This is a genomic window from Enterobacter sp. MGH 37 (genome assembly GCF_000534515.1).
In the GTDB taxonomy this organism is placed as follows: Bacteria; Pseudomonadota; Gammaproteobacteria; order Enterobacterales; family Enterobacteriaceae; genus Enterobacter; species Enterobacter kobei.
In genome coordinates, this window is the sequence record NZ_KI973206.1 from 1,466,767 (window position 1) to 1,524,437 (window position 57,671).

The 57,671-nt window shown below is 55.8% G+C and carries 48 protein-coding genes, 1 tRNA gene and 2 rRNA genes (1 of these 51 running past the window's edge); 39 read left to right on the forward strand and 12 right to left on the reverse strand.

The annotated features are described in order from the left end of the window. Positions 1–82 precede the first annotated feature (82 nt). The 7 genes from L383_RS04350 (at position 83) to aceK (ending at position 9,565) form a co-directional block, all read left to right on the forward strand. Positions 83–158 (forward strand) — tRNA-Glu (locus L383_RS04350). A 192-nt stretch (positions 159–350) separates the two neighbouring features. Then, positions 351–3,256: ribosomal RNA gene (locus L383_RS04345) — 23S ribosomal RNA — on the forward strand. A gap of 64 nt (positions 3,257–3,320) precedes the next feature. Next, positions 3,321–3,436 (forward strand): 5S ribosomal RNA (gene rrf / locus L383_RS04340). A gap of 176 nt (positions 3,437–3,612) precedes the next feature. Further along, the gene (gene metA / locus L383_RS04335; protein WP_023331771.1) at positions 3,613–4,542 is read left to right on the forward strand and encodes a homoserine O-acetyltransferase MetA; all 930 of its coding nucleotides are present in this window, start codon (positions 3,613–3,615) and stop codon (positions 4,540–4,542) included. 270 nt (positions 4,543–4,812) lie between these two features. Further along, a complete protein-coding gene (aceB, locus tag L383_RS04330) occupies positions 4,813–6,414 on the forward strand; it encodes a malate synthase A (protein ID WP_014882084.1) in 1,602 nt (533 codons plus the stop codon). Positions 6,415–6,445: 31 nt separating this feature from the next. After that, the gene (aceA, locus tag L383_RS04325; protein ID WP_023331772.1) at positions 6,446–7,750 is read left to right on the forward strand and encodes an isocitrate lyase; all 1,305 of its coding nucleotides are present in this window, start codon (positions 6,446–6,448) and stop codon (positions 7,748–7,750) included. A 51-nt stretch (positions 7,751–7,801) separates the two neighbouring features. After that, positions 7,802–9,565 carry a bifunctional isocitrate dehydrogenase kinase/phosphatase gene (aceK, locus tag L383_RS04320; protein ID WP_023331773.1) on the forward strand — a complete coding sequence of 588 codons (1,764 nt, stop codon included), beginning with the start codon at positions 7,802–7,804 and terminating at the stop codon, positions 9,563–9,565. Here the strand turns inward: aceK and iclR are convergent. After that, a complete protein-coding gene (iclR, locus tag L383_RS04315) occupies positions 9,519–10,346 on the reverse strand; it encodes a glyoxylate bypass operon transcriptional repressor IclR (RefSeq protein ID WP_014882087.1) in 828 nt (275 codons plus the stop codon). The genes aceK and iclR overlap by 47 nt on opposite strands. Positions 10,347–10,539: 193 nt before the next feature. On the opposite strand from iclR, the gene metH reads away from it, so the two are divergent. From metH to rluF, 5 genes are all read left to right on the forward strand, one after another. Beyond that, entirely contained in the window at positions 10,540–14,223 is a 3,684-nt protein-coding gene (gene metH / locus L383_RS04310) for a methionine synthase (protein ID WP_023331774.1), read from the forward strand. Between the two features lie 116 nt (positions 14,224–14,339). Continuing rightward, positions 14,340–15,971 carry a Na/Pi cotransporter family protein gene (locus L383_RS04305; RefSeq protein ID WP_014882089.1) on the forward strand — a complete coding sequence of 544 codons (1,632 nt, stop codon included), beginning with the start codon at positions 14,340–14,342 and terminating at the stop codon, positions 15,969–15,971. Positions 15,972–16,066: 95 nt separating this feature from the next. Beyond that, entirely contained in the window at positions 16,067–16,360 is a 294-nt protein-coding gene (locus L383_RS04300) for a type II toxin-antitoxin system CcdA family antitoxin (RefSeq protein WP_023331775.1), read from the forward strand. Then, positions 16,360–16,677 carry a CcdB family protein gene (locus L383_RS04295; RefSeq protein ID WP_023331776.1) on the forward strand — a complete coding sequence of 106 codons (318 nt, stop codon included), beginning with the start codon at positions 16,360–16,362 and terminating at the stop codon, positions 16,675–16,677. The genes L383_RS04300 and L383_RS04295 overlap by 1 nt, the downstream gene beginning before the upstream one ends. A 54-nt stretch (positions 16,678–16,731) precedes the next feature. Beyond that, positions 16,732–17,604, forward strand: coding sequence for a 23S rRNA pseudouridine(2604) synthase RluF (gene rluF / locus L383_RS04290; protein WP_023331777.1), 873 nt, complete (start codon positions 16,732–16,734; stop codon positions 17,602–17,604). Here the strand turns inward: rluF and L383_RS04285 are convergent, their stop codons facing one another. From L383_RS04285 to lysC, 3 genes are all read right to left on the reverse strand, one after another. Next, positions 17,605–17,877 carry a YjbD family protein gene (locus tag L383_RS04285; protein ID WP_014882093.1) on the reverse strand — a complete coding sequence of 91 codons (273 nt, stop codon included), beginning with the start codon at positions 17,875–17,877 and terminating at the stop codon, positions 17,605–17,607. A 41-nt stretch (positions 17,878–17,918) separates the two neighbouring features. Beyond that, positions 17,919–18,863 (reverse strand): ketopantoate/pantoate/pantothenate transporter PanS, encoded by a 945-nt coding sequence (gene panS / locus L383_RS04280; protein WP_023331778.1) that lies wholly within the window; start codon positions 18,861–18,863, stop codon positions 17,919–17,921. Positions 18,864–18,956: 93 nt separating this feature from the next. After that, positions 18,957–20,306 (reverse strand): lysine-sensitive aspartokinase 3, encoded by a 1,350-nt coding sequence (gene lysC / locus L383_RS04275; protein ID WP_023331779.1) that lies wholly within the window; start codon positions 20,304–20,306, stop codon positions 18,957–18,959. Positions 20,307–20,679: 373 nt separating this feature from the next. Between lysC and pgi the strand changes: the two genes are divergently transcribed. The 6 genes from pgi (at position 20,680) to psiE (ending at position 27,060) form a co-directional block, all read left to right on the forward strand. After that, complete coding sequence (gene pgi / locus L383_RS04270) at positions 20,680–22,329, forward strand: glucose-6-phosphate isomerase (RefSeq protein WP_023331780.1); 1,650 nt, start codon at positions 20,680–20,682, stop codon at positions 22,327–22,329. A gap of 367 nt (positions 22,330–22,696) precedes the next feature. Then, positions 22,697–22,939, forward strand: a complete 243-nt coding sequence (gene yjbE, locus L383_RS04265) for an exopolysaccharide production protein YjbE (protein WP_003860341.1) — start codon at positions 22,697–22,699, stop codon at positions 22,937–22,939. A gap of 63 nt (positions 22,940–23,002) precedes the next feature. Further along, on the forward strand, positions 23,003–23,641 hold the full coding sequence (locus L383_RS04260) for a YjbF family lipoprotein (RefSeq protein ID WP_014882097.1): 639 nt from the start codon (positions 23,003–23,005) through the stop codon (positions 23,639–23,641). Next, complete coding sequence (locus L383_RS04255; RefSeq protein WP_014882098.1) at positions 23,638–24,378, forward strand: capsule biosynthesis GfcC family protein; 741 nt, start codon at positions 23,638–23,640, stop codon at positions 24,376–24,378. Before L383_RS04260 ends, L383_RS04255 begins: the two co-directional genes overlap by 4 nt. Beyond that, positions 24,375–26,471, forward strand: coding sequence for a YjbH domain-containing protein (locus L383_RS04250; protein WP_014882099.1), 2,097 nt, complete (start codon positions 24,375–24,377; stop codon positions 26,469–26,471). Before L383_RS04255 ends, L383_RS04250 begins: the two co-directional genes overlap by 4 nt. Positions 26,472–26,649: 178 nt before the next feature. Further along, the gene (gene psiE, locus L383_RS04245; protein WP_000202963.1) at positions 26,650–27,060 is read left to right on the forward strand and encodes a phosphate-starvation-inducible protein PsiE; all 411 of its coding nucleotides are present in this window, start codon (positions 26,650–26,652) and stop codon (positions 27,058–27,060) included. 96 nt (positions 27,061–27,156) lie between these two features. Here psiE and malG read toward each other — a convergent pair whose 3' ends face one another. The 3 genes from malG to malE form a co-directional block, all read right to left on the reverse strand. Continuing rightward, a complete protein-coding gene (gene malG, locus L383_RS04240; protein ID WP_003860332.1) occupies positions 27,157–28,047 on the reverse strand; it encodes a maltose ABC transporter permease MalG in 891 nt (296 codons plus the stop codon). A gap of 14 nt (positions 28,048–28,061) precedes the next feature. Next, on the reverse strand, positions 28,062–29,606 hold the full coding sequence (gene malF / locus L383_RS04235) for a maltose ABC transporter permease MalF (protein ID WP_014882101.1): 1,545 nt from the start codon (positions 29,604–29,606) through the stop codon (positions 28,062–28,064). Between the two features lie 120 nt (positions 29,607–29,726). Then, the gene (malE, locus tag L383_RS04230; protein ID WP_023331781.1) at positions 29,727–30,917 is read right to left on the reverse strand and encodes a maltose/maltodextrin ABC transporter substrate-binding protein MalE; all 1,191 of its coding nucleotides are present in this window, start codon (positions 30,915–30,917) and stop codon (positions 29,727–29,729) included. 369 nt (positions 30,918–31,286) lie between these two features. Between malE and malK the strand changes: the two genes are divergently transcribed. The 5 genes from malK (at position 31,287) to ubiA (ending at position 36,398) form a co-directional block, all read left to right on the forward strand. Further along, entirely contained in the window at positions 31,287–32,396 is a 1,110-nt protein-coding gene (malK, locus tag L383_RS04225; RefSeq protein ID WP_023331782.1) for a maltose/maltodextrin ABC transporter ATP-binding protein MalK, read from the forward strand. A 71-nt stretch (positions 32,397–32,467) separates the two neighbouring features. After that, complete coding sequence (locus tag L383_RS04220; RefSeq protein WP_014882103.1) at positions 32,468–33,778, forward strand: maltoporin; 1,311 nt, start codon at positions 32,468–32,470, stop codon at positions 33,776–33,778. 115 nt (positions 33,779–33,893) lie between these two features. Next, on the forward strand, positions 33,894–34,838 hold the full coding sequence (gene malM, locus L383_RS04215) for a maltose operon protein MalM (RefSeq protein ID WP_014882104.1): 945 nt from the start codon (positions 33,894–33,896) through the stop codon (positions 34,836–34,838). A gap of 180 nt (positions 34,839–35,018) precedes the next feature. After that, a complete protein-coding gene (gene ubiC, locus L383_RS04210; protein ID WP_014882105.1) occupies positions 35,019–35,516 on the forward strand; it encodes a chorismate lyase in 498 nt (165 codons plus the stop codon). Positions 35,517–35,528: 12 nt separating this feature from the next. Further along, the gene (gene ubiA / locus L383_RS04205) at positions 35,529–36,398 is read left to right on the forward strand and encodes a 4-hydroxybenzoate octaprenyltransferase (protein WP_014882106.1); all 870 of its coding nucleotides are present in this window, start codon (positions 35,529–35,531) and stop codon (positions 36,396–36,398) included. A gap of 88 nt (positions 36,399–36,486) precedes the next feature. Here ubiA and zntA read toward each other — a convergent pair whose 3' ends face one another. Continuing rightward, the gene (zntA, locus tag L383_RS04200; protein ID WP_023331783.1) at positions 36,487–38,658 is read right to left on the reverse strand and encodes a Zn(II)/Cd(II)/Pb(II) translocating P-type ATPase ZntA; all 2,172 of its coding nucleotides are present in this window, start codon (positions 38,656–38,658) and stop codon (positions 36,487–36,489) included. Between the two features lie 76 nt (positions 38,659–38,734). Next, positions 38,735–39,361, reverse strand: coding sequence for a lysoplasmalogenase (locus L383_RS04195; RefSeq protein ID WP_014882108.1), 627 nt, complete (start codon positions 39,359–39,361; stop codon positions 38,735–38,737). 129 nt (positions 39,362–39,490) lie between these two features. Here L383_RS04195 and L383_RS04190 point away from each other — a divergent pair, with 129 nt between their 5' ends. Beyond that, entirely contained in the window at positions 39,491–39,847 is a 357-nt protein-coding gene (locus tag L383_RS04190; protein ID WP_014882109.1) for a DUF2500 domain-containing protein, read from the forward strand. Positions 39,848–39,907: 60 nt separating this feature from the next. Here the strand turns inward: L383_RS04190 and L383_RS04185 are convergent, their stop codons facing one another. Together L383_RS04185 and rsmD are read right to left on the reverse strand one after the other, a co-directional pair. Continuing rightward, positions 39,908–40,189, reverse strand: coding sequence for a DUF1145 family protein (locus tag L383_RS04185; RefSeq protein WP_014882110.1), 282 nt, complete (start codon positions 40,187–40,189; stop codon positions 39,908–39,910). Beyond that, on the reverse strand, positions 40,173–40,775 hold the full coding sequence (gene rsmD, locus L383_RS04180) for a 16S rRNA (guanine(966)-N(2))-methyltransferase (protein ID WP_023331784.1): 603 nt from the start codon (positions 40,773–40,775) through the stop codon (positions 40,173–40,175). The genes L383_RS04185 and rsmD overlap by 17 nt, the downstream gene beginning before the upstream one ends. Positions 40,776–40,902: 127 nt before the next feature. Here rsmD and ftsY point away from each other — a divergent pair, with 127 nt between their 5' ends. The 6 genes from ftsY to livJ all read left to right on the forward strand — a co-directional run bounded on the left by ftsY (position 40,903) and on the right by livJ (position 47,893). After that, on the forward strand, positions 40,903–42,369 hold the full coding sequence (ftsY, locus tag L383_RS04175) for a signal recognition particle-docking protein FtsY (protein ID WP_023331785.1): 1,467 nt from the start codon (positions 40,903–40,905) through the stop codon (positions 42,367–42,369). Between the two features lie 2 nt (positions 42,370–42,371). Beyond that, positions 42,372–43,043 carry a cell division ATP-binding protein FtsE gene (gene ftsE, locus L383_RS04170; RefSeq protein WP_014882113.1) on the forward strand — a complete coding sequence of 224 codons (672 nt, stop codon included), beginning with the start codon at positions 42,372–42,374 and terminating at the stop codon, positions 43,041–43,043. Then, a complete protein-coding gene (gene ftsX / locus L383_RS04165; protein WP_023331786.1) occupies positions 43,030–44,085 on the forward strand; it encodes a permease-like cell division protein FtsX in 1,056 nt (351 codons plus the stop codon). The genes ftsE and ftsX overlap by 14 nt, the downstream gene beginning before the upstream one ends. A gap of 251 nt (positions 44,086–44,336) precedes the next feature. Further along, on the forward strand, positions 44,337–45,194 hold the full coding sequence (rpoH, locus tag L383_RS04160) for an RNA polymerase sigma factor RpoH (protein WP_014882115.1): 858 nt from the start codon (positions 44,337–44,339) through the stop codon (positions 45,192–45,194). 136 nt (positions 45,195–45,330) lie between these two features. Further along, complete coding sequence (locus tag L383_RS04155; RefSeq protein WP_023331787.1) at positions 45,331–46,596, forward strand: 4-aminobutyrate--2-oxoglutarate transaminase; 1,266 nt, start codon at positions 45,331–45,333, stop codon at positions 46,594–46,596. 196 nt (positions 46,597–46,792) lie between these two features. Next, the gene (gene livJ / locus L383_RS04150) at positions 46,793–47,893 is read left to right on the forward strand and encodes a branched chain amino acid ABC transporter substrate-binding protein LivJ (protein ID WP_014882117.1); all 1,101 of its coding nucleotides are present in this window, start codon (positions 46,793–46,795) and stop codon (positions 47,891–47,893) included. Positions 47,894–48,070: 177 nt separating this feature from the next. Here the strand turns inward: livJ and panM are convergent, their stop codons facing one another. After that, complete coding sequence (gene panM / locus L383_RS04145) at positions 48,071–48,454, reverse strand: aspartate 1-decarboxylase autocleavage activator PanM (RefSeq protein ID WP_014882118.1); 384 nt, start codon at positions 48,452–48,454, stop codon at positions 48,071–48,073. 424 nt (positions 48,455–48,878) lie between these two features. Here panM and livK point away from each other — a divergent pair, with 424 nt between their 5' ends. The 9 genes from livK to L383_RS04100 all read left to right on the forward strand — a co-directional run. After that, entirely contained in the window at positions 48,879–49,988 is a 1,110-nt protein-coding gene (gene livK, locus L383_RS04140; RefSeq protein WP_023331789.1) for a high-affinity branched-chain amino acid ABC transporter substrate-binding protein LivK, read from the forward strand. 46 nt (positions 49,989–50,034) lie between these two features. After that, positions 50,035–50,961: a high-affinity branched-chain amino acid ABC transporter permease LivH gene (livH, locus tag L383_RS04135; protein ID WP_014882121.1), complete on the forward strand. Its 927-nt coding sequence runs from the start codon at positions 50,035–50,037 to the stop codon at positions 50,959–50,961. Then, positions 50,958–52,235, forward strand: a complete 1,278-nt coding sequence (livM, locus tag L383_RS04130; protein ID WP_023331790.1) for a branched chain amino acid ABC transporter permease LivM — start codon at positions 50,958–50,960, stop codon at positions 52,233–52,235. The genes livH and livM overlap by 4 nt, the downstream gene beginning before the upstream one ends. After that, positions 52,232–52,999 (forward strand): high-affinity branched-chain amino acid ABC transporter ATP-binding protein LivG, encoded by a 768-nt coding sequence (gene livG, locus L383_RS04125; protein ID WP_014882123.1) that lies wholly within the window; start codon positions 52,232–52,234, stop codon positions 52,997–52,999. Before livM ends, livG begins: the two co-directional genes overlap by 4 nt. 1 nt (position 53,000) lies before the next feature. After that, entirely contained in the window at positions 53,001–53,714 is a 714-nt protein-coding gene (gene livF / locus L383_RS04120; RefSeq protein WP_006812273.1) for a high-affinity branched-chain amino acid ABC transporter ATP-binding protein LivF, read from the forward strand. 268 nt (positions 53,715–53,982) lie between these two features. Continuing rightward, positions 53,983–55,299 (forward strand): sn-glycerol-3-phosphate ABC transporter substrate-binding protein UgpB, encoded by a 1,317-nt coding sequence (ugpB, locus tag L383_RS04115; RefSeq protein WP_023331791.1) that lies wholly within the window; start codon positions 53,983–53,985, stop codon positions 55,297–55,299. 106 nt (positions 55,300–55,405) lie between these two features. Beyond that, the gene (ugpA, locus tag L383_RS04110) at positions 55,406–56,293 is read left to right on the forward strand and encodes a sn-glycerol-3-phosphate ABC transporter permease UgpA (RefSeq protein WP_023331792.1); all 888 of its coding nucleotides are present in this window, start codon (positions 55,406–55,408) and stop codon (positions 56,291–56,293) included. Further along, positions 56,290–57,135: a sn-glycerol-3-phosphate ABC transporter permease UgpE gene (gene ugpE, locus L383_RS04105; RefSeq protein WP_023331793.1), complete on the forward strand. Its 846-nt coding sequence runs from the start codon at positions 56,290–56,292 to the stop codon at positions 57,133–57,135. Before ugpA ends, ugpE begins: the two co-directional genes overlap by 4 nt. A gap of 1 nt (position 57,136) precedes the next feature. After that, positions 57,137–57,671 carry the start of a sn-glycerol-3-phosphate import ATP-binding protein UgpC gene (locus L383_RS04100; protein WP_014882127.1) on the forward strand. The gene runs 536 nt beyond the window's last position, so 535 of the gene's 1,071 nt are visible here — the first part of the coding sequence; it begins with the start codon at positions 57,137–57,139; its stop codon lies beyond the right edge, outside the window.

Here is a 57,671-nt window from a genome sequence, read left to right on the forward strand (position 1 = left end):
TAAAGAACCTGCCTTTGCAGTGCTCACACAGATTGTCTGATGAAAAGTAAATAGCAAGGCGTCTTGCGATTGAGACTTCAGTGTCCCCTTCGTCTAGAGGCCCAGGACACCGCCCTTTCACGGCGGTAACAGGGGTTCGAATCCCCTAGGGGACGCCACTTGCTGGTTCGTGAGTGAAAGTCACCTGCCGTCATATCTCAAAACTGACTTGCGAGTCATGTTTGAGATATTTGCTCTTTAAAAATCTGGATCAAGCTGAAAATTGAAACGACACACATGTTATGTGTGTTCGAGTCTCTCAAATTTTCGCAAACCGATGATGAATCGAAAGAAACATCTTCGGGTTGTGAGGTTAAGCGACTAAGCGTACACGGTGGATGCCCTGGCAGTCAGAGGCGATGAAGGACGTGCTAATCTGCGAAAAGCGCCGGCGAGGTGATATGAACCTTTGACCCGGCGATGTCCGAATGGGGAAACCCAGTGCAATTCGTTGCACTATCGTTAACTGAATACATAGGTTAACGAGGCGAACCGGGGGAACTGAAACATCTAAGTACCCCGAGGAAAAGAAATCAACCGAGATTCCCCCAGTAGCGGCGAGCGAACGGGGAGCAGCCCGGAGTCTGAATCAGCTTGTGTGTTAGTGGAACGGTCTGGAAAGTCCGACGGTACAGGGTGATAGTCCCGTACACGAAAATGCACAGGTTGTGAACTCGAAGAGTAGGGCGGGACACGTGGTATCCTGTCTGAATATGGGGGGACCATCCTCCAAGGCTAAATACTCCTGACTGACCGATAGTGAACCAGTACCGTGAGGGAAAGGCGAAAAGAACCCCGGCGAGGGGAGTGAAAAAGAACCTGAAACCGTGTACGTACAAGCAGTGGGAGCCTACTTGTTAGGTGACTGCGTACCTTTTGTATAATGGGTCAGCGACTTATATTCTGTAGCAAGGTTAACCGTATAGGGGAGCCGAAGGGAAACCGAGTCTTAACTGGGCGTTAAGTTGCAGGGTATAGACCCGAAACCCGGTGATCTAGCCATGGGCAGGTTGAAGGTTGGGTAACACTAACTGGAGGACCGAACCGACTAATGTTGAAAAATTAGCGGATGACCTGTGGCTGGGGGTGAAAGGCCAATCAAACCGGGAGATAGCTGGTTCTCCCCGAAAGCTATTTAGGTAGCGCCTCGTGAATTCATCTTCGGGGGTAGAGCACTGTTTCGGCTAGGGGGCCATCCCGGCTTACCAACCCGATGCAAACTACGAATACCGAAGAATGTTATCACGGGAGACACACGGCGGGTGCTAACGTCCGTTGTGAAGAGGGAAACAACCCAGACCGCCAGCTAAGGTCCCAAAGTCATGGTTAAGTGGGAAACGATGTGGGAAGGCACAGACAGCCAGGATGTTGGCTTAGAAGCAGCCATCATTTAAAGAAAGCGTAATAGCTCACTGGTCGAGTCGGCCTGCGCGGAAGATGTAACGGGGCTAAACCATGCACCGAAGCTGCGGCAGCGACGCTTATGCGTTGTTGGGTAGGGGAGCGTTCTGTAAGCCGTTGAAGGTGGCCTGTGAGGGTTGCTGGAGGTATCAGAAGTGCGAATGCTGACATAAGTAACGATAAAGCGGGTGAAAAGCCCGCTCGCCGGAAGACCAAGGGTTCCTGTCCAACGTTAATCGGGGCAGGGTGAGTCGACCCCTAAGGCGAGGCCGAAAGGCGTAGTCGATGGGAAACAGGTTAATATTCCTGTACTTGGTGTTACTGCGAAGGGGGGACGGAGAAGGCTATGTTAGCCGGGCGACGGTTGTCCCGGTTTAAGCATGTAGGCGGAGGTTCCAGGTAAATCCGGTACCTTATTAACGCTGAGGTGTGATGACGAGGCACTACGGTGCTGAAGTAACAAATGCCCTGCTTCCAGGAAAAGCCTCTAAGCATCAGGTAACACGAAATCGTACCCCAAACCGACACAGGTGGTCAGGTAGAGAATACCAAGGCGCTTGAGAGAACTCGGGTGAAGGAACTAGGCAAAATGGTGCCGTAACTTCGGGAGAAGGCACGCTGATATGTAGGTGAAGCCCCTGCGGGTGGAGCTGAAATCAGTCGAAGATACCAGCTGGCTGCAACTGTTTATTAAAAACACAGCACTGTGCAAACACGAAAGTGGACGTATACGGTGTGACGCCTGCCCGGTGCCGGAAGGTTAATTGATGGGGTTAGCGGCAACGCGAAGCTCTTGATCGAAGCCCCGGTAAACGGCGGCCGTAACTATAACGGTCCTAAGGTAGCGAAATTCCTTGTCGGGTAAGTTCCGACCTGCACGAATGGCGTAATGATGGCCAGGCTGTCTCCACCCGAGACTCAGTGAAATTGAACTCGCTGTGAAGATGCAGTGTACCCGCGGCAAGACGGAAAGACCCCGTGAACCTTTACTATAGCTTGACACTGAACACTGGTCCTTGATGTGTAGGATAGGTGGGAGGCTTTGAAGCGTGGACGCCAGTCTGCGTGGAGCCGCCCTTGAAATACCACCCTTTAATGGCTGGTGTTCTAACGTAGACCCGTGATCCGGGTTGCGGACAGTGTCTGGTGGGTAGTTTGACTGGGGCGGTCTCCTCCCAAAGAGTAACGGAGGAGCACGAAGGTTAGCTAATCCTGGTCGGACATCAGGAGGTTAGTGCAATGGCATAAGCTAGCTTGACTGCGAGAGTGACGGCTCGAGCAGGTGCGAAAGCAGGTCATAGTGATCCGGTGGTTCTGAATGGAAGGGCCATCGCTCAACGGATAAAAGGTACTCCGGGGATAACAGGCTGATACCGCCCAAGAGTTCATATCGACGGCGGTGTTTGGCACCTCGATGTCGGCTCATCACATCCTGGGGCTGAAGTAGGTCCCAAGGGTATGGCTGTTCGCCATTTAAAGTGGTACGCGAGCTGGGTTTAGAACGTCGTGAGACAGTTCGGTCCCTATCTGCCGTGGGCGCTGGAGAATTGAGGGGGGCTGCTCCTAGTACGAGAGGACCGGAGTGGACGCATCACTGGTGTTCGGGTTGTCATGCCAATGGCACTGCCCGGTAGCTAAATGCGGAAGAGATAAGTGCTGAAAGCATCTAAGCACGAAACTTGCCCCGAGATGAGTTCTCCCTGAGACTATAAGTCTCCTGAAGGAACGTTGAAGACGACGACGTTGATAGGTCGGGTGTGTAAGCGCAGCGATGCGTTGAGCTAACCGATACTAATGAACCGTGAGGCTTAACCTTACAACGCCGAAGCTGTTTTGGCGGTGAGAGACGATTTTCAGCCTGATACAGATTACAGAATTTGCCTGGCGGCTTTAGCGCGGTGGTCCCACCTGACCCCATGCCGAACTCAGAAGTGAAACGCCGTAGCGCCGATGGTAGTGTGGGGTCTCCCCATGTGAGAGTAGGGAACTGCCAGGCATCAATCAAGAAGAACCCCGTACCGTAAGGTGCGGGGTTTTTTGCTTTTGGCTTTATTCCTCTCCTTGAAACTTTCTCACCTTCCTCTTGCAGACTCGACATTCAGGCCGGATCTCGGTATTGTTAGCTGTCTGGATGTCTAAACGTTTATACGTATGCTTTGAGGATTCAACGATATGCCGATTCGGGTGCAGGACGAGCTACCAGCCGTCAATTTCTTACGTGAAGAGAACGTCTTTGTGATGACGGCTTCACGCGCAACAGTTCAGGAAATTCGCCCGCTGAAGGTTCTTATTCTCAACCTGATGCCGAAAAAGATTGAAACAGAGAATCAGTTCCTGCGTCTGCTTTCAAACTCTCCGCTGCAGGTCGATATTCAGCTGCTGCGGATCGATGCGCGCGAGTCACGCAACACGCCTTCTGAGCACCTGAACAACTTTTACTGTAACTTCGATGACATTCAGGGTGAAAACTTCGACGGCCTGATTGTGACCGGCGCACCGCTCGGTCTGGTTGAATTTAACGATGTTGCCTACTGGCCGCAGATCAAACAGGTCCTGGAGTGGGCAAAAGATCACGTCACGTCCACCTTGTTTGTTTGTTGGGCGGTACAGGCGGCACTGAATATTCTTTATGGTATCCCTAAACAAACCCGCACTGAAAAGCTCTCCGGCGTATACGAACACCACATTCTTCATCCACATGCTCTGCTGACGCGCGGGTTTGATGATTCGTTTCTGGCGCCGCATTCGCGCTATGCCGATTTCCCGGCGCAGCTGATCCGTGATTACACCGATCTGGAGATCCTGGCCGAAACGGAAGAGGGAGATGCATACCTGTTTGCCAGCAAAGATAAGCGCATTGCCTTTGTAACCGGGCATCCTGAATACGATCCGCATACCCTCGCGTCAGAGTATTTCCGTGATGTCGAAGCGGGTCTTAATCCGGATGTGCCGTACAACTATTTCCCGAAAAACGATCCACAAAACAAACCGAGAGCAACCTGGCGCAGCCACGGGAATTTGCTTTTTACTAACTGGCTCAACTATTACGTCTACCAAATCACGCCATACGATCTGCGACACATGAATCCGACGCTAGAGTAATCTTCTGTATTAAACGATCCTAAAGCGTTTCAGCTGTTCGCATCAGGCACCTTCGGGTGCCTTTTTTATTTCCGAAATTCTACTCAACATTGGGGAAAACTTTAATTTCATACTGATCAAGGAGTTAACGTTATAAATTAAATAAAATGGAAATTGTTTTTGATTTTGGAAAAAATAGAGATAGTCTTAATTCTGCTGAGCGAAAACTACACAACGATCTTTCGTTCGCATCGGGGGCGTGATTTTGGATCTTTGATGAGGAGCAGAGTAATGACTCAACAGGCAACGACGGTCGACGAACTGGCCTTTACCCAGCCGCATGGTGAGCAAGAACAGCAAATATTGACGGCAGAGGCGGTCGAATTTCTGACTGAACTGGTGACCCGCTTTACGCCGCAGCGCAATAAGCTGCTGGCAGCACGCATTCACCAGCAGCAGGAAATTGACGATGGCAAGTTGCCTGGGTTTATTTCGGAAACCGCTTCCATTCGTCGTGGTGAGTGGAAAATTCGTGGTATTCCTGAAGATTTACAGGATCGCCGCGTTGAGATCACCGGTCCGGTAGAACGCAAAATGGTGATCAACGCCATGAACGCGAACGTTAAAGTCTTTATGGCTGATTTTGAAGACTCGCTGGCACCGGACTGGCGTAAGGTTATCGAGGGGCAAATCAACCTGCGCGACGCCGTGAACGGCACCATCAGCTATACCAACGAAGCCGGGAAAATCTATCAACTTAAACCGAATCCGGCGGTGCTGATCTGTCGCGTACGCGGTCTCCATCTGCCTGAAAAACACGTCACCTGGCGTGGAGAAGCCATTCCCGGCAGCCTGTTTGATTTCGCGCTCTATTTCTTCCACAACCACAAAAACCTGCTGGCAAAAGGCAGCGGCCCCTATTTCTATCTGCCAAAAACGCAGGCCTGGCAGGAAGCGGCGTGGTGGAGTGACGTGTTCAGTTATGCAGAAGATCGTTTCAACCTGCCACGTGGCACCATCAAAGCCACCCTGTTGATTGAAACGCTGCCTGCGGTTTTCCAGATGAACGAAATTCTGCATGCCCTGCGTGACCACATCGTCGGCCTGAACTGTGGGCGTTGGGACTATATCTTCAGCTATATCAAAACCCTGAAAAATTATCCCGATCGTGTACTGCCCGATCGTCAGGTCGTCACTATGGATAAGCCGTTCCTGAGCGCCTACTCGCGCCTGCTGATCAAAACCTGCCACAAGCGCGGTGCCTTTGCGATGGGCGGCATGGCGGCATTTATTCCGAGCAAAGACGCGGAGCGTAACAATCAGGTGCTCAACAAAGTGAAGGCCGATAAAGAGCTTGAAGCGCGTAACGGTCATGACGGAACGTGGATCGCCCATCCGGGCCTCGCAGACACGGCAATGGAAGTCTTTAACCGCGTACTCGGTGACAATAAAAATCAGCTCTTTGTTACGCGCGAAGAGGATGCGCCAACGGCTGAAGAACAGCTGCTGGCACCGTGTGCAGGTGAACGTACGGAAGAGGGCATGCGCGCCAACATTCGCGTTGCGGTGCAGTACATCGAAGCCTGGATCTCCGGCAACGGCTGCGTGCCGATCTACGGCCTGATGGAAGATGCCGCCACGGCGGAAATCTCCCGCACCTCTATCTGGCAATGGATCCATCATCAAAAAACGCTCAGCAACGGCAAGCCGGTGACCAAAGCCCTGTTCCGCCAGATGCTGGCCGAAGAAATGCGGGTGATCCAGGACGAGTTGGGCGAACACCGCTTCAGCAGCGGACGTTTTGACGATGCTGCACGCCTGATGGAACAAATCACCACCTCAGATGACTTAATCGACTTCCTGACCCTGCCGGGCTACCGCTTCCTGGCGTAACTCACCACATAACAATATGGAGCATCTGCACATGAAAACCCGTACCCAACAAATCGAAGAACTGAAGAAAGAATGGACACAACCGCGCTGGGAAGGCATTCGTCGTCCGTACAGCGCGGAAGAAGTGGTGAAATTACGCGGCTCGGTCAATCCGGAATGCACGCTGGCGCAAAATGGCGCGGCGAAAATGTGGAAGCTGCTGCACGGTGGTTCCAAAAAGGGTTATATCAATAGCCTCGGGGCGTTGACCGGCGGTCAGGCACTGCAGCAGGCGAAGGCCGGTATTGAGGCTGTCTATCTTTCCGGCTGGCAGGTTGCGGCGGATGCCAACCTGGCATCCAGTATGTATCCGGATCAGTCCCTCTATCCGGCGAACTCCGTGCCGTCGGTGGTTGATCGAATCAACAACACCTTCCGCCGTGCGGATCAGATCCAGTGGGCGGCAGGCATCGAACCCAACGATCCGCGCTTTGTTGACTACTTCCTGCCGATCGTCGCGGATGCGGAAGCGGGTTTCGGCGGCGTGCTGAACGCGTTCGAGCTTATGAAATCAATGATTGAGGCCGGTGCAGCGGCCGTTCACTTCGAAGATCAGCTGGCATCGGTGAAGAAGTGCGGACACATGGGCGGTAAGGTGCTGGTTCCGACCCAGGAAGCGATTCAGAAGCTGGTTGCCGCGCGTCTGGCGGCAGACGTGCTCGGCGTGCCGACGCTGGTCATTGCCCGTACCGATGCGGATGCGGCTGACCTGATCACCTCTGACTGCGATCCGTACGACAGCGAGTTTATTACCGGTGAGCGCACCAGCGAAGGGTTCTATCGTACCCATGCAGGCATCGAACAGGCGATCAGCCGTGGCCTTGCGTATGCCCCTTACGCCGACCTGGTCTGGTGTGAAACCTCCACGCCGGATCTGGCGCTGGCAAAACGTTTTGCCGATGCCATTCATGCGAAATATCCGGGCAAACTGCTGGCCTATAACTGCTCGCCGTCCTTCAACTGGCAGAAGAATCTGGATGATAAAACTATCGCCAGCTTCCAGCAGCAGCTTTCTGACATGGGCTACAAGTACCAGTTCATTACCCTGGCGGGTATCCACAGCATGTGGTTCAACATGTTCGACCTTGCACATGCTTATGCGCAGGGTGAAGGCATGAAGCACTACGTCGAGAAGGTTCAGCAGCCAGAATTCGCCGCCGGAAAAGAGGGTTATACCTTTGTTTCTCACCAGCAGGAAGTGGGTACGGGCTACTTCGACAACGTGACCACCATCATTCAGGGCGGTGCCTCCTCCGTCACCGCCTTAACGGGATCAACCGAAGAAGCACAGTTCTAATCGTTTCCCCCTCTCCCCCCTCGGGGAGAGGGTTGGGGTGAGGGGGAATATATGTCGCGTGGCCTGGAATTACTGATTGCTCAAACTATTTTGCAGGGCTTCGATGCCCAGTATGGTCGTTTTCTTGAAGTGACATCCGGTGCGCAACAGCGCTTCGAACATGCAGACTGGCATGCGGTTCAGCAGGCCATGAAGCAGCGTATTCACCTTTATGACCACCACGTGGGTCTGGTGGTGGAGCAGTTGCGCTGTATTACCGATGGTAAAAGCCCGGATGCGGACTTTTTACTGCGCGTGAAAGAGCACTACACCCATTTATTACCTGACTATCCGCGCTTCGAGATTGCGGAGAGCTTTTTCAACTCCGTCTATTGCCGGTTATTTGACCACCGCTCATTATCTCCTGAGCGGTTATTTATCTTCAGCTCTCAGCCTGAACGACGATTTCGTGCTATCCCACGTCCGCTGGCGAAAGATTTCTTCCCGGAACGCGGGTGGGAGAAGCTTTTGCACCGTGTGCTAACCGATTTGCCGCTGCGTTTGCCCTGGGAGAATAAAACCCGGGATATAGGTTATATCCACACCCACCTGCGCGAAACCTTCGGCGAGGCGTTGCTCGGCCGCAGCCACTTGCAGGTTGCCAACGAGCTTTTCTATCGCAATAAAGCCGCCTGGCTGGTAGGAAAACTGGTCACGCCATCGGCCATCGTACCGTTTCTGCTCCCCATCCATCGCACAGATGACGGGGAACTGTTTGTCGATACCTGCCTGACCACCAGCGCCGAGGCCAGCATTGTATTTGGCTTCGCCCGCTCCTATTTCATGGTGTACGCACCGTTGCCTGCCGCGCTGGTGGAATGGCTGCGGGAGATCCTGCCGGGCAAAACCACCGCCGAGCTGTATATGGCGATTGGCTGTCAGAAGCACGCTAAAACGGAAAGCTATCGGGAATACCTGCGTTATGTCACCACCGCAGATGAACAGTTTATCGAAGCGCCTGGCATTCGCGGCATGGTGATGCTGGTGTTTACGCTTCCGGGGTTCGACCGCGTATTTAAGGTCATTAAAGACCGCTTCGCGCCGCAAAAAGAGATGACCGCCGCGCACGTCCGCGCCTGCTATCAGCTGGTCAAAGAGCATGACCGTGTCGGACGTATGGCGGATACTCAGGAATTCGAAAACTTTGTGCTGGATAAGCAACAGATCGACCCGGCGCTGATGGCGCTTTTGCTCAAGGAAGCATCCGGGAAAATCACCGATCTTGGCGACAAAATCGTGATTAGCCATCTTTACATCGAGCGCCGCATGGTGCCGCTGAACATCTGGCTGGAGCAGTCCGAGGGTCAGGTGCTGCGCGATGCTATAGAAGAATACGGTAACGCGATTCGCCAGCTTGCCGCGGCCAATATTTTTCCGGGCGATATGCTGTTTAAAAACTTCGGTGTCACGCGCCACGGGCGAGTGGTGTTTTATGATTACGACGAGATTTGCTACATGACCGAAGTGAATTTCCGCGATATCCCGCCGCCCCGTTACCCGGAAGATGAACTGTCTGGTGAACCGTGGTACAGCGTTTCGCCGGGCGATGTCTTTCCCGAAGAGTTTCGCCACTGGCTGTGCGCCGACCCGCGCATCGGGCCGCTATTTGAAGAGATGCACGCCGACCTTTTTCGTGCCAGCTACTGGCGTGGGCTGCAAACGCGGATCAAAAACGGGCATGTGGAAGATGTGTACGCTTACCGCCGCAAGCAGCGGTTTTGCATCCGGTTTAACGAATCCCACCATACGCCAGCGTCACCTCTTTCGCCGCCTTAATCACCAGCGCACCTAACTCGGTGACGCGGTCGTCGGTCATGCGCGAAATTGGCCCGGAGATAGAGATGGCGGCAAACGGCTCGCGGTGCTCATCAAAGATACAGGCCGCGATACAGCGCAGACCCAAAGCATGTTCTTCATCATCAAATGAATAGCCACGCTTGCGGGTTAACGCCAGATCCTCTTTCAGATGCACCGGCGAAACCAGCGTGGCATGGGTATAGGCGTGCAGCCCTTTACGATGCAGCAGCCCTGTCACCTGATCTTCGCTGAGCTGAGACAGAAACGCTTTTCCTGCCCCGGACGCATGCATCGGCAGCTTACCGCCAATCGGCGCGGACATACGCATCAGCTGCGTGCACTGCACCTGATCGATAATGATTGCCTGATGATCGCTCTGATCAAGCACCGCCAGGTTTACCGTCTCGCCGGAATCTTCCATCAGCTTGCGCAGAATCGGATGGACAATCGCCAGCAGATTGCGGCTTTGCAGGAAGCTGCTGCCAACGATAAAGGCATGTGCGCCCACCGCCCAGTGTCCCAGCTCGCCGACCTGGCGGACAAAGCCCAGCTGCTGCATAGTGGTCAGCAGGCGGTGCGTGGTGGAGTTCGGCAGGCCAGCCTGCTGGGCCAGCTCCGTCAGGGCCACGCTGCTGTGCGACTCGGCTATCCACTCCAGCAGCTTCAGACCGCGCGTGAGCGATTGAACCTGTCCGCTCGGTTGTGCAGCGGGGGTGGCAGCAGGTTTTCTGCCGCGTTTGGCGGGAACGGTCGCGACCATGACGATCTCCTTTTTCTGTATCGTGGAAATCATTTTCGTTTTATTTGGTGATTTTGCAACCGTTATCCTGACTGATCGGAGGAGTGATGGTGAACATGTCTCATGTTACCGCTGTGTGACTTTTCCACCCTGCGAGATTGTGCCAGTATGGAACGCAGCCTTTTGGCCTTGTTGAGCGTTGTCGGGAGCAAGTGTGAGCAGCAAAGTAGAGCAACTGCGTGCGCAGTTAAATGAACGAATTCTGGTGCTGGACGGCGGCATGGGCACGATGATCCAGGGCTATCGTCTGAGTGAAGACGATTTCCGCGGCGAACGCTTCGCTGACTGGCCTTGCGATCTGAAAGGTAATAACGACCTGCTGGTGCTCAGCAAGCCGTCCGTCATTAAGGATATCCACAATGCCTACTTCGAGGCAGGGGCGGATATCGTTGAAACCAACACCTTTAACTCGACAACCATCGCTATGGCGGATTACCAGATGGAATCCCTGTCGGCGGAGATCAACTTTGAGGCGGCTAAACTGGCTCGTGCCTGCGCAGATGAATGGACTGCCCGCACGCCGGACAAACCGCGCTACGTTGCCGGGGTGCTTGGCCCAACCAACCGCACCGCATCAATCTCACCGGACGTCAACGACCCGGCATTTCGTAATATCACCTTTGACCAGCTGGTCGCTGCCTACCGTGAATCGACCAAAGCGCTGGTGGAAGGCGGTTCCGACCTGATCCTGATTGAAACGGTTTTCGACACCCTCAACGCCAAAGCCGCGATTTACGCGGTGAAAGAGGAGTTCGAGGCACTGGGCGTTGACCTGCCGATCATGATTTCCGGCACCATTACCGACGCCTCCGGCCGTACCCTGTCCGGCCAGACCACCGAAGCGTTTTATAACTCCCTGCGCCACGCGGAAGCGCTCTCCTTTGGCCTGAACTGTGCCCTGGGGCCAGATGAACTGCGCCAGTACGTGCAGGAGTTATCGCGCATCGCAGAATGCTATGTCACCGCGCACCCGAACGCCGGTCTGCCCAATGCCTTTGGTGAATACGATCTGGATGCCGACACCATGGCGGCGCAAATCCGCGAGTGGGCTGAATCTGGCTTCCTGAACATTGTTGGCGGCTGCTGCGGCACCACGCCGGAACACATTGCCGCTATGAGCAACGCCGTGGCCGGGCTGCCGCCGCGTAAGCTGCCTGAGCTTCCCGTTGCCTGTCGTCTTTCTGGTCTCGAGCCGTTGACCATTGGTGACGACAGCCTGTTTGTGAACGTGGGTGAGCGGACTAACGTTACCGGTTCCGCGAAGTTCAAACGTCTGATCAAAGAAGAGAAATACAGCGAAGCACTGGACGTCGCCCGCCAGCAGGTGGAAAGCGGCGCACAGATTATTGATATCAACATGGACGAGGGGATGCTCGACGCCGAAGCGGCGATGGTGCGTTTCCTCAACCTGATTGCCGGCGAGCCGGACATTGCCCGCGTGCCGATCATGATCGACTCTTCCAAATGGGAAGTCATCGAAAAAGGGCTGAAGTGCATTCAGGGTAAAGGCATCGTCAACTCTATCTCGATGAAAGAGGGCGTTGATATCTTTATCCACCACGCGAAGATGGTCCGCCGCTACGGTGCCGCCGTGGTGGTCATGGCCTTCGACGAAGTGGGCCAGGCGGATACCCGCGAGCGTAAAATTGAGATATGCCGCCGCGCGTACAAGATTTTGACCGAAGAGGTGGGTTTCCCGCCGGAAGACATCATCTTCGACCCGAACATTTTCGCCGTCGCGACCGGGATTGAAGAGCATAACAACTATGCCCAGGACTTTATCGGCGCATGTGAAGACATTAAACGTGAATTGCCGCATGCGTTAATCTCCGGCGGCGTGTCGAACGTGTCGTTCTCGTTCCGCGGCAACGACCCGGTGCGTGAAGCGATCCACGCCGTGTTCCTCTACTACGCCATCCGCAACGGGATGGACATGGGGATCGTTAACGCCGGCCAGCTGGCGATTTACGATGACCTCCCTGCCGAGCTTCGCGACGCGGTAGAAGATGTCATCCTTAACCGTCGCGACGACGCCACCGAGCGCATGCTGGACCTCGCGGAGAAATACCGCGGCAGCAAAACGGATGAATCGGCCAACGTTCAGCAGGCCGAGTGGCGTTCCTGGGACGTGAAAAAGCGTCTGGAATATTCGCTGGTGAAAGGCATCACCGAGTTTATTGAGCAGGACACCGAAGAAGCGCGCCAGCAGGCAGCTCGCCCGATTGAGGTGATCGAAGGCCCGCTGATGGACGGCATGAACGTGGTCGGCGATCTGTTCGGCGAGGGAAAAATGTTCCTGCCGCAGGTGGTGAAATCTGCCCGCGTGATGAAGCAGGCCGTGGCCTATCTGGAGCCGTTTATCGAGGCCAGCAAAGAGAAAGGCTCCAGCAACGGCAAGATGGTCATCGCCACCGTGAAGGGCGACGTGCACGACATCGGCAAGAATATCGTCGGCGTGGTGCTGCAGTGCAATAACTACGAAATTATCGACCTCGGGGTAATGGTCCCGGCGGATAAAATCCTCAAAACCGCGCGTGAGGTGAATGCCGACCTGATTGGCCTTTCCGGGCTGATCACGCCGTCGCTGGACGAGATGGTCAACGTGGCGAAAGAGATGGAGCGTCAGGGCTTCACTATTCCGCTGCTGATTGGCGGAGCGACCACCTCGAAAGCCCATACTGCGGTGAAAATCGAGCAGAACTACAGCGGCCCGACGGTCTATGTGCAGAACGCCTCGCGCACCGTAGGCGTGGTGTCCGCGCTGCTCTCCGACACCCAGCGCGATGACTTCGTGGCGCGCACCCGCAAAGAGTACGAAACCGTCCGCATCCAGCACGGTCGTAAGAAACCGCGCACGCCGCCGGTTTCACTTCAGGCGGCGCGCGATAACGATCTGGCGTTTGACTGGTCGAGTTATACCCCGCCGGTCGCGCATCGTCTGGGCGTGCAGGACGTCACCGCCAGCATCGAAACGCTGCGTAACTACATCGACTGGACGCCGTTCTTCATGACATGGTCGCTGGCGGGCAAATATCCGCGCATCCTCGAGGATGAGGTGGTAGGTGAAGAGGCGAAGCGGTTGTTTAAAGATGCCAATGACATGCTCGACAAGCTGAGTGCAGAGAAATCCCTCAATCCGCGCGGCGTGGTGGGGCTGTTCCCGGCGAACCGCGTGGGTGACGATGTGGAAATCTACCGCGATGAAACCCGCACGCATGTGCTGACCGTGAGCCATCACCTGCGTCAGCAAACGGAGAAAGTGGGCTTCGCCAACTACTGTCTGGCGGATTTCGTCGCACCGAAACTGAGTGGCAAAGCCGACTATATCGGCGCCTTTGCGGTAACCGGCGGCCTGGAAGAAGATGCGCTGGCGGAGGCATTCGAAGCGCAGCATGATGATTACAACAAAATCATGGTCAAAGCGATTGCCGACCGCCTGGCGGAAGCCTTCGCTGAGTATCTGCATGAGCGCGTACGTAAGGTGTACTGGGGCTACGCGGCCAATGAAAACCTCAGCAACGAGGAGCTGATCCGCGAAAACTACCAGGGCATTCGCCCGGCCCCGGGCTATCCGGCCTGCCCGGAGCACACCGAAAAAGGCACCATCTGGAAACTTCTCGATGTTGAGGCCCATACGGGGATGAAACTCACCGAGTCGTTCGCCATGTGGCCGGGTGCCTCCGTCTCAGGCTGGTACTTCAGCCACCCGGACAGCAAGTACTTTGCCGTGGCGCAGCTACAGCGCGATCAGATCGAAGATTACGCCCTGCGCAAAGGCATGAGCGTGTCAGAAGTCGAGCGCTGGCTGGCGCCTAATCTCGGCTACGACGCCGACTAAAATCACTTTTCCTTACAACAAACAGGGCGCTCATGGGGCGCCCTGTCTCTTTCTTACGTTTAAACCCTTATACTGAACCTAAGGAAAATGAATAACGATAAGGAGGAAAACCTTCCGTGCTGACCCTGTTACATCTGCTCTCCGCAGTCGCACTGCTCGTTTGGGGGACCCATATCGTCCGTACCGGCGTGATGCGCGTCTTTGGTGCTCGTTTACGCACCGTTCTCAGCAGCAGCGTTGAGAAGAAGCCGCTCGCCTTTTGTGCGGGGATAGGCGTCACGGCGCTGGTTCAGAGCAGTAATGCCACCACCCTGCTTGTCACCTCCTTTGTGGCACAGGATCTGGTGGCGCTCGCGCCGGCACTGGTGATCGTGCTGGGGGCCGACGTAGGTACCGCGCTGATGGCGCGTATTCTGACGTTCGATCTCTCCTGGCTGTCGCCGCTGCTGATTTTCATTGGCGTCATCTTCTTCCTCGGGCGCAAACAGACGCGTGCCGGGCAGCTTGGGCGCGTGGGGATTGGCCTGGGGCTGATCCTGCTGGCGCTGGAGCTGATTGTGCAGGCGGTCACCCCCATCACCGAGGCCAACGGCGTTCAGGTCATCTTCGCCTCTCTGACCGGTGACATCATGCTGGACGCGCTGATTGGCGCGGTGTTTGCCATCGTCAGCTATTCAAGCCTGGCAGCCGTATTGCTGACGGCCACGCTCACCGCTGCCGGGGCGATCTCCTTCCCGGTGGCGCTATGTCTGGTGATTGGTGCGAACCTGGGGTCTGGCCTGCTGGCAATGCTCAACAACAGTGCCGCCAACGCTGCGGCTCGCCGCGTGGCGCTCGGCAGCCTGCTGTTTAAGCTGGTGGGTAGCCTGATTATCCTGCCGTTTGTGCACCCGCTGGCGAACCTGATGGATAACCTCTCGCTGCCGAAAGCGGAGCTGGTGATCTATTTCCACGTTTTCTATAACCTGGTGCGCTGCCTGGCGATGGTGCCTTTTGCGGGGCCGATGGCCCGCTTTTGCGAACGACTCATTCAGGATGAACCGGAGCTGGATGCGCGCCTGAAACCGAAGCATCTGGATACCTCCGCGCTGGATACCCCGGCGCTGGCGCTGGCGAATGCCGCCCGCGAGACGCTACGCATGGGTGATGCGATGGAAACCATGCTCGAAGGGCTGCAGAAGGTGATGCACGGCGAACCGCGCGAAGAGAAAGAGTTGCGCAGGCTGGCGGACGATATCAACGTGCTTTATACCGCCATTAAGCTCTATCTGGCGCGTATTCCGCAGGATGAACTGGCGGAAGAGGAGTCTCGCCGCTGGGCAGAAATCATCGAGATGTCGCTCAACCTGGAGCAAGCCTCCGATATCGTGGAGCGTATGGGGAGTGAGATTGCAGATAAGTCACTGGCAGCACGTCGGGCATTCTCCATTGAGGGCCTGAAGGAGCTGGAGGCGCTCCACGAACAGCTGTTGAGCAACCTGAAGCTGGCGATGCTGGTCTTCTTCTCCAGCGACGTGCCGAGCGCGCGCCGCCTGCGTCGTAACAAGCATCGCTTCCGCATCCTCAACCGTCGCTACTCGCACGCCCACGTTGAGCGTCTTCACCAGCAAAACGTGCAGAGTATCGAGACCAGCTCCCTGCACCTGGGGCTGCTGGGGGACATGAAGCGTCTTAACTCGTTGTTCTGCGCGGTGGCCTATAGCGTGATGGAACAGCCGGATGAAGATGACGAGCGGGACGAGTATTAATCTCTGAAAGCGCCTCGCAAAACCGTTTTGCGAGGCGTGACACCTTATAAAGCGCCATTTACGCTGCAGACCTTACATTTTTAAGGGAATAGAAAATGCTCGTTTATTACGCTACACTTCGCCAATTCATGCGCATACCGATGGGGGTTCTCATGCGCACTACTCATGGCATCAAAAAATCAGTCAATGTGTCGTTAGCACCAGAAATCCTTGAAGAGGCGCGACGGCTTAAACTTAATCTCTCTGCTGTACTTACGGCTGCATTGCAGGAGCAGTTTCGTGCACATCAGCGTGCAGAGTGGTTAGAAGAAAATAAAGCGTCTATCGAGGCTATTAACCAGTGGGTTGATGAAAACGGCTCCTTTAGTGACTTTCAGAGGTCGTTCTGATGGAGCAATATTTTGCTTATGAGAATGAAGGTAAGGGGAAAACTGCCTATCCCTGGCTAATCAATATGCAGCATCCCGTGGCCAATGTGATGAAGCATGTTCTGGTCGCCCCCGCAGTTGAGCTTAGCCACCTGGGAGGCATTCAGCCGCCTGCGAAAGTGTGCCCTGTCGTTGAGATAGCGGGTAAGCCCTGCGTGGTTATGATGCACATGATGGCAGGCATATCGCCAAAAGAGTTAGGCGAGCGTGTCGCCGATCTTACTCAAGACCGGGCCTCATTGCGGGATGCACTCGATTTTTTGATCAACGGTTACTAACACTTTTTTGTCAGCCGCAAGGTAAGGTATATTTCGCCCTTCACAGGAGAAACTATGCTGCCAACTCAATCAACCCGATTAAACAAATACATTAGCGAGAGCGGGATCTGCTCACGTCGCGAGGCTGACCGTTACATTGAACAAGGTAACGTGTTTCTTAACGGCAAACGCGCCACCATCGGCGATCAGGTGGTGCCTGGCGACGTGGTCAAAGTGAATGGTCAGGTCATCGAACCGCGTGATGCAGAAGACCTGGTGTTTATCGCGTTGAATAAACCGGTTGGGATTGTCAGCACCACGGAAGACGGTGAGCGAGACAACATCGTTGATTTCGTGAACCACAGCAGCCGCATTTTCCCGATTGGCCGTCTGGATAAAGATTCGCAGGGGCTGATTTTCCTCACCAACCATGGCGATCTGGTGAACAAAATCCTGCGAGCCGGTAACGACCATGAGAAAGAGTACATCGTTACGGTAAACAAACTGGTAACGGACGAGTTTATCCGCGGGATGAGCGCAGGCGTGCCGATCCTGGGCACGGTGACGAAGAAGTGTAAGGTCAAGAAAGAAGCGCCTTTCGCGTTCCGTATTACCCTGGTACAGGGCTTAAACCGCCAGATCCGCCGCATGTGCGAGTACTTCGGTTATGAAGTGACGAAGCTTGAACGTACGCGCATCATGAACGTTAGCCTGTCCGGGATCCCGCTGGGCGAGTGGCGTGACTTGACGGATGACGAGCTGATTGAGCTGTTCAGGTTTATCGAAAACTCGTCGTCAGAAGCGAAGCCGAAGGCTAAGGCGAAGCCGAAAACCCAGGCGATTAAACGCCCGGTGGTGAAGGCGCCGCAGGCGGAAGAGAAAGGGCGAGGCAAGCCGGGTAACGGTAAGCGATTTACCCAGCCGGGTCGTAAAAAGAAGGGGCGCTGATTAGCGCCTTCCACGGGTTGACGTGCTGGCGGACCAGGAGAAGGTCGCCTCTGCATCCGGTTTATAAGCCTGCTCTTTTTTCAGTTTGCGGGCTTTCTTCGCCGCGGCGTCACGTTCCGCCATCAGCTTGTCGATGTACTCTTTTTTCACCTGATTGGTTTCGGCGTTCGTCAGCGTGCGGCCATGTGCAATACGGGCGCGGTCGAGAAGCGTTTTCAGTTCGCGCTGCTCGGCTTCCGTCATGTCTTTCTGGGTCAAACGTGGTGTAGCCATTGCTGAAGCCTCCTGAGGGGGAGGCTTCAGTGTAAAGCAATTCAATCCTGTTTCACCGCTTCTTTTTTCGTTTGTGCATTAATCGGTTTGCCGGACCAGTAGCCCGCCAGCAGCGAACCAGAAAGATTGTGCCACACCGAGAACAGGGCACCCGGCAGGGCCGCCAGCGGCGAGAAGTAAATTTTGCCAAGCGCCGCCGCCAGACCGGAGTTCTGCATCCCGACTTCAATCGCCAGCGTGCGGCAGGTGGATTCGTCGAAACCAAACAGCTTCCCGCCCCAGTATCCTCCCAGCAGTCCTATGGTGTTATGCAGCACGACTGCGACGATCACCACAAAACCGACGGAAGCAATGTGCGAGGCAGAACCCGCCACCACGGCGCTGATGATGGCCAGAATGCAGACCATCGAAAACGCAGGCAGGTAGGACTCAACGGCTTTCACCACGCGCGGGAACAGATGGTGAATGACCAGCCCCAGGGCAATCGGGATCACCACAATCTGCAGAATGCTGAGCAGCATCCCCATCACGTCCACCTGAATATGCGCGTCCACGTACAGGCGGGTTAACAGCGGCGTGGCAATCACGCCCACCAGCGTGGAAACGGATGAAATGGTAACGGAGAGGGCTACATCCCCTTTCGCCAGATAGATCATGACGTTAGACGCCGTGCCGCTGGCGACGCTGCCCACCAGCACCATTCCGGCAGAGAGATCCGGCGGCATCTTAAAGGCCATCGCCAGCAGCCACGCCGCGAGCGGCATCACCAGGTAATGCAGGAAGATACCCGCAGCAACCGGAGCCGGGCGCGACAGCACGCGTTTGAAATCGTCGATTTTTAAATGCACGCCCATGCCGAACATAATCAGCATCAGCAGCGTGGCGACCCAAGGACCAATACCGGTGAACGTGGCGGGCGTGTAATACGCGAGTACAGAGAGCAGCAGCGCCCATAAGGGGAACAGCCGGGTGATAACGGATAACATAGTGAATTCCTTGCAGTATTGTCGTGTTGTTTTGTTATGAAAAAGCCGGGTCTGTGCCCGGCTTATCGATATTGTTTAACGTGCTAACGAATTTTATTCAAACAAATTCTGATGAAGTTTCTGCACGACCTGCTCAGCCTGATCGGCAGGGACCAGGAAACAAAGGTTGTAGCTGGAGGCACCGTAGCAAATCATGCGGATGTTGAACGGGTCGAGCACACCAAACACCTCTTTGCCCACGCCGCAGGCGCGCGACAGCTTGTTGCCAATGATGGCCACCAGCGCCAGGTTTTCTTCCACTTCCACGCGGCACAGCTCGGACAACTCAATCAGCAGCGACTGCGTCAGCAGGGTATCGCCGGTGGAGGTCGAGCCGGTGGTGTCCAGCGTCAGCGCAATGCTCACTTCGGAGGTGGTGATGAGGTCTACGGAGATATTGTGACGCGCCAGAATGCCAAACACCTCTGCCAGGAAACCGCGGGAGTGGAGCATATTGTGGCTATGCAGCGTCACCAGCGTCTGGCGACGGCGCAGGGCCAATGCACGGAACAGCGGTGGGTTTTCCGTTTTCTTGCAAACCAGCGTGCCGCCCGCTTTAGGATCTTTACTGGAGCCCACGAAGACCGGAATATCGCTGCGCACGGCAGGCAGCAGCGTTGCCGGGTGTAGCACCTTCGCGCCGAAGGTGGCCATTTCCGCCGCTTCTTCAAACGCGATCACATCAATACGTTTCGCCGCGGAAACCACGCGCGGGTCGGTGGTGTAGATACCCGGCACGTCAGTCCAGATATCCACACGGGTGGCATGCAGAGCTTCACCCAGCAGAGCCGCGGTATAGTCGCTGCCGCCACGGCCCAGCGTCGTCGTGCGACCTTTGGCTTCGCTGCCGATAAAGCCCTGGGTGACCACCATGCCTTCAGCCAGGCGCGGGGCCAGTTGCTGGTTGGTGAGCTCAGCCAGCATCTCAACGTCCGGTTCAGCGCGGCCAAAACGGTCACTGGTGCGCATCACTTTACGCACGTCAAACCACTGCGCCTGAACGTTACGTTCGCGCATGATTTCAACGAACAGCAGGGTAGACATCAATTCACCGTGGCTGACCAGTTCATCGGTCAGGGCGGTGGAGGTGGCCAGAGACGCTGCTTCTGCCAGGGTGGTGATATTTTCCAGCAGGCGTTCCACTTCTTCACGGATCACGTTTGGATTTTGCAGACGCTCAAGGATGTCGAACTGAATTTTGCGCAGTGCATCCAGCTTCACGAAACGTTCTGTCGCTTCCAGTCCTTCAGACAGAGAAACCAGCAGGTTCGTCACGCCAGCGGATGCGGAGAGCACCACCAGGCGGGTATTCGGATCGGCCAGCACCACATCGGCGCTGCGGTTCATGGCATCGTAGTCGGCCACACTGGTGCCGCCAAACTTGGCGACCACAAAACTCGTCATAACAACCTCGTGTCAGGGAATGAATAAGCGACCTTGGCACAAGAGTGAAACGAAAACAGGTGCAGGCGCAAAATACGGCCCTATAAATAAAATGCGGGGGAGGTCCTGTCAATGCTGGGATTATGCGGATTTTTTATGGGGGGGTACCCCTGAGAAACAGGACTTATAACAGGGCCATATTTTATGCTCCGTTTTACCCCCTTTTGACCGACAATTCGCCGCCCGGGAGGGCACTTCAGCAGCTATACTTTTCGGGTCTTTTCACCTGTGTTTGATGCAGGCCAGGGCAATGGCATAAAAACCATCACAATTTTTATTTGCAGGCGCTACAATCGACCGCAGTCACAATTCTCAAATCAGAAGAGTATTGCTAATGAAAAACATCAACCCAACGCAGACCGCTGCCTGGCAGGCACTCCAGAAACATTTTGATGAAATGAAAGACGTCACCATCGCGGATCTGTTCGCGAAGGATGCCGATCGTTTCGCTAAGTTCTCCGCGACCTTCGACGACCTGATGCTGGTGGATTTTTCCAAAAACCGCATTACCGAAGAGACGCTGGCAAAGCTGCAGGATCTGGCAAAAGAGACTCAGCTTGCCGACGCTATCAAGTCCATGTTCTCCGGCGAGAAAATCAACCGCACCGAAGACCGTGCTGTGCTGCACGTGGCCCTGCGTAACCGTAGCAATACGCCAATCATCGTTGACGGCAAAGATGTGATGCCGGAAGTGAACGCGGTGCTGGAAAAGATGAAAGCTTTCTCCGAAGCGATCATCTCCGGTAGCTGGAAAGGCTATACCGGTAAAGTGATCACCGACGTGGTAAACATCGGCATCGGCGGTTCTGACCTGGGTCCGTTCATGGTGACCGAAGCGCTGCGTCCGTACAAAAACCACCTCAACATGCATTTCGTGTCTAACGTCGATGGTACTCACATCGCGGAAGTGCTGAAGAACGTGAACCCGGAAACCACCCTGTTCCTGGTGGCGTCTAAAACCTTCACCACCCAGGAAACCATGACCAACGCCCACAGCGCGCGTGACTGGTTCCTGAAAACCGCGGGCGACAACAAGCACGTGGCGAAACACTTTGCGGCGCTGTCCACCAATGGTAAAGCGGTTGGCGAGTTCGGTATCGACACCGCGAACATGTTCGAGTTCTGGGACTGGGTTGGCGGCCGTTACTCTCTGTGGTCTGCCATCGGTTTGTCCATCATTCTGTCCGTAGGCTTCGATAACTTCGTTGAACTGCTCTCCGGCGCGCACGCGATGGATAAACACTTCTCCACCACCGCACCTGAGAAAAACCTGCCGGTGCTGCTGGCGCTGATTGGTATCTGGTACAACAACTTCTTTGGCGCTGAAACCGAAGCGATCCTGCCGTACGACCAGTACATGCATCGCTTTGCGGCCTACTTCCAGCAGGGCAATATGGAATCCAACGGTAAGTACGTTGACCGTAACGGCAACGCGGTGGATTACCAGACGGGTCCAATCATCTGGGGTGAGCCGGGCACTAACGGCCAGCACGCGTTCTACCAGCTGATCCACCAGGGAACCAAAATGGTACCGTGCGATTTCATCGCCCCGGCTATTACCCATAACCCGCTGTCTGACCACCATCCAAAACTGCTGTCTAACTTCTTCGCCCAGACTGAAGCGCTGGCGTTCGGTAAATCCCGCGAGGTGGTTGAGCAGGAGTATCGCGATCAGGGTAAAGATCCGGCCACGCTGGACCACGTTGTGCCGTTCAAAGTGTTCGAAGGCAACCGCCCAACCAACTCCATCCTGCTGCGTGAAATCACCCCGTTCAGCCTGGGTGCGCTGATTGCGCTGTACGAGCACAAGATCTTTACTCAGGGTGCCATCCTGAACATCTTCACCTTTGACCAGTGGGGCGTTGAACTGGGCAAACAGCTTGCAAACCGCATTCTGCCAGAGCTGGGTGACGATAAAGCGATCACCAGCCACGACAGCTCGACCAATGGTTTGATTAACCGCTATAAAGCCTGGCGCGCGTAATTAAAACATCATGAAAATGTGCCGGCGAAATGCCGGCATTTTTTTATCGGATAATTCCTGATGTCTGTTAGTTAACTCAAATTCTGGATGTGAGTTTAATCCGAAAAAGACGGTTAACCCGTTAATTGCTGCGGTTTATTTTAAGAAAATACGCAGATGTTAGTTAATGAATTTATATTATAAATTATTGATTTTTAGTGATTATATATTTTAATTATTTGCTTTTCATTTCGATTTTGTCCATTAGTCCGAAAACCCATTCCCTATTTCCCCTCACGGTAATCCCGCTGCTTTAGTTGTGTATACTCGATTCCGCCTGAATTTCTTTTCGGGCAAATCTCCATTCATTCATTGAAGGGAAATTGTTATGAAGAAAGTACTGTATGGCATTTTTGCCATATCTGCACTTGCGGCGACATCTGTCTATGCAGCTCCGGTCCAGGTCGGGGAAGCAGCAGGGTCGGCAGCGACGTCTGCGTCTGCGGGAAGCTCTACCGCAGCCAGCACCAGCGCCGTAAGTTCAGCCGTGGGTGTCGCGCTGGCGGCAACCGGTGGCGGTGATGGCTCCAATACCGGAACCACGACCACTACGACAACCAGCACCCAGTAAGACCGGGTGTTTTAATCATAACCACACTTCGGTGTGGTTATTTCGCCCCTTCGGAGAAGAGTCGTGAAGCGACCTGCAATCATTCTGATTTGCCTGCTGTTGCAGGCGTGCTCAGCCACCACCAAAGGGCTGGGTCATTCACTGTGGGACAGCCTGTTCGGTACGCCGGGCGTGCAATTGACCGATGACGAACTTCAGAACATGCCCTACGCCAGCCAGTACATGCAGCTTAATGATGGCCCGCAACTGTTTGTGGTGCTCGCTTTCGATGAAAACGGGCAGCAGAAATGGGTGACGCAGGATCAGGCCACCATCGTGACGCAGCATGGCCGTATCGTGAAAACCCTGCTCGGGGGCGACAACCTGCTTGAGGTGAACAATATCGCGGCCGATCCGCTGATCAAGCCGAACCAGATTACCGACGGCGCTGGCTGGACGCGCACGATGGGCTGGACTGAACACAAGCAGGTGCGTTACGCCACGGCGCATTCCACCTTCCGCTGGGATGGCACCGACAGTGTGAAAGTAGGGAGCGATGAAACCCAGGTACGCGTGCTGGATGAAGAGGTAACAACCGACCAGGCCACCTGGCATAACCGCTTCTGGATCGACGAGGAAGGGCAAATCCGTCAGTCCCTGCAGTATCTCGGTGCCGGTTTCTTCCCGGTGAAAACCACGCTGATCAAGGCCGCAAAATCATGAAAACAATTATCCGCGTTGCGCTAATTGCGAGCCTTGCAACCCCTGCGGCATGGTCTGCAGGAACGGTGAAGGTCTACACGGCGGACAACGAGAAACCCAAAACGTTAACCAACGCTGAACATCTGCTCGATCTCGTCGGGCAGCCGAGGCTTGCCAACAGCTGGTGGCCGGGGGCGGTGATCGGCGAGCGTCAGGCAACGATTAAGGCAGAGCAAGAACATCTTGCACTGCTTGCCCGTCTGACAGGTCTGGCGGCGCAGGAAGACGGTGACGATGCCGCAGCAATCAATAGCATTCGCCAGCAGCTTCAGGCGCTGAAGGTGACTGGCCGCCAGAAGGTGAATCTTGATCCCGATGAAGTACGCGTCACGGAAAAGGGCAACCCAACCCTTGAAGGGGAGTACACCCTCTGGCTGCCCGTAAAACCGACGACGGTGACCGTGATGGGGCTTGTCAGCAGCCCGGGTAAAAAGCCCTTTACGCCAGGTCGCGACGTGGTGAGCTATCTCGACGAGCAAAGCCTGCTGAGCGGTGCCGATAACAGCTACGCCTGGGTCGTTTACCCTGACGGGCACACGCAAAAAGCGCCGGTAGCTTACTGGAATAAACGTCATATCGAGCCCATGCCTGGCAGCATCATTTTTGTCGGTTTTGCCGACCATTTCTGGACGAAGGCATATGACGGGCTTAACGCCGATATCCTTCACTCCCTGACACAGCGGATACCGGAAGAATGAAAAAAACCTATCTCTACAGCATGCTGGCGCTCTGTGTAAGCGCCGCCTGTCATGCAGAAACGTATCCGGCACCCATTGGCCCGTCTCAGTCAGACTTCGGCGGCGTCGGTTTACTGCAAACGCCCACCGCGCGCATGGCGCGTGAAGGGGAAATCAGTCTGAACTACCGCGATAACGACCAGTACCGCTACTATTCCGCCTCGGTACAGCTTTTCCCGTGGCTTGAAACCACGCTGCGCTACACCGATGTGCGAACGAAACAGTACAGCAGCGTCGAGGCGTTCTCTGGCGACCAGACTTACAAAGATAAAGCCTTCGACCTCAAGCTGCGCCTGTGGGAAGAGAGCTACTGGATGCCGCAGGTGTCCGTGGGGGCCAAAGATATTGGCGGGACCGGCCTGTTTGATGCGGAATACATTGTGGCCAGCAAGGCCTGGGGGCCGTTCGACTTCTCGCTTGGCCTGGGATGGGGCTATCTCGGTACCAGCGGTAACGTCAAAAACCCGTTCTGCACCTACAGCGATAAATATTGCTACCGCGATAACAGTTACCAGAAAGCGGGTTCCATCAACGGCGACCAGATGTTCCATGGCCCGGCCTCGCTGTTCGGTGGCGTGGAATACCAGACCCCCTGGCAGCCATTGCGCCTGAAGCTGGAGTACGAAGGAAACGACTACTCGCAGGATTTCGCCGGGAAGATTGAGCAGAAGAGCAAGTTTAACGTCGGCGCCATTTATCGCGTCACCGACTGGGCCGACGTTAACCTCAGCTACGAGCGCGGTAATACCGTGATGTTTGGTTTCACGCTGCGCACCAACTTTAACGACATGCGGCCACACTACAATGATAACGCGCGGCCAGCCTACCAGCCGGAGCCGCAGGATGCGATTCTGCAGCACTCCGTGGTGGCAAATCAGCTGACGCTGCTGAAATACAATGCCGGTCTGGCGGATCCAAAGATTCAGACCAAGGGCGACACGCTTTACGTCACCGGCGAGCAGGTGAAATACCGCGACTCGCGGGAAGGGATCGAGCGCGCCAACCGGATCGTCATGAACGATCTCCCGGACGGGATCCGCACGATCCGCGTGACCGAGAACCGCCTGAACCTGCCGCAGGTGACGACGGAAACGGACGTTGCCAGCCTCAAGCGCCATCTCGAAGGCGAGCCGCTCGGGCATGAAACCGAGCTGGTGCAAAAACGCGTTGAGCCGGTCGTGCCAGACACCACCGAGCAAGGCTGGTATATCGACAAGTCGCGCTTTGATTTCCATATCGATCCGGTGCTGAACCAGTCCGTTGGCGGACCGGAAAACTTCTACATGTATCAGCTGGGCGCAATGGCGACGGCAGATCTGTGGGTCACCGACCATCTGCTGACTACCGGTAGCCTGTTCGGCAATATCGCCAACAACTACGACAAATTTAACTACACCAACCCGCCGAACGATTCAAAACTGCCGCGCGTAAGAACTCGCGTTCGTGAATACGTGCAGAACGATGTCTACGTGAATAACCTGCAGGCCAACTACTTCCAGTACTTCGGCAACGGTTTCTACGGCCAGGTGTACGGCGGATATCTGGAAACCATGTTCGGTGGCGCAGGGGCAGAGGTGCTTTACCGTCCTGTCGACAGCAACTGGGCATTTGGGATTGATGCTAACTACGTGAAACAGCGTGACTGGCGCAGCGCGCAGGACATGATGAAGTTCACCGACTACAGCGTCAAAACGGGCCATCTGACCGCCTACTGGACACCGTCATTCGCGCAGGACGTACTGGTGAAAGCCAGCGTCGGCCAGTATCTGGCGGGCGACAAGGGTGGCACGCTGGATATCTCCAAACACTTCGACAGCGGCGTCGTGGTGGGCGGTTATGCCACCATCACCAACGTCTCGCCGGACGAGTACGGGGAAGGGGACTTCACTAAAGGGGTCTATGTGTCGATTCCGCTGGATCTCTTCTCGTCAGGCCCAACCCGCAGCCGTGCGGCAGTGGGCTGGACACCGCTGACGCGCGACGGGGGCCAGCAGCTTGGGCGTAAGTTCCAGCTGTATGACATGACCAGCGATAAGAACGTTAACTTCCGTTGATGCTTGTTTGCCCGGTGGCGCTGCGCTTACCGGGCCTACGAGAGTGTTTTTGTAGGCCGGGCAAACGCAGTGCCGACCGGCAAGAATGCTAATGCGGACAAAACATAAACAAAAAATATAGATCCCCGTCACATTTTTGCGTTATACAGGAACCTCGCCCTGGAGAATGAGGTGCTGTATGACATCCCTGACTCGCCCGCGCGTTGAGTTTATCTCAACGATCCTCCAGACCGTGCTAAATCTCGGTCTGCTAAGCCTTGGTCTGATTCTGGTCGTCTTCCTTGGCAAAGAGACGGTGCATCTGGCGGATGTGCTGTTCGCCCCTGAACAAACCAGCAAATATGCGCTGGTGGAAGGCCTGGTGGTCTACTTTCTCTACTTCGAGTTTATTGCCCTGATTGTGAAGTACTTTCAGTCGGGCTTTCACTTCCCGCTGCGCTATTTTGTCTACATTGGGATCACCGCGATTGTGCGGCTGATCATCGTCGATCATAAATCCCCCCTCGACGTGCTGATCTACTCGGCGGCGATCCTGCTGCTGGTGATCACCCTCTGGCTGTGTAACTCGAAGCGGCTGAAACGGGAATAAAAAAATGGCGCTCCGAAGAGCGCCTAACAACAGTCACAAGTTGGGTCAATACAATACGTCTAAAGTTGAGGGTTGCAGTGGCATAACAAATGAAACTTAACCTTTCACACCGCCCGCCGTCAGGCCGTTAACCAGCCAGCGCTGGGCCAGCAGGAATACCACGGTAATCGGGATGGCAGAGAGTACGGCCGCCGCAGCAAAGTCGCCCCACAGGTAGTTTTGCGGGTTGAGGTATTGCTGCATACCCACGGCCAGGGTGTAACTGTTCACGTCGCGCAGTAACAGAGAGGCGACCGGTACTTCGGTGATCGCAGCGATAAACGACAGGATAAACACCACCGCCAGGATAGGTACCGACAGCGGCAGCAGCACCAGACGGAAGGCCTGCCACGGAGTAGCGCCATCCAGCGCGGCCGCCTCTTCCAGCGAACCGTCGATGGTTTCGAAATACCCTTTGATGGTCCACACATGCAGGGCGATACCGCCAAGATAGGCGAAGATCACGCCGCCGTGGGTGTTCAGGCCGATAAACGGCACGTACTGACCCAGACGGTCAAACAGGGCATACAACGCGACCAGCGACAGCACGGCCGGGAACATCTGGAAAATGAGCATGCCTTTCAGCAGCGTCGCTTTGCCCGGGAAACGCATACGGGCGAAGGCGTAAGCACAGGTGGTGGAGAGCGTGACAATACCGATTGCGGTAATGGTCGCCACTTTCACCGAGTTCCACAGCCACAGCAGCACCGGGAACGGCGGAGGAGTTACGCGTCCATCCGCATGCTCCACGCTGAAGCCCAGCGCCAGCTTCCAGTGCTCCCAGGAGATTTCGTCCGGGATGAGACTCCCGGTCGCGAAGTTACCCGAACGCAGGGAGATAGCGATAACCATCAGCAGCGGGAACATGATTGCCGCGATGAAAATCAGCAGGCCTAAGTGTGTCGCCAGGAGGCGCAATTTCTGAGATTTGGGTTGTACCATAGCCATGATCGATGCCCTCCTTAGTCAAATTTCATACGTGTGGCTTTCAGGTTCACAATCGCCAGGGCACCAACCAGCAGGAAGATCAGGGTGGCAATGGCTGCTGCCAGACCGAAGTCCTGTCCGCCGCCGCCTTCGAAGGCGATACGGTAGGTGTAGCTCACAAGCAGGTCGGTATAGCCTGCCGGCGTGGTGGTGCCGAGACGGTCCGGGCCACCGTTGGTCAACAGCTGAATCAGCACGAAGTTGTTAAAGTTAAAGGCAAAGCTGGCAATCATCAGCGGGGTCAGCGGCTTAATGAGCAGCGGCAGCGTAATTTTAAAGAAGTTCTGGAACGGACCCGCGCCGTCCATCGCTGAAGCTTCGTACAGATCGTCCGGGATAGCCTTCAGCAGGCCCATGCACAGGATCATCATGTACGGGTAGCCCAGCCAGGTGTTCACGATAATAATCATCGAGCGGGCGGTGGTTGGGTCGCTGAACCAGGCCGGTTTGATACCGAACAGCGCGCTCAGCATCATGTTGATTTCACCGAAGCTCTGGTTAAACAGCCCTTTGAAAATCAGAATCGAGATAAACGACGGCACGGCATACGGCAGAATCAGCAGCACGCGGTAAATCGCTTTGCCTTTCAGGGATTCCCACTGCACGAGACAGGCCAGCACCATGCCCACGGCCACGGTCAGGATCACGGTGAGCACCGAGAAAATGACCGTCCAGACGAAGATGGCAAAGAACGGTTTCTGGATGCCTTCGTCGGTGAACACGCGGGTAAAGTTATCCCAGCCGATGGTAACGGTATAACCCGGGCTGAGTTTGTCATCACCCCATTTGCCGTCGGCAGTAATGGACTGATAGAAACCAATGTCGTTGTTCGGGCGATACTTCACGCCGCTCTGATTGTTAGTCAGCGTGCCGTCTTTTGCCAGGGTATAGAGCGGCTGAGTGCCGGAGAACTGGCGCAGCGAGCTCATGGTCACTTTGCTTTCATCTGGCAGCACGGCGGTGAGCTGGGTCAACGCCTGGCGATTCTGGGTAATGATACGCAGGTTAGCACGTTCACCTTCCGGCAGGGCCGCAGCCTCTTTTAAGGCCAGCTTCTGCTCGCCGCCAAATTTAAACGCGTCGGAAATATAGTTTTTGCCGCTCTCACCGTCAGTGAGCGCTAACTTCCATTCGTCACCCGCAGGATACAGGCCGAAATTAAAGGTTTTTCCCGCCTGATAGGAACGGTCCAGAAGCACCTGTTGGGCGCGTTCCTGCGCAAGCTGGTTGGTGCTGCTGTAGTTGGTGAATGCAATGGCGATGGTACAGATCAGTGGGAACAGGACAAACAGCCCCATCCCGGCCACGCCAGGGTAAACATAGCGCCAGGCATAGGCTTTACGGTTGGCGAAAATATACAGGCCAGCAGAGCTTAAGATCAGCGTCATGATGGCAAAGAGATATTCCCCTTGTACGTACATTAAAACAACAAGGTAACCCACCAGCAGACACAGCAGACCTATCACTGACCATTTCAGCGCGTCGCTTTGCCACCAGTGCTTCTTTTTAATGACATCCATGGGGTTCTTCCTCTACATCGGTGGAAACTTTTCGTCAGGTGGCGCGGCGCTTACCTGACCTACGGATCGTGCCGTAGTCGTAGGGCGGGTAAGCGCACGCGCCACCCGCCGTTTTTCTGCTTACTTAGTAATACGGCCCTGCGCATCCTTCAGCGCGGCATCAACAGTCTGACGACCGCTTGCTGCGTTGATGACTGCAGTACGGGTGGCGTACCAGAACGCTGCCATCTGTGGGATGTTCGGCATGATTTCGCCTTTCTGGGCGTTATCCATAGTGGCCGCGATGCGTGGATCTTTCGCCAGCTGATCCTGGAAGGATTTCAGCGCCACGGCGCCCAGCGGTTTATCCTTGTTCACTTCATCCAGACCCTGATCGGTCAGCAGGTAGTTTTCCAGGAACTCTTTCGCCAGCTCTTTGTTCGGGCTGGCGGCGTTGATACCCGCACTCAGCACGCCAACGAACGGTTTAGACGGCTTGCCGTTGAAGGTTGGCAGCAGCGTTACGCCGTAGTTGATTTTGCTCTTATCGATGTTGGTCCAGGCCCACGGACCGTTGATGGTCATCGCGGTTTCGCCTTTGTTGAACGCCGCTTCCGCGATGGAGTAATCGGTATCCGCGTTCATGTGTTTGTTCTTGATCAGGTCAACCAGGAAGGTCAGGCCTTTTTTCGCGCCTGCGTTATCCACGCCCACGTCTTTCACGTCATATTTACCGTTTTCAAACTTGAACGCGTAACCGCCGTCGGCAGCAATCAGCGGCCAGGTGAAGTACGGCTCTTGCAGGTTGAACATCAGAGCGGATTTACCTTTCGCCTTCAGCTCTTTATCCAGTTTCGGGATCTCTTCCCAGGTTTTCGGTGGGTTTGGTACCAGGTCTTTGTTGTAAATCAGAGACAGGGCTTCAACCGCGATAGGGTAAGCGATCAGCTTGCCGTTATAGCGAACGGCATCCCAGGTGAACGGGAAGAGTTTGTCCTGGAACGCTTTGTCTGGGGTGACTTCAGCCAGCAGGCCAGACTGCGCGTAGCCGCCGAAACGGTCATGCGCCCAGAAGATGATGTCCGGGCCGTCGCCGGTTGCTGCAACCTGCGGGAATTTCTCTTCCAGTTTGTCCGGATGTTCTACGGTAACTTTGATACCGGTGTCTTTCTCGAATTTTTTGCCCACTTCGGCCAGGCCGTTATAGCCTTTGTCGCCGTTAATCCAGATAACCAGCTTGCCTTCTTCAATTTTGGCGAGCGCCGGTGCGGAAACCATCATTGCTGCAAGGGCGGACAATGCGAAAACGCGTGCGCCAGTCTTGATATTCATATCTGCCATCCTTTTGGTGATGTCTCGTAGTATGACTTCAGTGGTTCAACGTGAATCAGTCTCCTTATTTGACATCCTCTTTCCATCCTCCCAACCCCTACGCCCCACCCCCCGTTTGTGTGATCTCCGTTGCATAAATTTAAGTTATGAGTGCTGGCGCACATAAAAAACCACCGAATTTTGCAGGCGGCTTCACGAATTTCGCCTCAGCCCCCCGGCTGCGGTCGCAGAGCCTGCTCTCTCATCCTCCCGCCTCCTCCCCCATAAAAAAGCCGGGGGGTGGAGGATTCGTGAAAGTTATGGATACCCCATAGTGAACTTATGTTGAATGTTTCTGTCGGTGACAGGTTGTAACGAAGGGAGAAGGGCATGGCGAGCGTACAGCTGCGTAATGTAACGAAAGCCTGGGGCGACGTAGTGGTGTCAAAAGACATCAATCTGGACATCACTGAAGGTGAGTTTGTGGTGTTTGTCGGCCCATCAGGCTGTGGTAAATCTACTCTGCTGCGTATGATTGCCGGTCTTGAAACCATCACCAGCGGCGACCTGCTGATCGGTGATACCCGAATGAACGACATCCCGCCTGCCGAACGTGGCGTCGGTATGGTGTTCCAGTCTTATGCACTTTATCCCCATCTTTCCGTTGCCGAGAACATGTCCTTTGGCCTGAAGCTGGCCGGCGCGAAGAAAGACGTGATTAACCAGCGCGTCACCCAGGTGGCGGAAGTATTACAGCTGGCGCACCTGCTGGAGCGTAAACCGAAAGCGCTTTCCGGCGGTCAGCGTCAGCGTGTGGCGATTGGCCGTACGCTGGTGGCCGAACCGCGCGTGTTCCTGCTCGACGAACCCCTTTCTAACCTGGATGCCGCCCTGCGCGTTCAGATGCGTATCGAAATCTCCCGTCTGCACAAACGTCTTGGCCGCACGATGATTTACGTCACCCACGATCAGGTCGAAGCGATGACGCTGGCCGACAAAATCGTGGTGCTGGATGCCGGTCGCGTGGCGCAGGTGGGCAAACCGCTGGAGCTCTATCACTACCCGGCAGACCGCTTTGTTGCAGGCTTTATTGGCTCGCCAAAGATGAACTTCCTGCCCGTTAAAGTGACTGCAACGGCCATTGAACAGGTACAGGTGGAGCTACCAAACCGCCAGCAAGTCTGGCTGCCGGTGGACAGCGCCAACGTACAGGTCGGGGCAAACATGTCCCTCGGTATCCGCCCTGAGCATCTCCTGCCGAGCCACATTGCCGATGTGACGCTGGAAGGTGAGGTTCAGGTCGTTGAACAGCTTGGTCACGAAACACAGATTCATATCCAGATCCCCGCCATTCGTCAGAACCTGGTTTACCGCCAGAATGACGTGGTGTTGGTAGAAGAGGGTGCCACATTCGCTATCGGCTTGCCGCCAGAGCGTTGCCATCTGTTCCGTGAGGATGGCACTGCATGTCGTCGGTTGCATAAAGAGCCAGGCGTTTAAGCAATCCCAAAAGAAGACACGAAACCGACAGGTGAAGTGTTCAAAGAAAAGCAATGATCTCAGGAGATAGAATGATGATTACTCTGCGCAAACAAGTCCCTCTGGCAATCGCCGTTGCGGCAGGCATCCTGTCTGCCCAGGCGGGTGCTGTGGACTTTAAAGGTTATGCTCGTTCCGGCATCGGCTGGACCGGGAGTGGCGGTGAACAACAATGTTTCCAGGCAACCGGTGCACAAAGTAAATACCGTCTTGGTAACGAATGTGAAACCTATGCCGAGCTGAAACTGGGCCAGGAAGTGTGGAAAGAGGGCGATAAGAGCTTCTACTTCGACACTAACGTTGCGTATTCCGTTTCTCAGCAGAATGACTGGGAATCCACCAGCCCGGCCTTCCGTGAAGCAAACGTGCAGGGTAAAAACCTGATTGAATGGCTGCCAGGTTCTACTATCTGGGCCGGTAAGCGTTTCTATCAGCGTCATGACGTCCACATGATCGACTTCTACTACTGGGATATTTCGGGTCCTGGTGCGGGTATCGAAAACATCGACCTGGGCTTCGGTAAGCTCTCTCTGGCTGCAACCCGTTCTTCTGAATCAGGCGGTTCTGCAACCTTCGCCGATCGTGATGCGAACGGCGATCGTATTTACGACAACGTTGTACCAAACGATGTCTTCGATGTTCGTTTAGCGGGTCTGGAAACCAACCCGGGCGGCACCCTGGAGTTAGGTGTCGACTACGGTCACACCAACATTCCTGACGACTACTACCTGCAGCCTGGCGCTTCTAAAGATGGCTGGCTGTTCACTGCTGAGCACACCCAGAGCATGTTGAAAGGTTTCAACAAGTTCGTACTGCAGTATGGTACGGACTCCATGACCTCCAACGGTAAAGGGATTCCACAGGGCGGCAGCGTTGATAACGACGGCTCCATGTGGCGTGTGCTGGACCACGGTGCAATTACCCTGGCAGACCGTTGGGACCTGATGTACGTCGGTATGTACCAGAACATCGATCGTGACAACAACAACGGTACCGAGTGGTGGACTGTGGGTGTTCGTCCGATGTTCAAATGGACGCCAATCATGAGCACCCTGCTGGAAGTGGGCTACGACAACGTCAAATCTCAGAAAACTGACGAGAAAAACAGTCAGTACAAAATCACCCTGGCACAGCAATGGCAGGCTGGCGACAGCATCTGGTCCCGTCCGGCTATCCGTGTCTTCGCAACATACGCGAAGTGGGATGAGAAATGGGGTTACGCAAACAACAGCGATACGGGTTACACCTCTGGTGTGGCTTACAGTGACACTTCTGCGAAAACCTTCAGCCGTGGCGACGACGACGAGTGGACCTTCGGTGCCCAGATGGAAATCTGGTGGTAATTCGTTAGACCTGACGTAATGACCTAAAAAAGAGGGGCGTAAGCCCCTCAATCCTTAGGGTGCTGCGCGCTATTGCCTGGCCACCGCAGTGCTCACGCTATCAGAGGTAATAACAATGAAAATGAAGAAAAGTTTCGTCGCGCTGTGCCTCTCTGCGGGGCTGCTGGCCTGCGTTCCGGCGGTCACCTTTGCAGATGTCAATTTTGTTCCTCAAAATACCAGCGCTGCGCCTGCAATTCCGCCGGCGGCGCTTCAGCAACTGGTGTGGACACCGGTCGATCAATCGAAAGTACAAACCACTCAGCTTTCCGCTGGTGGTCAATCCCTGAATGTTCCCGGCATCAGCGGTCCCGTTGCCGCTTTCAGCGTACCCGCTAATATCGGCGAGCTGACCCTGACGTTGACCAGCGAAGTTAATAAACAAACCAGCGTATTTGCGCCGAACGTGCTGATTCTCGATCAAAACATGACGCCATCAGCCTTCTTCCCGAGTGATTATTTTAGCTACCAGGAACCGGGCGTGATGAGTGCTGATCGGCTGCAGGGCGTTATGCGCCTGACGCCAGCTCTTGGCCAGCAGAAAATTTACGTCCTGGTCTTCACAACGGAAAAAGATCTGCAGCAGACGACGAAGTTGGTTGATCCAGCGAAAGCCTATGCGAAAGGCACCGGAAACTCTGTTCCGGATATTCCTGACCCGCTTGCTCGCCATACCACCGATGGCCTGGTCAAACTAAAAGTCTCCACCAATAGTGCTTCCAGCGTACTGGTTGGCCCACTGTTTGGTTCGTCTGGCCCGGGTCCGGTAACCGTGGGCAATACCGCTGCCCCAGTCTATGCAGCACCTGCAGCTCCTGCCGCAACTGCCGCTGCACCAGCACCGGCGAAGAAAGCTGAGCCGGTACTGAACGACACCGAAGAATACTTCAACAACGCTATTAAGCAGGCGGTGAAGCGCGGCGATGTCGATAAAGCGCTGAAACTGCTTGATGAAGCCGAACGTTTAGGTTCAACCACTGCCCGTTCCACCTTTATCAGCAGTGTAAAAGGCAAGGGGTAACCGTTTCCCCACAGTGCTGATTTGTCAGTAGTTTAGTGCGCCTGAGTGGGCGCACTTTTTTTCGTGTCCGCCAGGCTGTTGCATCCATGTTGCGATCGTGATCGTTAAATAACGTTTGGCCCCCCTCAATCCGTGTTTCTGCGATACAATGCCATTAAGTTATGTATCGGAGAGTCTGGCATGTCACACCCCGCGCTAACGCAACTGCGTGCGCTGCGCTATTTCGACCAAATACCTGCGCTTGATCCGCAGCAACTGGACTGGTTGCTGCTGGAAGATTCCATGACGAAACGTTTTGAACAGCAAGGTAAAACGGTCACGGTGACCCTGATACAGGAAGGGTTTGTCTCCGGCGATGAGATCGCCAGCGAGCTGCCGCTGCTGCCGCAAGAGGAACGCTACTGGCTGCGCGAAATTTTGCTCTGTGCCGATGGTGAGCCCTGGCTTGCCGGACGGACGGTAGTGCCCGAGTCCACCCTTTCCGGGCCTGAGCTGGCGCTGCAGCGGCTGGGGAAAACCCCGCTGGGACGTTATCTTTTTACCTCATCTGAGCTGACCCGGGATTTTATTGAGATTGGGCGTGATGCCGAACTGTGGGGACGCCGTTCCCGCCTTCGCCTGAGCGGTAAGCCGTTAATCCTGACGGAACTTTTTTTACCGGCATCACCGTTGTACTAAGAGGAAGAAAAAATGGAGTGGAGCCTGACGCAGAATAAGCTGTTGGCGTATCACCGCTTAATGCGTACTGATAAACCTATTGGCGCGTTACTGCTGCTGTGGCCGACCTTATGGGCGCTGTGGGTTGCAACGCCGGGCGTACCGCCGCTATGGATCCTGGGCGTATTTGTCGCCGGTGTCTGGTTGATGCGCGCGGCGGGTTGCGTGGTGAATGACTATGCCGATCGTAAATTCGACGGCCATGTAAAGCGGACAGCCAACCGTCCGTTACCCAGCGGCCAGGTGACCGGAAAAGAAGCCCGCGTGCTGTTCCTCGTACTGGTGCTGCTCTCATTCCTGCTGGTGTTAACGCTGAACACCATGACAATTCTGCTTTCCGTCGCTGCGCTTGCACTGGCCTGGGTTTATCCGTTCATGAAGCGCTATACCCATCTGCCTCAGGTTGTGTTGGGCGCGGCATTTGGCTGGTCGATTCCGATGGCGTTTGCGGCGGTGAGTGAATCCCTACCGCTCAGCTGCTGGCTGATGTTCCTGGCGAATATTCTCTGGGCCGTGGCGTATGACACGCAATACGCGATGGTAGACCGCGACGATGACCTGAAAATTGGTATTAAATCGACCGCCATTCTCTTTGGACGTCAGGACAAACTGATCATCGGCATTTTACAGGTCGCGGTACTGGCACTGATGGTCGCGATTGGCCGTCTGAACGGGCTGAACTGGGAGTTTTACTGGTCGGTGCTGGTGGCGGGATTGCTGTTTGCTTACCAGCAAAAGCTGATTGCCAAACGCGAACGTGAAGCCTGCTTTAAAGCGTTTTTGAATAATAACTATGTCGGGCTGGTGCTGTTTTTAGGCCTGGCGATGAGCTATTTCTTATAAAAAAGTCGGGTGGCGGCTTCGCCTTACCCGACCTACGATCTGGCAGAATATGTAGGCCCGGTAAGCGTTAGCGCCACCGGGCGTTTTTTTATCGACGACGCAACAGCCTGAGCGCGTTCGCCGTCACCAGCACCGTTGCCCCCGTATCCGCCAGCACTGCCAGCCACAGCCCGGTCATGCCGAGCAGCGTCGTCACCAGGAAAATCCCCTTCAGTCCGAGCGCAATCCCAATGTTCTGGCGGATATTGGCTCGCGTCGCCCGCGCCAGGCCGATCATCTCTGCCAGCCCGGTCAGACGGTTATGCGTCAGCGCCGCGTCTGCCGTCTCCAGCGCCACGTCGGTGCCGCTTCCCATCGCAATGCCTATGGTGGATGCTTTCATCGCTGGTGCATCGTTAATGCCGTCCCCGACCATCGCGAGCGGGGCGTGGCTGTTCAGTTCGGTTACCGCACTGACCTTATCGGCGGGCAGCAATCCAGCTTTAAATTCCAGTCCCAGTTCACCCGCAATGGCTGACGCCGCACGTGGGTTATCCCCGGTCAGGATCACGCCCTGCACGCCCAGCTGATGCAGCGCCGCTACGGCTTCCTTCGCGTCATCACGCAGGGTATCACGCAGCGCCAGCATGCCTTTCGTCACGCCGTCCTGCATAACAACCACGACAGTTTGCCCGGCCTGCTCTAACGTCTGAACCTGTGCGGAAGGGGAGTGACCCGCCGCGACAATCAGGACCTTTTTACCGTTGACGTTGGCCTCAATCCCAGACCCGACCAGCGCCCGCTGGGCGGTGGCCGCCGGAATCGGTAATCCGCGAGCCTGCGCTTCCCGCACAATGGCCTGCGCCAGCGGGTGGGTGGAACCCTGTTCGACGGCGGCGGCTAAGGTAAGCAGTTCATCTTCAGCGATATCCTGCGGATAAATGCCGGTAACCTGGGGTTTGCCGACGGTTAACGTGCCGGTTTTGTCGAAGGCGATATGCTGAACCTGGCTCAGCTGCTCCAGCGCCGCACCGCCTTTAATCAGCGCCCCGCGACGTGCCGCTGCCGCCAGACCGGAGGTGATCGCCGCTGGCGTGGAGATCACCAGCGCGCACGGGCAGCCAATCAGCAGCAGGGTCAGACCTTTATAAATCCAGCCCTCCCAGAGCGCGCCAAAGAACAGCGGTGGAACGAGCGTAACCAGCAGAGCAATCAGCATAATGGCGGGCGTGTAAATCCGGCTAAAGCGATCGATAAAACGCTCGACGGGGGCACGACGCTCTTCAGCTTCTTCAATCAGCTTCAGGATACGGTCGATGGCGCTGTCGCCGGGCCCGGAAAGCACCTCAAGCTGCACCAGGCGGTCAACGCTGGTGGCGCCTGCAGGCACTTTTTCTCCCGCGGTACGCTCAACCGGAATGGATTCCCCTGTCAGGGCGCTTTCATCAAAGCTTGCGGTGGCGCTAAGCAGTGCGCCATCGGCAGGCAAGCGCCCCCCTGCGGCGACTTCAATGACGTCGCCCGGGCGCAGCGTGCTGATGGCGACGGTTTCACGTTTGCCTTCGTTAACCCGCGTCGCGGTTTCCGGCTTCAGTGCCATTAACGCGCTCACCCCTTTACGCGCGCGGCTGGCGGCCCAGCCCTCAAGTCGTTCGCCGATCAGGAACAGCAGCAGAACCATCGCCGCTTCCGCCGTCGCGCCGATAAACAGCGCGCCGATCGCCGCCACGCTCATCAGCGTTTCGATGGCGAACCAGCTGCCGCTTCTCATCAGACGTAATGCCTGGCGGGCAATCGGAAACAGTCCGACCAGCGTGGTGGCGATAAACGCCAGGTTGCCAAACGGATGGTTGATCCGTTCCAGACCCCAGCTCAGGGCCATCATGATGATGAGGGTAATGAGCGGCAGATTTTCCTTCAGGGAGGCGGTCTTTTCGACAGGGGCTGTTTCGCTGCGCAGGGTGTATCCCGCCTTGCTGACGGCGGCTTCAACCTGCTTACTGACATCTTTGTCGGCGCTGACTAACAGCTTTTCGGTCGCAAAAAGCACCTGAACGTGGCTGACGCCCGGCACCTGTTTGACCGCATTTTCCACTTTACGTGCGCAGGCTGCGCAGTCCATACCGTTGACGGCCCAGCTGTAGCGATTACCGCTTTCGGGCAGCGCGTCGGCTTGCGTTTCGCAGCTCCCCTCGCAGCAGCAGTCCTCTTTTGGCGGAACCGGGCTGAGCTTAAGTGCCGAAAATTGTGGGATTTTTTTAGGTGTTTCTGGAGTCGACATGGCAGTCTCCGGTAATGATAATTTTCTCATTAACCGCAGCATACACTCTGGAGTCGACTCCAGAGTCAAGCGTTATTTAGATATACAGCGAACGCACGATCAGGAAGTGCCCGGCAAAGTAGCAGGCGGAAGCAATCGCGTTGTCGGCGCGGAAGCGACGGCGATAGTGGCTGCCCAGCCAGACGATATTACCGAGTAAGAGCAGTGCTGCGCCGAAGAACGCAGACATCGCCTGAGACGTCGGGCGGAAGAACCAGAGCTCGCCAGCGAGCCACACCATCACCAGCGTCATGGCGATAAATGTACAGACCGGCAAACGCATCTCTTCCAGACGCGACCAGATCACCGCTATCAGCAGTGCGCCAATCACCAGCAGCACCAGCGGCAGCGGCCAGAAGAAGGAGAGCGTCATCTGGCTGGCGAAGTAGATGGTATACAGCAGATGCGACAGGAAAAACGCCCCAACGGCATACAGCAGACGCTGACGCGGGAGCAGAGTTAAGGCATCGCCAATCAGGGACGCGCACAGCCCGGCGAGAACCAGGTAGCTGATGGCGTTAAACATCGGCGCTTGCCAGGCAAGCAGCAGAAGGAGCAACAGCGTGACGGGTTTAAACAACCAGCGCTGCCAGGCTGGGCCACGGTAGGACGCATCAACATAAAGCCATGCGGAAAAACAGACAGCGATAAATGACCAAAGCATATTAACTCCCTGTAACTGTTAAGGCTGAATAATCAGTTTCTGATCCAGTGTAGTGACGCGGGCGGGCGTTTGGCAATGCCGGGGCAGGCGAGGTATCCTGAATTCCGCATAATCTGATGGGATGTTTCAATGAGCAAGATGCCGCTGTTTTTCATTATCGTGGTAGCGATTATCGTCATTGCCGCCTCGTTTCGCTTCGTGCAGCAGCGCCGGGAAAAGGCGGATAACGATGCCGCACCGCTGATGCAAAAGCGGGTGGTGGTGAGCAATAAGCGCGAGAAAGCCCTCAACGATCGACGCTCTCGCCAACAGCAGGTTACGCCTGCAGGCGCGACGATGCGCTATGAAGCCAGCTTTAAGCCGGAAACCGGCGGGCTGGAGATGACTTTCCGCCTGGAGGCGCAGCAGTACCACCAGTTGACGGTGGGTGAGAAAGGAATGCTGAGCTACAAAGGGTCGCGGTTTGAAGGTTTTAGGGCGGAATAATGCGCGATCGGTCCCCTCTCCCGGTGGGAGAGGGTTAGGGTGAGGGCATCAGGCCGTACCCTACTTCTTCACCTGCGCCTTGAACTTCTTCATCCACACCAGCAACTCAAACACGCCGAAAATAAATACCCGCAGTTGCTGCCAGCCGGTCATCGGCGGGCCATCTTTTGGCAGGCCGTTTTTCAGCATTACCATCTGCAGGGCGTGCATGAACGAGGTGAAAATCAGCGCCACGTTAACGAAGATGTTCAACGGGCGCGGGAACGGGTGCACCAGATTCAAAATCAAAAATGCCCAGACGCCCAGCATCAGCAAACGTCCCAGGTTAATCAGTACCGGCATCAGAGCCTCCTTGTACCTGACGGTGATAAAGACGATAAGCGACCTGACCGGCAACCTTTTCGCGGTGCAGATCCCAGTGCGCGGGCACTGACGGAAGACCGTTTTCCACTTCGCTTTCAACGTAAATTAATGCGTCATCCGCCAGCCAGCCGTTTTGTTCCAGCAGGGATAACGTCTCTTCCAGCAGCCCCTTGCGGAACGGCGGATCGACAAACACCACCTGATGCGGCGTGCCTTTCTGCGCGAGGAAGCTCAGGGTATTGGTGTTTACGACTTTGGCGTTACTCGCTTTGAGCGTCGCCAGATTTTGCTGCAGCGTCTGTGCCACGCCGCGCTCCATCTCCAGCAGCGTGGCGCTGGCGGCGTAGCGCGACAACGCTTCGAGCCCTAATGCGCCGCTGCCGGCGAAGCAGTCCAGGCAGTGGGCATCTACCATTGACGGGGCGAGCCAGTTAAACAGCGTCTCGCGAACGCGGTCGGTTGTCGGGCGTAAACCGGGGCTGTCCGGCACCGGTAATTTCCGGCCTCGCCACTGACCGCCGATAATTCGAATTTGACCGGCCGGGGCGCGGGTGGGTTTCTTCATCTCTGGAAAGCTCTGTTAACCATTGCCCTGCGATTGCGGGCGGTGATGTCAATTAAGTAAAGTGTTAGACTATTTCATCATTTTTTTAGCTTCCCTGTATATAGCGCCGCGAGGAGTGTAGTCGCAGATGGCAAAACAAAAAAAACGTGGCTTCTTTTCCTGGTTGGGTTTCGGTGAAAAAGAGCAAGAAACAGAACAGAAAACCGAAGAACAACAGGTTGTAGAAGAGCAGTCACAGCCTGAAACGCCTGTAGAAACCGCTGCGGTTATCGAAGCGGAAGAACCTGTCCACAGCAAAGAAGAGATTGAATCGTTTGCTGAAGAGGTGGTTGAAGTCACTGAACAGGTTCAGGAGAGCGAGAAGCCAGAACCGGTTGTGCCCGAAGCCGTTACCGACGCACCGCAGGCTGTTATCGAACATGAAGAGCTGCCGCTGCCGGAAGAGGTTAAAGCCGAAGAGGTATCTGCAGAAGAGTGGCAGGCCGAAGCGGAAACCGTTGAAATTGTTGAGGCGGTGGAAGAAGAGGCGGCGCTTGAGCCAGAGCTGACCGACGACGAGCTGGAAGCCCAGGCGCTGGCGGCGGAAGCGGCTGAAGACGCGGTTATCGTCGTGCCGGTGGAAGAGCATGAGCAGGCTGAAGAAGAGATCGTTCAGGAGCAGGAAAAACCGACCAAAGAAGGTTTCTTTGCCCGTCTGAAGCGCAGCCTGTTAAAAACCAAAGAAAATCTGGGTTCCGGATTTATCAGTCTGTTCCGCGGCAAGAAGATCGACGACGATCTCTTCGAAGAGCTGGAAGAGCAACTGCTGATCGCTGACGTGGGGGTGGAAACCACCCGTAAGATCATCGCCAGCCTGACCGAAGGGGCAAGCCGCAAACAGCTGCGCGATGCCGAGGCACTGTACGGCCTGCTGAAAGACGAGATGGGTGAAATTCTCGCAAAAGTTGATGAACCGCTTAATATTGAAGGCAAAACGCCATTTGTTATTCTGATGGTGGGTGTTAACGGAGTGGGTAAAACCACGACTATCGGCAAGCTGGCGCGTCAGTTCGAGCAGCAGGGCAAATCGGTGATGCTGGCGGCGGGCGATACCTTCCGTGCGGCGGCGGTTGAGCAGCTGCAGGTGTGGGGCCAGCGGAACAACATTCCGGTGATTGCCCAGCATACTGGCGCGGATTCCGCGTCCGTGATTTTTGATGCCATTCAGGCGGCGAAGTCCCGTAACGTGGACGTGCTGATTGCTGACACCGCAGGGCGTTTGCAGAACAAATCGCACCTGATGGAAGAGTTGAAGAAAATCGTCCGCGTCATGAAGAAGCTGGACGAAGATGCACCGCATGAAATTATGCTGACTATCGACGCCAGCACCGGACAGAACGCCGTTAGCCAGGCGAAGCTGTTCAATGAAGCGGTAGGATTGACCGGGATCGCGCTGACCAAGCTGGACGGCACCGCGAAAGGAGGGGTGATCTTCTCCGTAGCCGACCAGTTCGGCATTCCTATCCGCTACATCGGTGTGGGCGAGCGTATTGAGGATTTGCGTCCGTTTAAAGCGGACGACTTTATTGAGGCACTATTTGCCCGAGAGGACTAACAATGATTCGCTTTGAACACGTCAGCAAGGCCTATCTCGGTGGGAGACAAGCGCTGCAGGGAGTCACATTCCACCTGCAGCCAGGCGAGATGGCATTCCTGACCGGCCATTCCGGCGCGGGGAAAAGTACTCTGCTCAAGCTTATCTGTGGGATCGAACGGCCAAGCGCCGGGAAAATCTGGTTCAGCGGCCATGATATTAGCCGTCTTAAGAACCGTGAAGTGCCGTTCCTGCGTCGTCAGATCGGCATGATTTTCCAGGATCACCATCTGCTGATGGATCGCACCGTTTTCGATAATGTCGCTATCCCGCTGATTATTGCCGGTGCCAGCTATGATGATATCCGTCGTCGCGTCTCTGCGGCGCTGGATAAGGTTGGGCTGCTGGACAAAGCGAAGAACTTCCCGATCCAGCTCTCCGGCGGTGAACAGCAGCGTGTGGGCATCGCCCGTGCGGTGGTGAACAAGCCGGCCGTACTGCTGGCGGATGAACCCACAGGTAACCTGGACGATGCGCTCTCCGAAGGGATTTTGCGTCTGTTTGAGGAATTCAACCGCGTTGGGGTCACAGTATTGATGGCGACGCACGATATCGGGCTGATTTCCCGTCGTTCGTACCGCATGCTGACTCTGAGCGATGGACATTTGCACGGAGGCCATGGTGAACAAGCGTGATGCAATGAACCAGATTCGGCAGTTCGGGAACCGGTTTGACCGTTTCCGTAAGCCGCAGGGTGGCGGTGATGGCAATCGTAACGCACCTAAGCGCCAGAAAGCGGCGCCAAAGCCGGCTTCGCGCAAAACCAACGTGTTTAACGAGCAGGTGCGCTACGCTTTCCACGGCGCGTTGCAGGATCTGAAAAGCAAACCGCTGGCAACGTTCCTGACGGTGATGGTCATCGCCATCTCCCTGACGCTGCCAAGCGTCTGCTACATGGTTTATAAGAACGTGAACCAGGCGGCGTCCCAGTATTATCCGTCGCCGCAGATCACCGTTTATCTGGATAAAGCGCTCGACGATAACGCGGCGGCGCAGGTGGTCGGGCAAATCCAGGCCGAGCAGGGCGTGGAGAAGGTCAACTATCTTTCCCGTGAAGAAGCGCTGGGCGAGTTTCGCAACTGGTCCGGTTTTGGCGGCGCGCTGGATATGCTCGAAGAGAACCCGTTACCTGCGGTGGCGGTGGTGATCCCGAAGCTCGATTTCCAGGGAACCGATTCGCTAAATACGTTACGCGATCGCATCTCCCGGATTAACGGAATTGATGAAGTGCGCATGGACGACAGCTGGTTTGCCCGTCTTGCCGCGCTGACCGGGCTGGTGGGACGTGTGTCGGCGATGATCGGCGTACTGATGGTGGCCGCGGTGTTCCTCGTCATTGGTAACAGCGTGCGCCTGAGCATTTTTGCTCGCCGCGATACCATTAACGTGCAGAAACTGATTGGCGCGACGGATGGCTTCATCCTTCGTCCGTTCCTCTATGGCGGCGCATTGCTCGGTTTTTCTGGCGCATTTCTTTCACTGATTTTGTCAGAAATTTTGGTGATGCGTTTGTCATCGGCCGTGACGGAAGTGGCGCAGGTTTTCGGAACTAAGTTTGATATCAGTGGCTTAGGCTTTGACGAGTGCCTGTTATTACTGCTGGTTTGCTCGATGATTGGTTGGGTGGCAGCCTGGCTGGCGACCGTTCAACATTTACGCCACTTTACTCCCGACTAATAAAAGCGTGATATAATCTTTCCCTGCACCGAGATGTTCGCTCTGCAGGGAAAGCGTCCCTGTTGTCTCTTCCCCTGTTATCATCTCCATGTCACATTTTGTGCGTAATTTATTCACTGTTGCACCTGGAACTTGTGGATAAAATCACTGTCTGATAAAAGAGTGAATGCTAATCTCGTTGCTCAAACGCTTTGGCATGGTTGTTGCCTGACGGGGACAACCTGGACCAGAAGAAACATTGAGAGGAATGAATGACCAAAGAAATGCAAACTTTAGCTTTAGCCCCTGTTGGTAACCTGGAATCTTACATCCGGGCTGCGAACACCTGGCCGATGTTAACGGCCGAGGAAGAAAAGGAGCTTGCTGAAAAGCTGCATTACCAGGGCGATCTGGAAGCAGCGAAAAAGCTGATCCTGTCTCACCTGCGCTTTGTTGTTCACATTGCTCGTAATTACGCGGGCTATGGCCTGCCGCAGGCGGACTTGATTCAGGAAGGTAACATCGGTCTGATGAAGGCTGTACGTCGCTTTAACCCGGAAGTGGGTGTGCGACTGGTCTCCTTCGCCGTACACTGGATCAAAGCAGAAATTCATGAATACGTGCTGCGCAACTGGCGTATCGTGAAAGTCGCCACGACAAAAGCGCAACGTAAACTGTTCTTCAACCTGCGTAAAACCAAGCAGCGTCTGGGCTGGTTCAATCAGGATGAAGTGGAAATGGTGGCGCGTGAGCTGGGTGTATCCAGCAAAGATGTGCGTGAGATGGAATCCCGTATGGCCGCGCAGGACATGACGTTTGATATGTCCTCCGACGACGACGGCTCTGACAGCCAGCCAATGGCCCCGGTTCTGTATCTGCAGGATAAAACCTCCAACTTTGCTGACGGCATTGAAGAGGATAACTGGGAAGATCAGGCCGCGAATAAGCTCACCCATGCGATGGAAGGCCTCGACGAACGTAGTCAGGATATTATCCGTGCCCGCTGGCTGGACGAAGACAACAAGTCCACGCTGCAGGAACTGGCCGACCGCTACGGCGTCTCCGCTGAACGTGTGCGTCAGCTTGAAAAGAACGCCATGAAAAAACTTCGCGCCGCTATCGAAGCGTAATTTCTGCGAAGTACACTGAGAACCCCTGGATGAGAGTCCGGGGGTTTTGTTTTTTTAGCGCCCGCTCTGGCGAATTCCTCCCCCCTGGCAAACACTTACTGATGCGCTAAGCAGGCGATTTTCTCAGGGGGACAGGGTGAAAAATAACGAACTGAACGACCGGCGTTTGCAGGCGACGCCGCGCGGTATCGGCGTCATGTATAATTTCTATGCCGATAAAGCCGAAAATGCCACGGTGTGGGACGTAGAAGGCAACGAGTATATCGACTTCGCCGCCGGCATTGCGGTGCTGAATACCGGCCATCGCCATCCCAAAGTCATTTCCGCTATTGAAAAACAACTCCACGCCTTTACCCATACGGCGTACCAGATTGTGCCGTATGAAGGCTATGTGGCGCTGGCCGAGCGTATCAACCAGCGCGTGCCCATTGATGGCCCGGCCAAAACGGCCTTTTTCTCGACGGGCGCAGAAGCGGTTGAAAACGCGGTTAAAATAGCCCGCGCCTATACCCGACGTCCTGGCCTCATCACTTTCGGCGGCGCGTTCCATGGCCGTACTTTTATGACCATGGCGCTGACTGGCAAAGTTGCGCCGTACAAACTGGGCTTTGGTCCGTTCCCTGGCTCGGTGTATCACGCGCAGTATCCGAACGATCTGCACGGCGTTAGCACGAATGAGGCGTTAAAAAGCCTGGAGCGCATCTTTAAAGCGGATATCGCACCGGATCAGGTCGCGGCCATTATTCTCGAACCGGTTCAGGGGGAAGGCGGTTTCAATATTGCACCTGCCGATTTTATGCAGGCGCTGCGTGCCCTCTGTGATACCCACGGTATTTTGCTGATTGCCGACGAGGTACAAAGTGGTTTCGCCCGTACCGGCAAACTGTTCTCGATGGAACACCACTGCGTGAAGCCCGATTTGATCACCATGGCGAAAAGCCTCGCGGGTGGGATGCCGCTCTCTGCGGTATCGGGCCGTGCCGACGTGATGGACGCACCTGCGCCGGGCGGGCTGGGCGGTACTTACGCGGGGAACCCGCTGGCGATTGCCGCTGCGCATGCGGTGCTGGACGTGATTGATGAGGAGGATCTCTGTACACGTTCTGCGCATCTTGGTCATCACCTGGTAGAGGTGCTGAACAAAGCGAAGGAACACTGTCCGTATATCGCCGACATTCGCGCGCAAGGATCGATGGTGGCGGTAGAGTTTAATGACCCGCAAACGGGCCAGCCTTCGCCGGAATTCACCCGCCAGGTACAGGAACGCGCGCTGCAGGAAGGTCTGCTTCTGCTGAGCTGCGGCGTTTACGGCAACGTTATTCGTTTCCTTTATCCGCTGACAATCCCCGAAGTGCAGTTCCGTCAAGCGCTGGACATTATCTCCGCCTCGCTGACACGTTAAAGCCGCGCGCCCGGTGAAATCTTTGCCGGGCTTATCATATATTCATTTCAAATTAGCTATTCCAAAATCATAAAAATGGGGTATGTTTTAGCAGAGTATGCTGAAAAAGCGCGAACAGCACACCAATAACTGAAATAAAGCGCTGCACAACAACATCACAACAATCGTAATAACCATAATAATGGGGAATCTCAGGATGAACATGAAGGGTAAAGCGTTACTGGCAGGATGTATTGCGTTGGCATTCAGCACCATGGCACAGGCAGACATTAAGGTGGCTGTGGTTGGCGCAATGTCCGGTCCGGTAGCACAGTACGGCGACCAGGAATTTACGGGCGCTGAACAGGCGGTTGCAGACATTAATGCTAAGGGCGGTATTAAAGGCGAAAAACTGCAGATCGTAAAATATGATGATGCCTGTGACCCGAAACAAGCGGTAGCGGTTGCGAACAAAGTGGTGAACGACGGGATCAAATACGTTATCGGTCACCTGTGCTCTTCATCAACTCAGCCTGCGTCTGACATCTACGAAGATGAAGGGATTCTGATGATCACCCCGGCGGCGACCGCACCGGAGCTGACCGCGCGCGGCTACAAACTGACCCTGCGCACCACGGGCCTGGACTCTGACCAGGGCCCAACGGCGGCGAAATACATTCTGGATAAAGTGAAGCCGAAGCGTATCGCGATTGTTCATGACAAACAGCAGTACGGTGAAGGTCTGGCGCGTGCGGTGCAGGATGGTCTGAAGAAAGGCAACGCCAATGTGGTCTTCTTCGATGGGATCACTGCCGGTGAGAAAGACTTCTCCACGCTGGTGGCGCGCCTGAAAAAAGAGAATATCGATTTCGTTTACTACGGCGGTTACCACCCGGAGATGGGCCAGATCCTGCGCCAGGCGCGTGCAGCCGGTCTGAAAACCCAGTTTATGGGGCCTGAAGGCGTAGCGAACGTTTCCCTGTCTAACATCGCGGGTGAATCTGCGGAAGGCCTGCTGGTGACCAAGCCGAAGAACTACGACCAGGTCCCTGCGAACAAACCTATCGTGGATGCCATCAAGGCGAAGAAACAGGATCCAAGCGGCGCGTTCGTCTGGACCACCTACGCTGCGCTGCAGTCTCTGCAGGCGGGTCTGAACCAGTCAGCCGATCCGGCTGAGATTGCGACCTGGCTGAAAGCGAACACCGTCGAAACCGTGATGGGACCGCTGTCCTGGGATGAGAAGGGTGACCTGAAAGGCTTTGAGTTCGGCGTGTTTGACTGGCATGCCAACGGTACGGCGACAGACGCCAAATAATTTTCCCGTCGCCTTTCGCGCCGCAGGTGCGTTGGCTGCGTTATTCAACCCCGGTCACTTACTTATGTAAGCTCCCGGGGATTTCATAACTTGCCGCCTTCCTGCAACACGAAATGCTTGGGAAAATACGGTGGAGAATGTAGGCCGGGTAAGGCGCAGCCGCCACCCGGCTTTCTTTTAGCGCTTCTCCCACCCGCTCTCCTGCGCCGTAAACCCTAACGCCTGCATAAACGCCGCCATCACGCCGCGGTCTTCTACGCCTACGTCAGCCATCCACCATGAGGTCACGTTCGGGTTTTCGCGGATCACTTCTTCAATTAAATACTGCCCCACGCCGCGACGACGGGTGACGTCACGTACACGCAGTGAGTCCAGCGCCCCTTCTGTACCGCTCAGGGTCACGCGAACCGCAGCCAGCAGGCGTTCGTTGAAACGCGCGGCATAAATGCGGTGAGTCTCGTCGACGCGTAGCGACGAAGGGGAATATTCCGGCCAGATCTTGCCCAGGTCGATATGATCCTGGTCGCTAAAGGTCACCAGACGCACGATAGTCAGTTTCATTAGCTACATGTCCAAATCAAATTGAGTAGGGGCAGTGTACTCAATTTATTCACTCAGCGGCTTCCTCTTTTTATTCTCATTAACCAGGTGATTAGTTTTTTGGTAACGCGCTGGGCAGTTTGAAAACACATGGATCGAAAAATAAGCAGAATTTTAACCTGAGTGGTAGTGATTTATTCGGCGCTTTGTACCGTTATTTTATGCTGCAAACTGCACTTTTATTTGTTTATCTCTGCATGATTTCAGAATATTATCTTTGCTTAATCGCCTGAAAAATAGAGATTTTAGTCTGGTTTTTGGCAAAAAACTGCGCTAAACCATTAAAGGCACTGGTAAAAATAGCGTTGTGCATTAAAAGTACAGAATGCTTTTTAACCATAATAAAACAAAATATAAACACGACATCACGAATGGGGATTCTGAGATGAAAAGGAACGCGAAAACATTTATCGCGGGAATGGTTGCACTGGCGATCTCGCATGCAGCCATGGCGGAAGAGATCAAAGTTGCGGTCGTGGGCGCAATGTCCGGCCCTGTTGCCCAGTGGGGTGATATGGAGTTCAACGGCGCGCGCCAGGCCATCAAAGACATCAACGCCAAAGGCGGCATCAAAGGCGATAAGCTGGTGGGCGTGGAATATGACGACGCCTGCGATCCGAAACAGGCCGTCGCGGTCGCCAACAAAATCGTCAACGATGGCATCCAGTATGTGATTGGCCACCTGTGCTCATCGTCCACCCAGCCTGCGTCTGATATCTACGAAGACGAAGGTATTCTGATGATCACCCCCGGCGCCACTAACCCAGAACTGACCCAGCGCGGCTATCAGCACATTATGCGTACCGCCGGTCTCGATTCTTCCCAGGGACCCACCGCCGCCAAATTTATCCTCGAAACCGTAAAGCCAAAGCGCATTGCCATCATTCATGACAAGCAGCAGTACGGCGAAGGCCTGGCGCGTTCCGTTCAGGACGGCCTGAAAAAAGGTGGCGCGAACATCGTCTTCTTCGACGGCATCACTGCCGGTGAGAAAGACTTCTCCGCGCTGATTGCTCGTCTGCAAAAAGAGAACATCGACTTCGTTTACTACGGCGGCTACTACCCTGAAATGGGGCAGATGCTGCGTCAGGCACGCGCCACCGGTCTGAAAACCCAGTTTATGGGACCAGAGGGCGTGGGTAATGCCTCCCTGTCGAACATCGCGGGCGATTCTGCCGAAGGCATGCTGGTTACGATGCCAAAACGCTATGACCAGGATCCGGCGAACAAGGCTATCGTTGATGCGCTTAAGGCGCAGAAAAAGGACCCGAGTGGTCCGTATGTCTGGATCACCTACGCGGCCGTACAGTCTCTGGCGACGGCTCTGGAGCGTACCGGCAGCAAAGAGGCGTTGGATCTGGTGAAAGATTTAAAAGCACACGGGGCGAACACCGTGATTGGGCCGCTGAACTGGGATGAGAAAGGCGATCTGAAGGGATTTGAGTTTGGTGTCTTTAAGTGGCACGCCGACGGGTCTTCCTCGGCCGCCAAATAATTATCCCGCCGCCCGGACCGCCGGGCGGGAATAAAAAGGTTTGCATATGTCCGAGCAGTTTCTCTATTTCCTGCAGCAGATGTTTAACGGCGTCACGCTGGGAAGCACCTACGCGCTGATTGCCATCGGCTATACGATGGTTTACGGCATTATCGGCATGATCAACTTCGCCCACGGCGAGGTGTACATGATCGGTAGCTACATCTCCTTTATGATCATCGCCGCCCTGATGATGATGGGCATCGACAGCAGCTGGCTGCTGGTTGCCGCCGGGTTTGTCGGCGCGATTGTGATTGCCAGCGCCTACGGCTGGAGCATCGAGCGCGTGGCCTACCGGCCGGTGCGCAGCTCCAAGCGTCTGATTGCGCTCATCTCCGCCATCGGTATGTCGATCTTCCTGCAAAACTACGTCAGCCTGACCGAAGGGTCGCGCGACGTGGCGCTGCCAAGCCTGTTTAACGGCCAGTGGATCGTGGGGGCCAGCGAAAACTTCTCTGCCTCTATCACCACCATGCAGCTTGTTATCTGGGTCGTGACCTTTATTGCGATGCTCGCCCTGACGCTGTTCATCCGTTATTCCCGCATGGGGCGCGCCTGCCGTGCCTGCGCGGAAGACCTGAAGATGGCGAGCCTGCTTGGCATCAATACTGACCGCGTGATTGCCCTGACCTTCGTGATCGGCGCCGCGATGGCGGCAGTGGCGGGCGTGCTGCTCGGACAGTTCTACGGCGTGATCAACCCGTACATCGGCTTTATGGCCGGAATGAAAGCCTTCACCGCGGCAGTACTTGGCGGTATCGGCAGTATTCCTGGCGCGATGATCGGCGGCCTGATCCTGGGCGTGGCGGAAGCGCTCTCCTCGGCGTACCTGAGCACCGAATATAAAGACGTGGTGTCGTTTGCCCTGCTGATTCTGGTTCTGCTGGTCATGCCTACCGGTATTCTGGGCCGTCCGGAGGTAGAGAAAGTATGAAACCGATGCATTTTGCAATGGCGCTGCTCTCTGCCGCCATGTTCTTCGTGCTGGCGGGCGTCTTTATGGGCGTCCAGCTGGAGCTGAGCGGCACCAAACTGGTGGTGGATACCGCACCTGACATCCGCTGGCAGTGGGTGTTTATTGGCACGGCGGTGGTGTTCCTGTTCCAGCTGCTGCGTCCGCTGTTCCAGAAGACGCTGAAAAACGTTTCTGGCCCGAAATTCGTCCTGCCGGCAATCGACGGTTCCACCGTGAAGCAAAAGCTGTTCCTCGTGGCGCTGCTGGTGGCGGCCGTGGCGTGGCCATTCGTGGTCTCGCGCGGCACGGTGGATATCGCTACCCTGACCATGATTTACGTGATTTTGGGTCTCGGTCTGAACGTGGTGGTGGGGCTCTCTGGCCTGCTGGTGCTGGGCTACGGTGGTTTTTACGCCATCGGTGCCTACACCTTCGCGCTGCTGAACCATTATTACGGCCTCGGCTTCTGGACCTGTCTGCCGCTGGCGGGCCTGGTTTCTGCCGCTGCGGGCTTCCTGCTGGGCTTCCCGGTGCTGCGCCTGCGCGGTGACTACCTGGCGATTGTGACCCTAGGCTTCGGCGAAATCGTCCGTATCCTGCTGCTGAATAACACCGAAATCACCGGTGGTCCGAACGGCATCAGCCAGATCCCGAAACCGACCTTCTTCGGGCTGGAGTTCAGCCGTACCGCCCGCGAAGGCGGCTGGGATACCTTCAGCAACTTCTTTGGCGTGAAGTATGACCCGTCCGACCGCGTGATTTGGCTCTACCTGGTTGCGCTGCTGCTGGTGGTGGTGACCCTTTTCGTGATTAACCGTCTGCTGCGCATGCCGCTGGGCCGCGCGTGGGAAGCGCTGCGTGAAGATGAGATCGCCTGCCGCTCCCTGGGCCTGAACCCGACCCGCATCAAGCTGACCGCGTTTACCATCAGCGCCGCGTTTGCCGGTTTCGCCGGGACGCTGTTTGCCGCGCGTCAGGGCTTCGTCAGCCCGGAATCGTTCACGTTTGCCGAATCGGCCTTTGTGCTGGCGATTGTGGTGCTCGGCGGGATGGGCTCGCAGTTTGCCGTCATTCTCGCGGCCATCCTGCTGGTGGTCTCGCGCGAGCTGATGCGTGACTTTAACGAATACAGCATGCTGATGCTGGGTGGTTTGATGGTGCTGATGATGATCTGGCGTCCGCAGGGCCTGCTGCCGATGACCCGTCCACAGCTGAAGCTGAAGAACGGGAAAGCGAAAGGAGAGCAGGCATGAGTCAGCCATTATTATCCGTTAACGGTCTGATGATGCGTTTTGGCGGCCTGCTGGCGGTCAACAACGTGAATCTGGATCTGCATAAGAAAGAGATCGTCTCCCTGATTGGCCCCAACGGCGCGGGAAAAACCACGGTGTTTAACTGTCTGACCGGTTTCTACAAGCCGACGGGCGGCACCATCATGCTGCGCGATAAGCACCTGGAAGGGCTGCCGGGCCAGCAAATTGCCCGCATGGGCGTGGTGCGTACCTTCCAGCACGTGCGCCTGTTCCGCGAGATGACGGTGATTGAGAACCTGCTGGTGGCACAGCATCAGCAGCTCAAAACCGGGCTGTTCTCCGGTCTGTTGAAGACTCCGGCCTTCCGCCGCGCCCAGGAGGAGGCCCTCGACCGCGCCGCCACCTGGCTCGACCGCATCGGCTTGCTGCAGCACGCCAACCGTCAGGCAAGCAACCTGGCCTACGGCGATCAGCGTCGTCTGGAGATTGTGCGCTGCATGGTGACGCAGCCGGAGATCCTGATGCTCGACGAACCGGCGGCGGGCCTCAACCCGAAAGAGACCAAAGAGCTGGACGAGCTGATTGCCGAGCTACGCGATCACCACGACACCACCATCCTGCTGATTGAGCACGACATGAAGCTGGTGATGGGTATTTCGGACCGTATTTACGTGGTCAACCAGGGCACGCCGCTGGCAAACGGCACGCCGGAAGAGATCCGCAACAATCCGGACGTGATCCGCGCGTACCTTGGTGAGGCATAAGATGGAAAAAGCGATGTTAACGTTCGACAAGGTCAATGCGCACTACGGCAAGATCCAGGCGCTGCACGACGTCAGCCTGCACATCAATCAGGGTGAAATCGTTACCCTGATTGGCGCCAACGGCGCGGGCAAAACCACGCTGCTCGGTACCCTGTGCGGCGACCCGCGGGCTACCAGCGGGCGGATTGTGTTTGATGGCAAAGACATTACCGACTGGCAGACTGCAAAAATCATGCGTGAAGCGGTGGCGATTGTTCCGGAAGGGCGTCGCGTCTTCTCGCGCATGACGGTGGAAGAGAACCTGGCGATGGGCGGCTTCTTCGCTCACCGCGATGAATACCAGACCCGCATCAAGTGGGTATACGAACTCTTCCCGCGCCTGTGGGAGCGCCGTATTCAGCGTGCGGGCACCATGTCCGGCGGTGAGCAGCAGATGCTGGCGATTGGCCGCGCGCTGATGAGCCAGCCACGCCTGCTGCTGCTGGACGAACCGTCGCTCGGTCTGGCGCCGATCATTATCCAGCAGATCTTCGACACCATCGAGCAGCTGCGTAAAGAGGGGATGACCATCTTCCTCGTCGAGCAGAACGCCAACCAGGCGCTGAAGCTCGCCGACCGTGGCTACGTGCTGGAAAACGGCCGCGTGGTGCTTGAAGATACCGGCGATGCGCTGCTGGCGAACGAAGCGGTGCGGAGCGCGTACCTCGGAGGCTAAGCCGTCTGTGTTGCCCGGTGGCGCTTACGCTTACCGGGCCTACATGCCTTTCTCCCTCTCCCTGTGGGAGAGGGCCGGGGTGAGGGCATCAGACCGCACTCAATCACCCAACCCCCCAACACCCTTCACACAACCATCATCCCCCTGACGCTTTGCTGTCACTTATCTGTAAACAAACAGTTATTTTTCTGTCATTCGAGCATGTCATGTTACCTCGCGAGCATAAAACGCGTGATATCGCGCATCCGGCACAATAAGAGAGATGACAATGACATCGTTACGACACACAGCTTTGGGTCTGGCACTGGGTCTGGCTTTTGCGACGAACGCAATGGCTGTCACCACCATTCCATTCTGGCATTCCATGGAAGGGGAGTTGGGTAAAGAAGTTGACTCCCTGGCGCAGCGTTTCAACGACACCCACCCGGATTACAAGATTGTGCCGGTGTACAAAGGCAACTACGAGCAGAGCCTGAGCGCGGGCATCGCCGCCTTCCGTACCGGTAACGCCCCTGCACTGTTACAGGTTTATGAAGTGGGTACCGCGACCATGATGGCCTCGAAAGCCATCAAGCCGGTCTATGAAGTCTTCAAAGAGGCGGGCATCAACTTCGACGAGTCGCAGTTCGTGCCAACCGTGGCGGGCTACTACACCGATTCCAAAACCGGTCACCTGCTGTCTCAGCCGTTTAACAGCTCCACGCCGGTCCTGTACTACAACAAAGATGCCTTCAGGAAAGCCGGTTTAGATCCGGAGCAGCCGCCAAAAACCTGGCAAGACCTGGCGGAATACACCGCTAAGCTGAAAGCGGCGGGCATGAAGTGCGGCTACGCCAGCGGCTGGCAGGGCTGGATCCAGATTGAAAACTTCAGCGCCTGGCACGGCCTGCCGGTTGCCACCAAAAACAACGGCTTCGACGGCACTGACGCGGTACTGGAGTTCAACAAGCCGGAGCAGGTGAAGCACATTGCGCTGCTGGAAGCGCTCAACAAAAAGGGCGATTTCAGCTACTTCGGCCGTAAAGACGAATCCACTGAAAAGTTCTACAACGGTGACTGCGCCATTACCACCGCGTCTTCCGGTTCGCTGGCAGATATCCGTCACTACGCCAAATTCAACTACGGCGTGGGCATGATGCCGTACGACGCTGACGTGAAGGGCGCGCCGCAGAACGCCATCATCGGCGGGGCCAGCCTGTGGGTGATGCAGGGCAAAGACAAGGGCACCTACAAAGGCGTGGCCGAGTTCCTCGACTTCCTGGCGAAGCCAGAGATTGCCGCTGAGTGGCACCAGAAAACCGGCTACCTGCCGATCACCAAAGCCGCCTATGACCTGACCCGCGAGCAGGGCTTCTACAGCAAAAACCCAGGCGCGGATATCGCGACGCGACAGATGCTGAACAAGCCGCCGTTGCCGTTCACCAAAGGTCTGCGTCTGGGCAACATGCCGCAGATCCGCACCATCGTGGATGAAGAGCTGGAAAGCGTGTGGACCGGGAAGAAAACGCCTCAACAGGCGCTGGATTCAGCGGTAGAACGCGGGAATCAGCTGCTGCGCCGTTTTGAGCAGTCGACCAAATCGTAATCTGTGATTCGCCCGGTGGCGCTTCGCTTACCGGGCCTACGACGTGCCACATGTAGGCCGGGTAAGGCGTAGCCGCCACCCGGCATTGCTCAGGAACCCAATCTCAATGTCATCATCCCGTCCGGTGTTCCGTTCCCGCTGGCTGCCCTATCTTCTGGTCGCGCCGCAGCTGGTCATCACCGTTATCTTCTTTATCTGGCCTGCGGGCGAAGCGCTGTGGTACTCGGTACAAAGCGTCGATCCGTTCGGGCTGTCCAGCCAGTTTGTCGGCCTGGACAACTTCACCGCGCTGTTCCACGACAGCTACTATCTGGACTCCTTCTGGACGACGATGAAATTCAGCGCGCTGGTCACCGTCAGCGGTCTGGTCGCTTCGCTGTTCTTTGCCGCGCTGGTGGACTACGTGGTGCGCGGCAGCCGCCTGTATCAGACCCTGATGCTGCTGCCTTACGCCGTCGCGCCCGCCGTTGCGGCCGTGCTGTGGATCTTCCTGTTTAACCCGGGGCGCGGGCTGATTACCCATTTCCTGGCCGAATTGGGTTACGACTGGAACCACGCCCAGAACAGCGGTCAGGCGATGTTCCTGGTGGTGTTCGCCTCGGTGTGGAAGCAGATCAGCTATAACTTCCTGTTCTTCTTTGCCGCACTGCAGTCCATCCCGCGTTCGCTGGTGGAAGCCGCGGCGATTGACGGCGCAGGGCCGGTTCGCCGCTTCTTCAGATTATCGCTGCCGCTGATCGCCCCGGTGAGCTTCTTCCTGCTAGTGGTTAACCTTGTGTACGCCTTCTTCGACACTTTCCCGGTGATCGACGCGGCGACCGCGGGTGGCCCGGTGCAGGCGACCACGACGCTTATCTATAAGATCTACCGTGAAGGCTTTGCGGGGCTTGATCTCTCTGCCTCCGCCGCGCAGTCGGTGGTGCTGATGTTCCTCGTCATCATCCTCACGGTGGTGCAGTTCCGCTATGTTGAAAGTAAGGTGCGCTACCAATGATTGAGAACCGTCGCGGGCTGACGATTTTCAGCCATACCATGCTGATTTTAGGGATCATCGTCATCCTGTTTCCGCTGTACGTGGCGTTTGTCGCCGCCACGCTGGACACCAAAGCGGTGTTCGACACGCCGATGACGCTGATCCCAGGTTCGCATTTGTTTGAGAACATGAAGACCATCTGGACCCAGGGCGTGGGCGCGAACAGCGCGCCGTTCTGGCTGATGATGCTCAACAGCTTCATCATGGCGTTCGGCATCACCGTCGGCAAAATCACGGTGTCGATGCTCTCCGCCTTCGCCATCGTCTGGTTCCGTTTTCCGCTGCGCAACCTCTTCTTCTGGATGATCTTTATCACCCTGATGCTGCCGGTGGAAGTGCGTATCTTCCCGACGGTGGAAGTGATCGCCAACCTGAAGATGCTCGACAGCTATGCGGGCTTAACCCTGCCGCTGATGGCCTCGGCGACCGCCACCTTCCTGTTCCGCCAGTTCTTTATGACCCTGCCGGACGAGCTCATTGAAGCCGCGCGTATCGACGGCGCGTCACCTATGCGCTTCTTCCGCGATATCGTGCTGCCGCTGTCGAAAACCAATCTTGCGGCGCTGTTTGTGATCACCTTTATCTACGGCTGGAACCAGTACCTGTGGCCGCTGCTGATTATCCAGGACGTCAGCCTCGGCACCGCCGTCGCGGGCATCAAAGGCATGATTGCCACCGGCGAAGGCACCACCCTCTGGAACCAGGTGATGGCGGCGATGCTGCTCACCCTTATCCCACCCGTAGTCATTGTTTTAGCCATGCAGCGCGCGTTTGTCCGCGGCCTGGTCGATAGCGAGAAATAAGATGGCAGGTTTAAAACTTCAGGCAGTAACCAAAAGCTGGGACGGCAAAACCCAGGTCATTCAGCCGCTCACGCTCGACGTGGCGGACGGCGAGTTTATCGTGATGGTGGGCCCGTCCGGCTGCGGCAAATCCACCCTGCTGCGCATGGTGGCGGGGCTGGAGCGCGTGACCTCGGGCGATATCTGGATTGACCGCCAGCGCGTCACCGAGATGGAACCGAAGGATCGCGGTATTGCGATGGTGTTTCAGAACTACGCCCTCTATCCGCACATGAGCGTGGAAGAGAATATGGCGTGGGGGCTGAAAATCCGCGGCATGGGCAAAGGCCATATCGACGAGCGCGTCAAAGAAGCGGCACGCATTCTGGAACTGGACGGCCTGCTCAAGCGCCGCCCGCGCGAGCTCTCCGGTGGTCAGCGCCAGCGCGTGGCGATGGGGCGCGCCATCGTGCGCGACCCGGCGGTATTCCTGTTCGATGAACCGCTCTCCAACCTGGATGCCAAGCTGCGCGTGCAGATGCGTCTTGAGCTGCAAC

Excerpts from the sequence above, each read along its gene's own strand:
- malM (WP_014882104.1), top strand. The coding sequence starts at position 33,894 with ATGAAAATGAAGAAAAGTTTCGTCGCGCTGTGCCTCTCTGCGGGGCTG.
- rpoH (WP_014882115.1), top strand. The coding sequence starts at position 44,337 with ATGACCAAAGAAATGCAAACTTTAGCTTTAGCCCCTGTTGGTAACCTG.
- aceB (WP_014882084.1), top strand. The coding sequence starts at position 4,813 with ATGACTCAACAGGCAACGACGGTCGACGAACTGGCCTTTACCCAGCCG.
- livF (WP_006812273.1), top strand. The coding sequence starts at position 53,001 with ATGGAAAAAGCGATGTTAACGTTCGACAAGGTCAATGCGCACTACGGC.
- rluF (WP_023331777.1), top strand. The coding sequence starts at position 16,732 with ATGCTGCCAACTCAATCAACCCGATTAAACAAATACATTAGCGAGAGC.
- ubiC (WP_014882105.1), top strand. The coding sequence starts at position 35,019 with ATGTCACACCCCGCGCTAACGCAACTGCGTGCGCTGCGCTATTTCGAC.
- malF (WP_014882101.1), bottom strand. The coding sequence starts at position 29,606 with ATGGATGTCATTAAAAAGAAGCACTGGTGGCAAAGCGACGCGCTGAAA.
- panM (WP_014882118.1), bottom strand. The coding sequence starts at position 48,454 with ATGAAACTGACTATCGTGCGTCTGGTGACCTTTAGCGACCAGGATCAT.
- aceA (WP_023331772.1), top strand. The coding sequence starts at position 6,446 with ATGAAAACCCGTACCCAACAAATCGAAGAACTGAAGAAAGAATGGACA.
- L383_RS04195 (WP_014882108.1), bottom strand. The coding sequence starts at position 39,361 with ATGCTTTGGTCATTTATCGCTGTCTGTTTTTCCGCATGGCTTTATGTT.
- L383_RS04185 (WP_014882110.1), bottom strand. The coding sequence starts at position 40,189 with ATGCCGGTACTGATTAACCTGGGACGTTTGCTGATGCTGGGCGTCTGG.
- ftsE (WP_014882113.1), top strand. The coding sequence starts at position 42,372 with ATGATTCGCTTTGAACACGTCAGCAAGGCCTATCTCGGTGGGAGACAA.
- ugpB (WP_023331791.1), top strand. The coding sequence starts at position 53,983 with ATGACATCGTTACGACACACAGCTTTGGGTCTGGCACTGGGTCTGGCT.
- livH (WP_014882121.1), top strand. The coding sequence starts at position 50,035 with ATGTCCGAGCAGTTTCTCTATTTCCTGCAGCAGATGTTTAACGGCGTC.
- lysC (WP_023331779.1), bottom strand. The coding sequence starts at position 20,306 with ATGACGAGTTTTGTGGTCGCCAAGTTTGGCGGCACCAGTGTGGCCGAC.
- livG (WP_014882123.1), top strand. The coding sequence starts at position 52,232 with ATGAGTCAGCCATTATTATCCGTTAACGGTCTGATGATGCGTTTTGGC.
- ubiA (WP_014882106.1), top strand. The coding sequence starts at position 35,529 with ATGGAGTGGAGCCTGACGCAGAATAAGCTGTTGGCGTATCACCGCTTA.
- L383_RS04295 (WP_023331776.1), top strand. The coding sequence starts at position 16,360 with ATGGAGCAATATTTTGCTTATGAGAATGAAGGTAAGGGGAAAACTGCC.
- psiE (WP_000202963.1), top strand. The coding sequence starts at position 26,650 with ATGACATCCCTGACTCGCCCGCGCGTTGAGTTTATCTCAACGATCCTC.
- L383_RS04285 (WP_014882093.1), bottom strand. The coding sequence starts at position 17,877 with ATGGCTACACCACGTTTGACCCAGAAAGACATGACGGAAGCCGAGCAG.
- malG (WP_003860332.1), bottom strand. The coding sequence starts at position 28,047 with ATGGCTATGGTACAACCCAAATCTCAGAAATTGCGCCTCCTGGCGACA.
- yjbE (WP_003860341.1), top strand. The coding sequence starts at position 22,697 with ATGAAGAAAGTACTGTATGGCATTTTTGCCATATCTGCACTTGCGGCG.
- malE (WP_023331781.1), bottom strand. The coding sequence starts at position 30,917 with ATGAATATCAAGACTGGCGCACGCGTTTTCGCATTGTCCGCCCTTGCA.
- pgi (WP_023331780.1), top strand. The coding sequence starts at position 20,680 with ATGAAAAACATCAACCCAACGCAGACCGCTGCCTGGCAGGCACTCCAG.
- malK (WP_023331782.1), top strand. The coding sequence starts at position 31,287 with ATGGCGAGCGTACAGCTGCGTAATGTAACGAAAGCCTGGGGCGACGTA.
- L383_RS04300 (WP_023331775.1), top strand. The coding sequence starts at position 16,067 with ATGCTCGTTTATTACGCTACACTTCGCCAATTCATGCGCATACCGATG.
- ugpE (WP_023331793.1), top strand. The coding sequence starts at position 56,290 with ATGATTGAGAACCGTCGCGGGCTGACGATTTTCAGCCATACCATGCTG.
- panS (WP_023331778.1), bottom strand. The coding sequence starts at position 18,863 with ATGTTATCCGTTATCACCCGGCTGTTCCCCTTATGGGCGCTGCTGCTC.
- L383_RS04190 (WP_014882109.1), top strand. The coding sequence starts at position 39,491 with ATGAGCAAGATGCCGCTGTTTTTCATTATCGTGGTAGCGATTATCGTC.
- ugpA (WP_023331792.1), top strand. The coding sequence starts at position 55,406 with ATGTCATCATCCCGTCCGGTGTTCCGTTCCCGCTGGCTGCCCTATCTT.
- L383_RS04255 (WP_014882098.1), top strand. The coding sequence starts at position 23,638 with ATGAAAACAATTATCCGCGTTGCGCTAATTGCGAGCCTTGCAACCCCT.
- iclR (WP_014882087.1), bottom strand. The coding sequence starts at position 10,346 with ATGGTCGCGACCGTTCCCGCCAAACGCGGCAGAAAACCTGCTGCCACC.
- livM (WP_023331790.1), top strand. The coding sequence starts at position 50,958 with ATGAAACCGATGCATTTTGCAATGGCGCTGCTCTCTGCCGCCATGTTC.
- rsmD (WP_023331784.1), bottom strand. The coding sequence starts at position 40,775 with ATGAAGAAACCCACCCGCGCCCCGGCCGGTCAAATTCGAATTATCGGC.
- L383_RS04250 (WP_014882099.1), top strand. The coding sequence starts at position 24,375 with ATGAAAAAAACCTATCTCTACAGCATGCTGGCGCTCTGTGTAAGCGCC.
- livJ (WP_014882117.1), top strand. The coding sequence starts at position 46,793 with ATGAACATGAAGGGTAAAGCGTTACTGGCAGGATGTATTGCGTTGGCA.
- ftsY (WP_023331785.1), top strand. The coding sequence starts at position 40,903 with ATGGCAAAACAAAAAAAACGTGGCTTCTTTTCCTGGTTGGGTTTCGGT.
- L383_RS04220 (WP_014882103.1), top strand. The coding sequence starts at position 32,468 with ATGATGATTACTCTGCGCAAACAAGTCCCTCTGGCAATCGCCGTTGCG.
- livK (WP_023331789.1), top strand. The coding sequence starts at position 48,879 with ATGAAAAGGAACGCGAAAACATTTATCGCGGGAATGGTTGCACTGGCG.
- zntA (WP_023331783.1), bottom strand. The coding sequence starts at position 38,658 with ATGTCGACTCCAGAAACACCTAAAAAAATCCCACAATTTTCGGCACTT.
- metA (WP_023331771.1), top strand. The coding sequence starts at position 3,613 with ATGCCGATTCGGGTGCAGGACGAGCTACCAGCCGTCAATTTCTTACGT.
- aceK (WP_023331773.1), top strand. The coding sequence starts at position 7,802 with ATGTCGCGTGGCCTGGAATTACTGATTGCTCAAACTATTTTGCAGGGC.